Consider the following 57,200-nt stretch of genomic DNA (forward strand, 5'->3'; position numbering starts at 1 on the left):
GATCTGCTGCTGCTCTTGGATCCCGAGGGCGCCCCTTGGGGACCGAAGAGCACGTCCTTCATCACGGACCGTCTGTTCACCGCTGCTCATGCCGCCGTCGAGCAGGGCGCGAAGGCGATCGTGGTGCCCTGCAATACCGCCACCGTCACTGCGATCGACGCCCTGCGCCAGGAGTTTGAGCCTCATGTACCGGTGATCGGCACTGTTCCCGCAGTGAAGCCAGCCGCAGTGACCGGCAGAAGCATCGCGGTATGGGCAACGGTTCGGACCACGGCGAGTGACTATCAGGCTCGCCTGATCGCCGACTTCGCGAACGGCAAGCCAGTCGTGCGGGTCGCCTGTCCCGGTCTGGCCGAAGCGATTGACCACGGCGACGTGGCCGCTGCATCTGAAGCGATCGCCTACGCGGTCGAGCGAACTCCCCTCCGCTGCGACGCCGTGGTGCTGGGTTGCACGCATTACCCCCTGGTGGCACCGGAGATTCTTCAGCGGCTACCCGCCGGCACCACCCTGTACGACAGCGCGGAGGCGGTCGCCCGGCAGACGTTGCGGCGCCTGGACCGGCCCACGGAGTCGGACAGCGCGGTGGGTAGCGTTGGCGTGGTGCTCAGCGGCAGGCGCGGAAACCTCCCGGCAAGCGCCCACGCCTACTCCGTGGGCCGGGCTCTTGCCATGGCGACGCGGGTGTCCCGCGAGGCCCTCATGCCCGAGGCGACCTGTCTCCCGATGGTTGCTCCGACGGTCTGAGCACGATCACCCCATGAGTGATTCCTCAGTCCGGAAAAGAGTCCTGTCGCGGGCGGCCTCCGGATCCCTGAACCGCGCGCGGACGCCCTAGACGCGGTCAGCGGTCAGCGTGATCGGCCTGCCTTCCGGGTCCGTGCAGAGGCGCAGGTAGCCAAACGAGATCAGGCTTATCGGGTGCATGAAAGGGTTGTTCTAATAAACGACCCAACCGCCACCCCACCCAGGCCGTGACCGAGAACGTCGCCGAGGTCGAGCCGCCACCACCAGGCCGCCGAGGACAACGAGCACCAGGACCAGACCCACCCCGACGTCGAGCGGCCGGCCGTGCCGGGTGAACAGGCCGCCGCGGCCTGCCTCGCGATCGGCCGGGGCGGTGAACCGCACACCGGCCGCCCGACGGAACTCCCCGCAGGCGCCGGTCACTCCCGCCGGCCGCACCCCACCCGCACACGACACAGGGGCCGGCGGCCCACACCTCGGAAGGTGTGGTCAGTACCCGCGCGGCCCCGACCCGTCAGCACCCGCAGGCGCGACACCGGCATTCTAGAACCCGCACACCCAGCACCCGCCGCAGACAGGAGCGCAACCCTCCGTGATCCCCCACGGCCGCCTCGCCCTCACCGAGGACGACATCGCCACCATCACCGGAACCTCGCTCAAGACATGGCGCCGCAACCACGCCCACGACTTCCGGGCGCGGGTGCCCGTGCTCAACCCCGGCCAACGCCCACTCCTCTACGACCGTGCGCAAACCCTCGCCTACCTCGACGGCCGCCCCCTGCCGTCCCTGCCCGAATCCGGTGAGCACCCCGACGATCTCTTGACGGACGCGGAGGCCGGCGCCGTCCTCGGCATCAACGCGGGCACCGTCCGCGCGTATGCCGCGACGGGGTACCTCTCCCCCGGCGTCGAGCTCTACGGCCGCCGCTGGTGGCCCCGCCAGGAGATCACCACCCGTCGCGACGCGGGCGACCAACGCGCCGCCGCAGCGGCCAACTCTGTTCAGGCCCTCACCGAGCAACTCACCACCGGCACCACGACGCCCACCACCGCCGAACTCGCCGCCCGCGAGGGCATCAGCACCCGCACCGCACAACGCCGCCTCACCGCCGCACAACAACGACTCCACACCACCGAAGAACAGCAGGGCACCGACTGACGTAGGCAACCACCGCAGGCGGCCCCCGCCCCGGCCCAGACGGAGACGCGGGGGACCGTGGCCGAGGCCGCCTGATCAGGCGATGAAGACACTCCGGCCGCGGGCGACGGTGACCTGGCCCGGGAGGATCGGGTGGGTCACGCGCCCGTCGCAGTTCAGGCCCGACCACACGAAGGCGACCTCGTCGGTGAAGTTCGCGACCTCCAACGGGACGACATCGCCCAGCGGATAGCAGCCTGAGGGGTCCTGCTGGGCTGCGCGGTCGATGAACAGGACCCCCTGGGCTGCCTGCGCCGTGCCCGGGGTGGTGAGCGCCAGCACCGCCGCCGCCGCGCACGCCCCCAGAACCTTCGCCATGCCTCGCACCATTCGACTCCCTCTTCCATGCCGGAGTGATCGACTTTCATCCCGAGGTTAGGGGTGGCTCACGGTCGGTGATACGGCGTGCGGTGGTGAAGGAGGGGCGCGTGGATCTTCAGACAACGCCTGCCCGGATCGTCGCGACCGGCGCCGAGCGCCCAGGTGGGGGCCAGCGCTCTCCCCGCCTGGGGCCTGGAGAGTACGGGCCCTGTCAGAGCCGGGGCAGCGGCAGGCCGGGCAACTGCGGGTGCCGCAGGTGCTGGCCGCCGTCGTAGACGTACAGGGTGAACGTCTCCGGCTCTGGAGCCCCGCACCTCACGGAGCCCTGGCACCGCGTCCGAGGGCTGGTCGCGGGGACCGGGTTGAGGTCACAGCAGTCGGTCGACCAGCCCGTCGATGTAGTCCGGGGTGAGCGGGACCATGCCGAACAAGACGCGGATATACATCGGGGCCAGGATGTGGTCCAGCACGCCGAGCGCGTCGGGTGCGTGCTCGCCACGTTCGCGGGCGCGATCGAGCATGGACTGCAGTTGCCGCATGCGTTCGGTGCGGAGGTCGTCACCCGCCTGCAGGCCCTGCTGACCGTTGCTCGACAGGGCGACGGCCAGGCGCACCACCGCCAGACCGTCGGGTCCGGTGATCTCGCGGGCCACCTGGGCCGCGTAAGTGCGCAGGTCGCCGGCCAGGCTCCCGGTGTCGGGCATCGGGGACTGCGCGTTGAGGCGGGTGAGCGCCACCTCGCTGAGCAGGGCTTCCAGGCTGCCCCACCGGCGGTAGATGCTGCTGTCGGCCACGCCCGCGCGGGCTGCGACCTCGCCGACGGTGAAGTTGCCGTAGCCGCGCTCACTGATCAGGTCGGTGACGGCCTGGTGCACCTCCGCGCCGACGCGGGCGCTGCGCCCCCCCGGCCGCCGGGCTCGCTGTCGCTCGTTCATGCCTCCACATTAACGCAGTCGTGACTTGCGTTTGCGAGCCACACTCCTTATGGTCACCTAACGCAGTCGATGGCTGCGTTAGAACGCTCGGATGTATCGCCACCCGCCTCAACCTTGGCCGGGCGCAACCAACGATTGAGAGGAATCCCCATCGCTACATCGCATGCGGCCGTAGGCAGTCGGTCAAGCCGGGCCGTGCTGCTCACGGTGACCTGCCTGGGCCAATTCATGATCCTGCTCGACAACACGATTGTTGGAGCGGCGCTGCCCGATATGCAGCACCGGCTGCACACTCAGCTGACCGGTCTGCAATGGATCGTCGACGCGTACGTACTACTGGTTGCCATGCTGCTGCTGTCCGGAGGTATCTTCGCCGACCGATTCGGCCGCAAGCGGGTGTACCTGACCGGCGTGGCGGTGTTCACCGCCGCGTCGGTGCTGTGCAGCCTCGCGCCCTCGGTCGGCTGGCTGGTCGCCGGCCGGGCGCTGCAGGGCATCGGGGCGGCGGCGCTGAGCCCTGCCTCGCTCGCCCTACTCGCCGCCGCCTATCCCGTGCCGCAAGAACGGATCAAGGCGATCGGGCTGTGGGCCGGACTCAGCGGAATCGGTCTGGCAGCAGGCCCCGTGGCCGGCGGCGCGCTGACAGATGCCTTCGGCTGGCCCGCCATCTTCCTGGTCAATCTGCCCATCGGCGTGGTCCTTCTGCTGGTCGGTCTGCGCAGCCTTGAAGAGGCCCGCAACCCGAGCGCCCCCGCGATCGATGTCCCGGGGACGATGCTGTCCGTTCTGGGGGTGGGGGCGCTGACCTACGGGCTGATCGAGGGCGGTGCCCACGGCTGGACGTCGCCGGTGATCCTGGGCAGCTTCACCGCCGCGGGGATCCTCCTCGCCGCCTTCGTCGCCGCCGAAGCGCGTCGTTCCGCTCCGATGCTGCCGCTGCGGCTGTTCCGGCAGCGCTTGTTCACCGTGGCCAACACCGCCATGGTCGTGGTGGGGTTCGCGCTCATGGGTTCGTCGTTCTTCTTCTCCCAGTTCTTCGTGTACGTCCAGGGCAGCTCGATCCTGCGCGCCGGCGTGCAGACCCTGCCGGTATCCCTGGCCATGGTGATCGTCAGCCCGTACGCGGGCCGGCTCGCCGCCCGGTACGGCTTCCGAATCGTGGCTACCGCCGGCCTGGCCCTGGCCGGCCTGGGACTGCTGGCGCTCGGCATGGTGCACGCCGACACCACCTACGGGAACGTGTGGTGGCGGCTGGGAGTCGTCGGCATCGGCTTCGCCCTGACCTTGTCCCCATTGACGGGAGCCGCCATCCAGGCAGTCAGCCATCAGGAGGGCGGCCTCGCATCAGGCATCAGCAGCACCACCCGGCAGATCGGCGCGGTGCTCGGCGTGGCGGTACTCGGAGCCATCGTCCGCACCCGCCAATCCGGCGGCGCCTCCTTCGAGACCGGCCTCAACAACGCCTTCGTCGCGGCGGGCGCCATCACATTGGCCACCGCCGTCTTCACCGGCCTGTGGCTGGCGAGGTCCAAGCCCGCCGAAGGCTCCGCGGCGCCGCAACGTTCCACCGATCCAGATCCGGTCACCACCTCGAACGAGGCATCCGCGAAAAGCCGTTGACAACAACCAGCGCCTCGGCCGGGAGGTGTCCCGGGCCTCTCACAAATGCACGCGCAAGGTGCGGCCCGACGGGCCCACGACCGGCGCCGTACCCACCATTAGCCTCGAAGAAAGCGATCACTCCATGCGCGAACTGACCTACTTCATCGCCGCCACCCTCGACGGTTTCATTGCCGGTCCCGACGGCTCCGATCCCACCGGCCCCGGCGGCTTCTGGTCGCCCTCGGAGGACTACATCCAGCACCTCGTCGACGAGTACCCCGAGACCCTGCCCGGACCGGCCCGCGCCGCGCTCGGCGTCACCGCCGAAGGCACCCGCTTCGACACCGTCGTCGAAGGGCGCAAGAGCTATGAGATCGGCCTCGCCGCCGGGGTGACCGATGCCTACCCCCACCTCAAGCACCTGGTCTTCTCCCGGACGCTGACCGAAAGCCCGGACCCCGGCGTCGAACTCGTCGCCGACGACCCGGTGGCGACAATACGGGAGCTGAAGCGGAGCGCCGGCAAGGACATCTGGCTCGTCGGCGGCGCAGAACTGGCCGGCGCACTCTACGGCGAGATCGACCGCCTGATCGTCAAACTCAGCCCGCTCACCATCGGCTCCGGGATACCCCTCTTCGGACGGACCACAGTCTTCGCGCCCAGCACCTGGGAACTCGTCGACCACAGCGTCCTCAAGAGCGGAGCGGCCTTCCTCATCTACGACCGGCGCCCCTGAACGAGTCGAGCCCACGAGAGGCACCCCGAGGGGCTCCGGGAAGACCCGGGTCCCGCTCAGCGGCGTCCGCCGAGGCCGGAATCTACAGAAGCGAGCATGACGAAATGCGTGTGTTGTTGTCGACGTACGGGGCGCGCGGGAGCGTGGAACCGATGGTGGGGCTCGCGGTGAGGTTGCGCGAACTCGGCGCGCAGGTGCGGGTGTGCGCGCCGCCGGACGAAGAGTTCGCGGAGCTGCTGGCCGGAGTCGGTGTGCCGCTGGTGCCGGCCGGTGCGCCGGTACGCCCTCTGGTGACCACGGTGGCGCCGGGGTCGGCGGTGGGCCTGGCGCAGCGCATGGCCGAATTGATGGCTGCGCAGTTCGGCACGGTCGCCGCGGCGGCTGAGGGTTGTGACGTGCTGGTGGCGACCGGGCCGTTGCCGGTCACGGCCAGCGGGCGGTCGGTGGCCGAGAAGCTGGGCATCCGCTACGTGCACGCCAGCCACCAGCCGGTCAGCATGCCCTCGCCGCACCAGCCTCCGCCCGCGCGGCGGGGCCGGCCGTTGCCGCCGGGGGTGACGAGCAACCGGGAGCTGTGGGACGTGGATGCCCAAAACGCGAACGAGATGTTCGGCGAGGCGCTCAACGCCCACCGGGCAGCGATCGGCCTTCCTCCGGTGGACAACGTCCGCGACTACGCCTTCACCGACAGCCCGTGGCTGGCGACGGACCCGACACTGAGCCCGTGGCAGCCGACGGACCTCGACGTGGTGCAGACCGGCGCGTGGATCCGGCCGGACGAGCGCCCGATCCCGCCCGAGCTGGTGGCGTTCCTGGACGCCGGCACACCGCCGGTGTACGTGGGCTTCGGCAGCATGCCCATGAGCGCCTCAAGGGACGTCGCCCGGGCCGCCATTGAGGCGATCCGCGCGCAGGACCGCCGCGCGATCGTCTCCCGCGGCTGGGCAGACCTGGACCCGATCGACGACGGGGACGACTGCATCGCCGTCGGCGAGGTCAACCACCAGGCACTGTTCGCCCGGGTGGCCGCCGTCGTGCACCACGGCAGCGCGGGCACCACGACCACAGCCACCCGGGCCGGCGCGCCCCAGGTGGTGCTGCCCCAGGGCGCGGACCAGCCGTACTGGGCCGGCCGCGTGGCCGATCTGGGCATCGGCACGGCACACGACGGCCCGACACCGACCTCCGAGTCCCTCTCGGCCGCGCTCAAGACGGCCCTGACCCCCGAGGCCCACGCACGAGCGCGGGCGGTGGCCGGCATGATCCGCACCGACGGGACGACAGTGGCCGCGAAGCTGCTGCTCGACGCGGTCGGCTGAGAAGGCCGCCAGCGACCGCGTGAATCGCGCGGGAGCCTAGTGCTGTGACCGGGAAGGTTCACCGGGTTGCTCCCCACGCTGGTTGGAAATGACTTCTCCAACCAGTGTGGGGAGGCGGGATGACGCAACCGGTCCGGGTTCGCGGGCTGACCGAGCAGGAGGGGCAGAAACTCCAGCACATCGTCCGGCGGGGCAGTACGAGTTCGGTGCGGTTTCGGCGGGCGATGATGTTACTGGCCTCGGCTGGTGGCAGCACGGTCCCGGTCATAGCCCGCCTGGTCCAGGCGGACGAGGACACCGTCCGCGATGTGATCCACAAGTTCAACGAGATCGGGCTCGCATGCCTGAACCCTCGCTGGGCGGGAGGCCGTCCCCGCCTTCTCGATCGTGACGACGAGGACTTCGTCGTCCAGACGGCCACCACCCGCCCGACCGTGCTGGGCAAGCCCTTCACCCGCTGGTCGATCCGCAAGCTCGCCGATCACCTGCGACGCAACCGTGCACGCCCCGTCCTCATCGGCCGGGAGGCCCTGCGGTGCTTACTCGCCCGCCGCGGGATCTCCTTCCAGCGCACGAAGACCTGGAAAGAGTCCCCGGACCCCAACTTCGACGCCAAACTCGACCGGATCGAGTACGCGATCAACCAGCGACCCGACCGCACCTTCGCGTTCGACGAGTTCGGACCCTTGGGAATCCGCCCCACCGCCGGCTCCTGTTGGGCCGAGAAGACAAGCCCGGACCGTCTGCCGGCCACCTACCGGCGCACCCACGGCATCACCTACTTCCACGGCCGCTACTCCATCGGCGACGATCAGATGTGGGGGATCAACCGGCGCCGCAAGGGCACAGACCACACCTGGGCCGCCTTGAGAACGATCCGGGCGGCCCGCCCGGACGGCGCCCCGATCTACGTGATCCTGGACAACCTCTCCGCCCACTTGAACTGGAGAATCCGCAGGTGGGCGGCCCGGAACAAGGTCGAGTTGTGCTTCACCCCGCCCTACGCCTCCTGGGCCAACCCCATCGAGGCCCACTTCGGACCGCTACGGCAGTTCACCCTGGCCAACTCGAACCATCCCAACCACACCGTCCAGACCCGAGCCCTGCACGCATACCTGCGCTGGCGCAACAAGAACGCCCGCCACCCCGACGTCCTCGCAGCACAACGACGCGAACGCGCCCGTATCCGCAGCGAGAAAGGCATCCGCTGGGGCGGCAGACCACTACCCATCGCGGCCTGACCGCTCAACCCGGTGAACCTTCCCGGTCACAGCACTAGATGTTCGAGACGTCGACTCGAAAGCCGAGGTCGAGAAGTTCGTGGACAACTTTCTGACCAGGTTGGTACGGCAGTAGGTCGGGCCGGCCGATTCGAAGATGCCGCACCAGGGTGTGGGCGCCCCCGGACCTCGGCGGGACGGCGTGATGTTCCCGGGAGCGTTCAGGGTTCAAGGATCGACGTCGTGAGCCGATGCACTGGCCGAGGAGATACAGACGAGCCAACCCGGACCGGCTGCACGCGTTCTACCGACCCCTCGGCTTCATTGGCCGGCGGGACCTGGGCCCGGGGCCCGGAGTGCTCCTAAGAGGTCGTTTCATCCTGTTGTTTCATCCCGGGATGCGGCTTTGATATGTGGGTGTCGGGTCGCGCCAGGAGATGGCGTTCTCGCCGGTGAGGCGGCGGGCCATGAGGTCGGTCATGGCGAGATGGATCATGGCTTCGGAGCGGTGTGGGTGGGTTTCGTAGTCACGGGCCAGGCGGCGGTGGAGCATGAGCCAGCCTGTAAGTCCGCTCGACCGCCCACCGCTTCGGGATGGGGGTGAAGCCCTTGGTCCCGGGCTTGCGGGCGTTGATTTCCATGTCGATGTCGAGGGCGGCGGCGTGTTCGATGAGGTGCTGGCGGTAGCCGCCGTCGACCCAGACCTTCCGCAGGCTGGGATGGTCCGCGGCGACTTGGTTCAGGCTCTTGGCGGGGACGGAGGTCGAGGTCTTGACGCTCTGCGCGTCGATCACGCAGGCCGTCGGCTCGGCGTTCTTCCCTTCCTGCCGGCGTACCAGCTCTCTGAGCAGGCCGTTGAGCTGGGCGAAGACACCGTCCTTCTGCCACCTGGCGAAGTAGCCGTAGACGCTCTGATGCGGCGGGAAGTCGTGGGGGAGGTAGGCCCACTGGCAGCCGGCGCGGTCCACGTAGAGGATCGCGTTCATGATCTCGCGCAGGTCATGCCGTGGCGGCCGGCCGAAGTCCAGGGCCCGACCGCGACGCTCGAAGCGCCATGCGGACAGCACCGGCTCGATCAACTCCCAGCGTGCATCGGACAGGTCACTCGGGTACGCACGTCGCTCCGTCATGAACTGGGCATACCGCTGTCCGGGGACGTGCGCCCAGGCGTGCGACCCGCCAGGTCGAAGCACGGCGCGGACCGGGGCGTCCTGGAATGAGACAGGCGGAAGCAGGCTCCCGTCTCATCCGTCGCACCACTGGCCTCACCAGGCAGAACCGCCACTACAGCTCCACCCGCAACACCCCAACGAGAAGTGCAAACCATCCCAGAAAATGACACTCAAAATGAAAACGACCTCTAGCCGCCGGGCATCCCCCATGCGCTGGTGATCAACTCGGGTACGGAGAGTGGCCTCGCCATCCTGGTCAGGCGAGATCTGTCAGGTCCTCCGCGAACACCTGCGACAGGGGCTGAGGTCCCACATACTGCTGGCAGTTGCACTGACCAGCCTCGTAACGCAGCGGCTTCTTGTTCTCATCCCAGGCCACTGGCACCTCGACGCGCTCGTGGCACTGGCCCTGCTTGTCGTGTTTGGCGAGATGGTGCGTGCATCCGCACACTGGCTCCGGAGACTTGTTCGCTGCTTCGACGGCCAAACGTTCCTGTCTCGCCGCCTCCAGCAACTGCAACTTGCGCTCATGCCGATTACGCAGTGCGGTGCGGACGTTGTCAGCTGCCCACGCGAAGCCACCCGTCCAAAAGACGATGAGAACCCACCAGAACCAGTCCATCCGCTGTCCCCTCCCCCGGTGATGTTGCGGACCAGCATAGATGACTCATTTGAAGGGCGTTCGCATTGTCATGCAAGCCTCAGACACGGCTTCTGAAGGACATCGCGTGCGACGTCGATGTCCGCGGCCGTCTCCCCGAAGGTGTGACGCAGCATGTGCGGGTGGATGTGGCGCAGACCGGCCTGTTCGGCAAGATTCGCGATGTGGTCCTGAACCCGCCGGGTGCCGATCGCCTCGCCGCCTGGATCGCCGGTCGGTCCTGGAACGAGACGAAGGCTTACGGGCTGTCTCCGGCGCGGCGGATGCCGAGTCGCTCGCGATCCAGTCGGCGTACAGCACCTCCACGGGTCCGGGGACAGGAGGACGACCGTGCCTCGGTTCATGTTCGCCGCTCCCCGCGGGTGGCCATCACGCTTGCGCAGGTGGAGGTGCGGGCCCAGCGTGTAGGGACACCAGGCTGCCGTGCGGCCTGGAGGAACGAAGTGCATGTCCTCACCGCAGGAGCGACACCAGTTGGCCGACCCGTAAGGCGCAGCCGCCGAGGAAAGCGATCATGCAGCGATCGCGTGCCGTTGTGGCAGCGTGTAGGAGCGCAGTGAACTCATCGTGCGTCGCCGCCGGAGGGCGCGCGGACGCGCTGCTCGGGAGTACCGGCGGCCCCTCACCGGTGGCCGGCCCGCGCGCAGCGCTTCATCAACACCTGCGTGTCTAATGCACCGGCGGGTAGTACGGCGTGTCGTCCGGTGTAACTTGCAGATCCTGGCGGGAACGATAGGGCTTCTTCTGCGTGCTTCCGCAGCCGGTTTCCGTCCACCACTTCGTGTGGGTCGCTACATATTCCCGCCGGTATCCAACAGCGTATCCCGACGACCAATCGCCTGGTGGGGTCAGCGGAAAGGTGCGGCGTGGTACACACTGCTCACCGTCTCGCTTCCCGTCCGCGGCTCCGTCGTAAAGGCCGTGACAGTATCCCCGCCACCAGTCGGTTGCTTCTTCATCAAAGTGGTTCACCCGGCAGTGCAGCGTGACCTGCGGGACAGACGTGGCAGCCTGTGCAGTCGGATTTTGCGCTGCGGTAGCAGGCGAGACCGACAAGAGGACCAGAAGCACGGACCCGGGAAGTACCGAAGATCGGGGGGCGCGGCGCATATCTCGCCTCCTAGAGCTGTCGCTTGCTGAGTACCCTCCGTACCAGTGCACTACCGCAGGCTCACCTTCGCCAACGGGGCGGCGGCTGCCCAGAGCGAAGCCCGCGCGCAAGGGCGGTCCCACCGGGGCAAGGCCCCCCTATGGTCCCCCCTGGCTCCCGGCTTGGCACCACAGCACCGGCCCAGCAGCCAGCGCTGGCGCGTTCCATTGCCCGAGCCGGCCAGCTCGCCCCCGGGAGTGCGGTGTCGGCGGCCGCTCGCCGTCCAGGCGGCCGCCGACACCCGGACACCGGTCAGTGGTGGCGACGGTCCCAGGACTCGGTGTCGACTGTGCGGCCGCGGTCATCGCGCAGCGTGGCGGTGTCGGAGTGGTTGTCCCAGATGTAGTCGCGGCGGTTTTGGAACAGGTCGGTGTGGGTGTCGCGGCCGGTGCCGGTGTGGATGCGGATGGTGGCGCGGCCGTTGATCCGGACGTTGTCGAAGCGGTAGCGGTTGCCGTCGTCGTCGCGCAGTGTCCAGCCGCGGAGGTTGACGGCGTCGCGGGTGGTGTTGTGATCTCCACCCATTCCGCGTTCAAGGACCGGTTCGAGCGGTCATCGCGTCCCGGGCTGTCGGCCTGGACCTGGCTGATCTCCACCTGCGGACGCTGGTGACGGTCGTGGTCCTGCGGCGCCGCCGGCAACGCCGCAGCCCCGACCACAGTCCCGGCGGCCAGGACGGTCGCGGCGATACGACGGACGGAAGAAGAAACAGACGACATGAGTGGCGCTCCCTCAACAACAGTGCCCCACCTCCCGAAGCAGGTGACGGCAACCGGTGCGGAATCCCGAGTGAGCCGAGGGCCACACATATCTCCTGCTCGTTTGTCAGTAGATGCTGACGTATCTGGGCTTGTTGGTGGCAGTACTGCCACCAACAAGCCCAGATACGGGCTGCTCTGACATGGGTTGGTGGCACTACTGCTACCAAACCCATGTTGACGACGTAGGCCTGCGGGCGCGTCCCGCCAGCGATGGCCCAGCTTCTACAAGTCAGCCGTCGGCCGTGGAGGACCGACTTGGCAGGCGCTTCTGCTCTTCATCGGCGCGCGGGGCTGGGTCACCGCCGAGCGTCCGCGACATTGCGCACTCGACGGCAATCCTGCAGAAGACATCCGGCCGCTCCTGGGCCGGCAAGTGAGGACAGTAGACCTTCGCTGATACCCACCGCTCCATCGGCCGGTTACAGGATCTCGGTTGGTGAGTTTTCAGGCGGAGCGCCCCGGTTGTGACTCTTCCGTGACACGCTCCGAGTGCAGTGAGGTCATGCGAGCCAACCTGCCAGAGCAGAGCGGCTTCAACACACAGCCGTTTGGGTGACCGGTGCTGAACAACTCTGCTTGGCCGGGGCGTCTAACTGATCATTTCAGAATGAGGTTCGTAGGCGGCGGAGGCATATGAGGCTGCAGGCCAGTTCGAGCAGGCCCTGGTGGAGGTCGGCGCGTCGTTCGTAGCGGGTGCGGAGCCGTTTGAACTGGTGCAGCCAGGCGAAGGTGGGCTCGACCACCCAGCGGACCTTGCCCAGGCCGGAGCCGTGGGCGACGCCACGTCGAGCGATCACGGGTTTGATGCCGCGTTTCCACAGCAGGCGGCGGTACTTGTCGAAGTCGTAGCCCCGGTCGGCGTACAGCCGCCGGGGCCTGCGGCGGGGGCGACCCCGCAGGCCCCGGATCGGTGGGACCGCGTCCAGCAGTGGCAGGAGCTGGGTGACGTCGTGCCGGTTGCCGCCGGTGAGCGTGACGGCGAGCGGGGTCCCGTGACGATCGACGATCAGGTGGTGCTTGGAGCCGGGGCGGCCCCGGTCGACGGGCGAGGGTCCGACATGATCCCCCCTTTGAGGGCCCGGACGTGCGAGCCGTCCACGGCGCTGTCGTCCAGATCCAGCAGGCCGGCACGGCGCAACTCGCTGAGCAGGGCGGCGTGCAGGCGGGGCCATACACCGGCCTCGGTCCAGTCCCGCAGGCGGCGCCAGGCCGTCACCCCGGAGCAGCCCACCGTCTCCGCGGGAACATCACGCCAGGCAACACCAGTCCGCAGCACGTACATGACGCCGGCGAGTGCCACTCGGTCGGGAACACGCAACCGCCCCGGATAGCGGCGGCGGCGCTCGGGAGCGGGCGGCAACAGCGGGGCCACCCACTCCCACAGGTCGTCTGGAACAAGATCAGCACGCACTCGGACAGCCTGCCGAACCAAGATCGTCGAGCACAAGGCCCGCAGTGCAACTCATTCTGAAACGATCAGTAACTGCCCTAACGGGGGCGTCAGGTTATTGCCGCGCCCCTTGCGCGGATCACCTCGCCCGCCTCGGCGAAGCGCCGCACGGCAACGCGTGCGCGGGGAGACCTCGTCCGCCAATGTGGGCCCGGATCTGGCTCATCAAATCCTCAGGTTGTCCCTGGGAAGCTCTTCGAAGTCGACGGCGGCGCCCCCGGTCCCCCACGGGAGCGCGCCGCCTCGACGTCCCGCGGCGCAGCGGCATCGTCATGGCCGGGCACGCAAGAACCTTTCGAGTAGCGAGAGCCTGTTTCAGCGATGATCACACGTCTTCACCGGTGCCGCGGCATCGGCTTGGTCCCGGTTGTCTCCCTGCTGGCCGGGGCCTTGCTGACGGTGACGGGGTGCAGTGGCGGGTCATCGCCGCAGCCGTCGCCTTCACGTTCGCCCTCGTCGGCCCGGGATCTCGCGTTCGCCGCCACACCGTCGGTCGAGGCCGAGCAGAAGCGGCTGGCCACGACGTTCCACCCGAACGACGCCCAGACCACGGGGCTGTACCTGCCGCCCAACACGCCCGTCACGGTGACCGTCGACCGGCCCGCCGGCGCACCGGCGCCCGCGCTGCTGGTCGGGACGTACGGGCTCGACGGCACCGACGAGGGCGAGGAGGGGGAGCCCCGCCCATACGAACTGAAGGACGCCAAGACCACGGTGAGCGACCCGGCCGGCGGGCTGCTGTACGTCCGCTACACCCACGACGGCGAGGCCGCCGCCCCCGGGATCACGGTGCACTTCGGCGAGACGGCACGCCCCGTCCCGTATCACGTCCTGGGGAAGACCTCCGCCGCGCAGTGGCGGTCGGTGCTCGACGCGGCCAAGGATGCGCCGGTGGCGCAGCTCGTCAGCGAGCATCTGGTGCTGACCGTCCGCCTCGACTCGGCCCGCCGCAACGGCGGCCAGGACCCGGACGCGCTGCTGCGGGAGTACGAGCACATTCTCGCGGTGGAGGACGCCATCAGCGGCCTGGACGGGAAGGACCCGCGTGACCGGCGCAGTCCACTGCGGTACTTCGTCTCCGAGGGGAAGAAGCAGATCAACCCCAACGCGTACTACTTCCGGGTCTGCTACCCGTCCGACTCGATCGACGAAGTACTGAACGTCCCTACACTGAAGGAGAGTTGGGGCATGTGGCACGAGCTCGGGCACATGCACCAGCAGACCTCGTGGACCTGGGACAGCGTGAGCGAGGTGACGGTGAACGTCTACAGCCTCGCCGTACAGCGTGATGCCGGCCAGCCGACCCGGCTCGGCACGGACGGCACACCCGGCGCGGTGCGCGGCTACCTGGCCAGACCGGCCGCTGAGCGGAAGTACGACGCGAAGGACGGCGACCCCTTCGTCCAGCTGACCATGTTCGAGCAGCTGCGCCTCGCCTTCGGTGACGGCTTCTCCACCGAACTGCACAAGCTCACCCGGCGGGCGGCGACGGCCGAGGACCCCGAGCAGTACTTCATCGTCAACGCCTCGCGCGTCTCCGGGCGCAACCTGATCGGCTTCTTCACCACCTGGGGGCTGCCGATCACCGCCGCGACCCGGGCGGACGTCGCCGCGCTCGGCCTGCCCGCCGCGGACAAGGATCCGGCGGCCCTCGCCGTGACGAAAGCGCCGTAGCGTGGAGCGACCGGGAGGGTTTCCGGCTGCGCCCCGGGTCACGGCTATCCTGGCCGGCGTGCGAGTACTGGTGGTCGAGGACGACGATGACCTGCGGTTCGCCGTGGCCGCCGCGCTGCGCGGCGGCGGTCTGGCCGTCGACGTGGCCGCGGACCTCCCGGCCGCCGACGAGGCGCTGTTCGTCACCGGCTACGCCTGCGTCGTCTTCGACCGGATGCTGCCGTCCGGCGACTCCGCCGAGTACGTGGCGCGGATGCGGCGGGACGGCCGGACCGTACCGGTGCTGTTCCTCACCGCCCGCGACACCATCGCCGACCGGGTCGAGGGGTTCGCGACCGGCGGTGACGACTACCTCGTCAAGCCGTTCGCCGTGCCCGAGCTGGTGGCCCGGGTACGGAGCCTGTGCCGCCGGGCCGAGGTGGCCCGGCCGCCGGTGATCCGCTGTGCCGACCTGGAGATCGACACCGCCCGCCGCACCGTGCACCGCGACGGCGTCCTGCTGACCCTCACCGGCAAGGAGTTCGCCGTGCTGGAGACGCTGGCCGCCCGGCCCGGCCAGGCGGTGCGCCGCGCCGAGCTGATCGAGAGCTGCTGGGACGAGCTGACCGAACCCAACTCGAACGTCGTCGAGGTCCTGGTCTCCCAGCTGCGCCGCAAGCTCGGCGACCCGCCGCTGATCCACACCACGCGGGGCGTCGGCTACCGGCTGGAGCCGCAGGAGTGAGACCCCCGACCCCGGCCGGCCGGATCCGCAAACTGCGTCGGCGCATCACCCTGCTCTTCGCCCTGGTCAGCGCGGTCGGACTGGTCGGCATGACCGTTCTCGCCGTGCAGGCGGACGACGCCGCCTGGGGGACCCAGGTCGACGCCGATCTGCGACTGATCGTCAACGAGGCGATCCTCGGTCTGTCGAACGACGAGGACGGCACGCTCAGGTACCCGAACCCCAGGGAGGGCGCGTACGACTGCCCTCCGGTGACGTTGCTGACCGGCATGGCGGCCGATCTCACCATCGCTGCCGGCCCGCACCGGCCCTGCCTGGTCGTACCGGAGACGGCAGTGCGGTCGGTCGCCGCCGAGGCCAGCCGGCTGGGGGATTCCGCGCTGATCACCGCGCGGGCCCAGAACGGCCACCCGCTGCGCCTGTACGCCCTGCCCTTCACGGGGCCGACCCCGCAGAGCCCGGACGGCGTCGTGGTCGTGGCGAACGACATCTCCGGCAACCTTCACGAGCACGACCGGATGACGCTGTTGCTCGGCATCGCCTGCGCCGTGCTGATCGCCGTCTCCGCGCTGGCCGGCCGCTGGCTCGCCGGCCGGGCCGTCCGGCCGGCGCTCACCGCGCTCGACCAGCAGGAAGCCTTCCTCGCCGACGCCGCCCACGACCTGCGCACCCCGGTCGCCTCGCTGCGGCTGCTCGCCGAGACCGGGCTGCGGGGCGAGGCCGACAGCACCGAGATCCTGCGCCGTACGCTGCGCCAGTCGACCCGGATGGGCGAGCTGGTCGACGGCCTGCTCACCCGGGCCCGGCTGATGGCCGGGGCACTATCGCTGGACCCGGAGCCGCTGCGGCTGGACCAGCTGGTCGAGGCCGTCGTGGCCGACACCCCGGCCGAGGGCCATCGGGTGCGCGTAACAGGCGAGCCGGTGGTCGTGACAGCCGACCCCGGCCTGCTGCGGCGGGCCGTCGCCAACCTGCTGGGCAACGCACTCGCACACGGCCACGCGCCGGGCGAACCGGCCGAGGTCGAGGTCACGGTCGGCGCGGACGGCACCGTCGCGGTCGACGACGCCGGACCCGGTGTGCCGGCCGGGCGGACACAGTCGCTGTTCGAACGCTTCCACAGCGGCGCCGGCTCGACCGGCCTCGGGCTGTCCATCGCCGCCTGGGTGGCACACGCGCACGGCGGCTCGCTCACCGTGGCCACCAGCGCCCGCGGCGGGGCCCGGTTCCTGCTGCGCATCCCGGTGCAGAAGCGGCCATGACGACTGGGCCCGCAGGAAACGCCTCAGCGAATCCTCAGGTTGTGTAGGGCACCCTTCCCAGGCCAGTCGGCAGGCGGAGACAGCCGGCCTGACAGCGTGCCGCGGATTTTTCGGACGGCAGGTATCTCGAACAACAGCCAACGAGCAAGGCCCGCGACTCCCCGCCACGTGGCGGGCGACAACGCGGCAGGAACAGGTCCATGGCTGAGGAACAGGGATACACCGTCGGCGGGCTCGTCGCCGGGCGCTTCGAGCTGTTGGAGCGGCTCGGCGTCGGCGGAATGGGCACGGTCTGGCGGGCCCGTGACCTGACCCTGGAACGCGAGGTGGCGCTCAAGGAGATGCGCGCCCTGGCCGCAGCGGTCCCGGACCACGCCGACCGGACCCGCGAGCGGGTGCTGCGCGAGGCCCGGGGCCCTGGCCCGGGTCAACCACGCCAACGCCGTCCCCGTCCACGAAGTCCTCGACGGCCGTCCCTACCCCTGGCTGGTGATGGAGCTGGTCATCGGCCGCTCCCTCCAGGACGTCCTCGCACGCGGTCCGCTCTCCCCCGCCCGAGCGGCCCGCATCGGGCTGGACGTACTCACCACCCTGCGGGCCGCACACGCGGCCAGCATCCTGCACCGTGACGTGAAGCCGGGAAACGTCCTGATCCGCCCGGACGACACCGCCGTGCTCACCGACTTCGGCATCGCTGCCCTGCAGGGTTCGCAGACGCTCACCGCCCCCGGTGACCTCATCGGCTCGCCGGAGTACATGGCACCGGAGCGAATCCGCGGCGGCGGGGTCGGACCGGCGTCCGACCTGTGGTCCCTGGGCATGCTGCTCTACGTCTGTGTCGAGGGGAACAACCCGATGCGGCGGGACTCGGTGTGGGAGACCCTGGTGACCATCTGCGACCAGCCGCTCCCGGCGCCCTCGCAGGCCAGCCCGCTCGCCACGGTGATCGACGCCCTTCTGGCCAAGGACCCGCAACAGCGGCCGGACGCGAATGTGCTCGCCGGTCGGCTCACCACCGTGATCGAGAGTGAGGCCGCCACCAGGCCGATCGGCCGCCCGCTCGCCCCGACCCTCTGGGACAGGCCGGCCCCGAGCGCGCCCGCCCGCACCGTCGCGCCCGAGCCAGCAGCGCCGACCCGCCGTGGACGCCGCCGCCTGCCCGTCGTGCTCGCCGCGGTCGTGGGCTCCGTCGTCGCCTGCGCCGCGGCGTTCACCCTGCCGGTCCTGGGCCACAAGCCCATCGGCACCGGCACCACACCCTCCCCGAGCTCGGCCGAAGCCGGGCCGCCGAGCGCCGACGCCGGCGCTGGCAGCTGGATCGCCCAGCTGACCGCGATCCCGCACACGGAAGACCCGGCGCAGCGCGACCAGGAGCTCACTTCGCTCCAGCAGCAGGTGCCCGGCGCCACCCTGGTCGACAGCGACGACTGGGAGTCACTGCCGTCCGGCTACTGGATCGTCCGCGCCCCCGGTACCTTCGCGGACGGCTACGAGGCGCTCGCCTACTGCGCCCAGTACGGCCCCGAGCAGTGCGCGGGCCGGTACCTCAGCGCCGACCGCGCCGACCGCGGCTACCTCTGCGAGGCCTCCCCCCGAACCGGACCCCAGACCTGTTGCGCTCGGGGTTGGGACAGTCGGGGGGCAGCCCAGAACCGTCCGGCCCGTAGCGACGTCCAGGCCGAACTCCACATGCGGCGAGGATGTCGTCGGCGAAGTTGGTAGACCAACCAGGGGCCCGTACGGGTGCGCTGGGCGGTCGAGGTCACCACATGCCGCGACGAGCCCGACTACGGCACCAGGGAGCCGTCACCGGTCTTGATCTCGTTGTAGTCGCCGGTGTCGGCCCAGTCCGTCACAGTCGCCCGCAGCGGGTCCGAGGCGGTGTCGAGGGATGCGACCACCGGGGCGTGCTTGACGGTGCCGCGCATCGTCGTGCCGTCCTGTTGGTGCCAGAACACCGTGGCCTGGATGTCCGCCAACGCCTTGTCCGTGGCGTACCGGGTCAGTTCGGGGTCCGGCTTCGCCACCACGTACGAGCGTTCCTCGGCCGCCGTCATCGCCCTGTACGCCTCCAGGACAGCCGCGCGTTCCCCCACCTGGAGAGCAGACGCAGGCGACGACGCGGAGGCCGCAGACGGCCCCACAGCCGCTTTCGCGTCTGTCACAGGACTCCCGCAGCCCGCCAACACCAGGACCAAACCCGCCGCCGCACCGATCGCCCGTAACCCCGTCCGAACCCGCACCCCAGCCTCCCGACCTGCCGAAGATCACGCTGGACGGCGCCTCCGCGCTGTTCCAGGTGATCAATCAGCGATATCTGAAATCCTCCACCATTTTGACCACAAATGTCGGCATTGCCGACTGGGCCGGTGCCTTCGGCGACGCCACCGTCGCCGCCGCCATGCTCGACCGGCTCCTGCACCGGGCCGCGGTCGTCGGCATCGACGGCCCGTCCTACCGGCTCCGCGGACACCAGCAGCAGGCCCAGGTTCTGCGTCAGGGAGTGAACGCCCGTGTCTCCTGACCAGAGGACCAACCCTCCGCCGGGGCCGCCCGGCGTTGCCCGGTCTGCGCGACCACTTTCACCGTCGCCAATCGCGGCGCTCCGCGCGTCTACTGTTCGCCCACCTGCGTGATGCCAACCGCCAGCACGTCCCTGTTCAGCGGATCTGCCCCGTCTGCCAGGGTGAGTTCACCACTGACGTCAGTCCACGGCGCCTCTTCTGCTCAGCTGAGTGCCGCAACACGGCTCGCACCAGCAAAGAGGCCCTGGAAGAACGAGCCTGTCCCACCTGCGACGCCACCTTCGAGGCCGCCCGCACCATCCGGCAGGTCTACTGCTCGCCCACCTGCCGCCGCGACGCCGACCGCAGCCGCGGCCAGGCCCGTGACGAGGAACGAGCGCGCCGACTCGGGGAGAGTCCGCCGCTGCTGGCGCTTCCCGAAATGCCACCGCCACCCAAATCGTCCCACCGGCCCGGAGGCTCCCGCCAAGTGACCCCCGAACGACTGCCCGCACTGCCAGAAGCCCGTGACCATCGTCGCCCTGCTGGCGACGCCCGAGGCCGCTCGCCCCGCGATGCCGGTCCGCAGCCCGGACATCATCCCGCTGCGGAGGACTCCATAAGCGCTTGAGCTCGCGCTGAACGGACCACCGCCCTCATGGGCGGTGGTCCATCTACGCGACCCAGCAGTACAAGCCGTGGCCATGCTCTTCGCGGCCGCGGGAGAGAGTGCCCAGACCCTCCAGCATCTCGCCAGCCACAGCAGAAGAGATGTCCTCGCCGTCCTCCGCCCGCTGCCGGGCCCACGCCACGGCTACCTCATGCAGCCGGGAGGGCTCCGACGTGGCCAAAGCGTCTACCAGATCGTCAGAGAGCGCGAAGACAACGCACCCGTCATCGTCCTCACCAGCGATGATTCGCGGTTCGCCAGCCCCCAGGAGCTCTTCGAAACTGCCTCCGGAGAAGAGGCATTCCCACTCAACCACGGCCTCTTCTGCATCAAAGTTGCCGAGCGAGAGGCACTCGAAGGCGCGTCCCGGCCTGATCCCGGCCACGAGGGCAGCCGAGGCATCGTCCGGCGCAACGAAGAACTTCACGATAGTGCTCACCGGTGCATGATGCCTGCGGACCCCGTCACCATGATCGGCGGCGCAATCCCCTATGCCGATTGCTCTTCGAGCAGTCCGAAGTCCTCGGGAAACGCATCGAGGAACTCTCGCCTCGCGACGTTGTCCTCCGACTCGGCCATGGCTCCGAGCACGTCAACCAGGTCACTTCGCTGGTCATGCGATAGGCGGCCCAACGTGGCCGCGATGCCCTCCAGGGCCTTCACAGCATCGTCCGGATCCATCTGCTCGTCGTCCGCACCGTCGATGAACCAAGAAACATCTACCAGGGCCTCGGCCAATGCGCGCGTCAACGACGAGTACGCGGGTGTCACGGGTTCTCCCAACAGGTCAGCAGCCACGAGTTACCGCCATCCCACCACACGCTGTTCCGGTCCACCACGCCGATATCCGCGGACCTCACAGATCACCAGGGGCTGCCGACCTGACGGTCGGCAGCCCCTCAAACCTGCTCATGCTCCCCACCTTCCCCAGACGCTCAAAACCTGGAAGAAGTGAGGAGGAGAAGCCGCTCTGGCCGTTTTCAAGGAGTCTCATCAGTGGCAAGCGCGCTCGAGTTCGGCCGGGGTGAGGCGGAGGTACTGTCCGATCGTGCTCATGCCCCACACCGTAAGAGCAGGCACTGACAAGGCGACTGTCCATCCACCAAGGGCCTCGTCGCCCACCCCCGCGCAGGTGGCCAGTTCTACCAGTCACACCCCGGCCCCCCCTCTCAATGGGGTTGGACCTGTCCCGTGGACGAAACCGGCATCCCGTCACACAGGTTTCCGCTTCATGAGCGACGAGAGCGTGATCACGATCCAACCAGCTCAACGGCCTGCTCCGCCGACTGGTTCGAGAGGCCGTAGGCCGCGACGCCGAACCGAGCGCGTGCGTGCTGGACGCGCAGAGCGTCAAGACCTCCGCCAATGTCCCGGCCACCGGCCAGGGCATCGACGCGGGCAAAAAGATCGCAGGACGCAAACGCCACATCAGCGTCGACACCCTCGGCCTACTCCTCGCGGTCTGGGTCACCGCCGCAAGTGGGAAACCCTTCGGTCCGCTCGGTCGCCTTTGGCACTGCGCTTGAGGTACAAGGCGTAGAACGGGGGTCGGCCAGCCTCGTCGGGCGGCTGGTCAGGTCGACCGTCTCTTCGGCTCGGCCGGTGCGCCCTGGTCTGCGCGGCTCCGGTCGCGGCCGGACGGCCGGGAGCATCGCAGGGACGTGGCCCGCAGGTAGGCCAGGGCGCAGCACCACACCCCGGCCGCGCCGGCGAGCCATCCTGCCGCGCTGGCGCGGAGGGCGACGGCGAGCAGCAGGGCCGGACCGACCGCCTCCCCCACCGCGCACGCGAACGCGAAGAGCGACGAGGTCCGGCCCAGGTGGGCTGCCAGTTCCGGGGCGAAAAGCAGTTCTGTGGTGGCGGCCGAGAAGAGCACCTCAGCCAGCGACGTCAGGACGACCGCGACCCAGACGACGACGAGTGCGGGAGGGCCTGGCACCTGGGCACTCACGCCCATCACGGCCAGCCCGGCGCCCAGCGTCCCGCCCGCCACGGCCATCACAGCGTCCGGCCGGCTTCCTCGGTCGACGATGCGACCCGCCGGTACCTGGAGGAGGATCACGATGACCGCGTTGGTGGCGACCATGAGGCCTGCGGGCCAGGCATCGTGCGGATAGACGTACTGCGAGATCCACAGCGGGACGGCGTAGGTGAGGACCGGGGTGATCACCGAGAAGACGGAACTCACGCCGAGGAACCAGAGCAGGTCCGGGCGGCCCAGCAGCAGTCGAAGGGACTGCGCGTCCCCCGCGGTCCGCCGCTCGCCGGTTCCGGCGCCCCCTGGATGCGCTGGATCCGCCTGGACCGCAGCCGGAATACCGGCCTTCACCAGCACTGCGCAGGCCAGGCAGGAGGCGGCGTTGACGGCGATGCAGAGCGCAGCCCCCCGTGGTACGTCCCAGGCCAGCGCCCCGGCGGCAATGAGGCTGCCGAGCACGATCCCGATGTTGGCCGTACTCCGGAGCCTGGCGCGGTAGACCTTGGTGTCGGTGCGGGCAATGTCGCGTATGACGACGTTGCGGGCTGAGCCGCCGACCGCCGAGAAGAGCCCGTAGGCGAGCAGACAACCCGTGATGACCACTGGCGAAGACACCGCGAGCAATGCTGTGGTCGTCAGGGCGCCCACGGCTTTGGTGGACACGTACATCGTCCGGCCGCCGACCCGGTCGATCACGGAGCCGAAGGGCAGTGCGCCGAACTTGCCGCCCAGGGTGCTGACGAGGATGCAGGCGGCTGCGGTCGCCACCAGGACGCTCCGCGTCTGCACGAGGTACACGGTCAGGCCGGCGGAGTAGGCGCCGCTTCCTGTCATATTGACGAACGTGGCCCAGGCCAGGACACGCCTCGGGGTCGGGAGTTTTTGCATCAGAGCGGTCCGCCTCCCCACGGCCCGTTCTCCGTGGCAAAGCGCGTGAACTCCGCCAGGAGGCGCTGCGACGCCGTCCGCATCGCGGACCGGGTCATGCCGGCGACATGGGGCGACAGGGTGCAGTACGGGTTGTCCATGAGGACGGAGGAGAACCGCGCGCCCTCCGCCTCGAAGACGTCGACCGCGGCCCGGGCGGGTCCCCGTGCGGTGTCCCGGAGCGCCCGATCGAGAGCTTCCTCGCGCACGACGCTGGCCCGGGACGTGTTGACGAGGACGGAGCCGCGACGCATGAGGCGCAGTTCCTCCGCTCCGATGAGGCCGTCGGTCTCCGGCGACGCAGGTACGTGCACGGATACCACGTCGCAGCTGGTGAGCAGTTCGGCGAGGGACGCCACGCGGCGTCCTGGCCACTTGGCTGCCCGCTCTGCGGTGAACCGCGTGGATCCGAGGACCCACACCTCGGCACCGAACGCGCGGACGAGTGCGGCTGTGCGCCGTGCGGTGGCTCCGGAGCCGACTAATCCCACCCGTGCACCGTCGAGGCTCCCGGTCGGCAGGCCCTCGACCGCGGCGCTCCACGAGCCGGTACGCAGTTCCCGGTCGCGCCGGGCGACCTCGCGCAGGGCGTCGAGCATGAGGGAGACGGTCAGCTCGGCCACGGCTGCCGCGTTCGCCCCCGGCGTGGTCCGCACGGCCACGTCCAGGTCCTGTGCCGCCGCGTGGTCGAACGTCTCGGAGCCGGCGGCGGCGCGCCCCACGAGGACCAGGCGTCGTCGCAGGCCGTCCGCGGTCGCCCGCTCCAGTACGGAGCGGGTGAGGGGGATGCCGGCCCGGCACTTGAGGGCGTCGTGGCCGTGTCCGCCGTCCTCCAGCGCACGCGCCAGTTCCTCCTCGGCGAAGCCGTCGAAGTCCACCGTCTTCCAGTCGGCTTCGATCCGGGCCCGCAGTTCCGGATCCGTCACGCGCCGAAGGTTGACCGTCGGCGCCAGGCCGAGTCCGGCGAGGGCGGCCAGTTCCGTCAGGGCGTGCTCGCCCAGCGCCGGGTCAACGACGAGGACCCGGCCGGGCAGGCCGCGGTACGGTTCCGCGCTCACTCGCAGCTCCCCGTCGTGTCCTGGCCGACCACTTCGTTGAATGGCCGGTACCGCAGGTCGTCGCGCCCCAGTACCTCGCTCTGGAAGTCACGCATGTGTCGCGGGGACGTGTTAGGGCTCACCAGGGCACCGTTCACGAAGGCCGTCTCCACCCGGTCGAGCCGGTCCTCCAGCTCGGCGGCGGTGGGGGCGCTGACCAGAATGCCCGCCGCTGGCGCATATAGGGAGCTGGCCGGACCGGCGTAGGTCGCGCCCAGATAGGTGTGGAAGCGTACGTATTCCACACCGTCGAGCGCGGCCAGTTTCTCGGCGCGAGGCAGGTCGAGGACCACACCGGAAGGGAGCTTGGGGTGGACCGACCCGACCTCGCGGTCCTGCGTGGTGGGCGTGCCCTCCGGGCGCGCGCCCAGGCACAGGTCGACGGCCGCCTCGGCCAGGGAGACCGAGCGGGAGATCCGTACCTCCTCCTCGTTGAAGGGGCCGCCGCGGCGGGCGGCGCACTCGCTGAACACCAGTCGTCCGTCAGGAAGTCGGAAGAACTCCAGATGGAAGATGCCGCTGCGCAGGCCGAGGGCGGCGAGCGCGTCGGCGGCCAGCCGGTCGGCTTCCCGGGCCAGTCCAGGATGGGTCCGCTCGGTGCAGCGGTACACCCGCAGGGACTCTTCGGCTTCGACGGCCTCCAGGCAGGTCCGCGCGTAACGGCCGACTGAGCTGAAGCCGATGGCGCCCTCGTACACCCAGCCGTCGAGGCAGAACTCCTCGCCGGTGACGAACTGCTCGACCTGGAGTCCCTTGTGGGCCCCGACTGAGGGGTAGAAAGCCGCTACAGCCTTCCGGAAGGCCTCGGGGCCGTCAGCCCGCACCGTGGCCTCGGTCCCCACCCCGGCCACCGGCTTGAGCACCAGCGGGTAGCCCAGCTCCGCGACATCGGCGGGTGAGGGCGGGTTCCAGAAGACCAGGGACGGGGCCACGGGGACGCCCGTGTGCGCGAGCTGCTGCTTCTGTAGGGATTTGTCGCGCATGAGCACGGCTACGTCCATGCCGGGACCGGGAACCCCGGCGGCCTGGGCCAGGCCCGCCGTCATCACCACCGCGAGCTCGTAGTTGGTGTAGATCCCGTCGAAGTCACCGAGGGTCAGGCCGGCATGGGCGAGCGCGCTCACTACCGCCTCGGTGTCCGTCTGGTCGGCGACGGGAACCTGCCGCGCTTCCGAGGGGAAGGGCAGCACCCCGTTGCGGAGGGCGCCGGCGTTGCGGACCGCGACGACGTCGAGACCGCGGGCGAGGGCAGCTTCGGTGAAGTATCGGTCCGATCCGATGAGCAGTACCCGTGTCATGGTGTGCTAGTTCCTCTCGCTGGCGTTCTCGATGGTTCTCAGCAGTGCTTCTCCGGCCGACGAGAAGGCGCCGGCCATCCAGGCGGTGAGCGGGCTCAGCCAGTCCCCCGCGAACTGGATGCGGCCCAGGCCCCGGCGCAGCCGGTGGAAGGCCGGGTGGTCGTAGTCCGGCCAGTTCACCCAGGCCCCGCGAATGTGCGGCACCCGCCCCCAGGACACGGAGTGAACCGCGACCGGGTGTACGGCGGCCCGAACCCCGGGGTGGAGGGCCACGATCCGCTTGACGATCAGGCGGTGCCGGGCCTGCTCGTGCATAGCGTCGAGGTCACGGGCGCTGTCTTTGAGGCAGTACGCGGTCAGTGTGCCGCCCGGTTCGTGCCAGGAGGCGTTGGGGTACCAAAGACGGTCGACCGGCGCCGCCGGGTACGAGGTGCCGCCGTAGATGCCCAGCTCCCTTTCCCACCAGCGGTCGGCGTAGGTGACGAACGCCTTCAGAGCGGCCCTGGGCTCGGGGACGTGCAGGGCGGCGCGGACGTCGGGCGGGAAGTCGGCCGCGACGTCGGCGAGTAGGTGCGGCGGCAGGGCGAGGACGACGTGGTCGTACGTCGCGTACCGGATCCCCCGCGCGGTGGCGAGGCCGAGCCCCACCCCTTCCGTCCCGGTGGCAACCGAGACGAGGCGGTGTCCCGTGTGAAGCGCTCCGGGAGGAAGACCGTCGGTCAGTTTCGCGACGAGGGCGTCGGAGCCGCCGACGATGCGGAAGAGCGTCGTCGATTTCAGCGCCGACAGGTCGGCCAGGAGGGCACGGGCCGGTCCGCCGTCAACGAGGTCGGGGATCTCCCACGGTTCGCCAGGGTCGGCCGGTGGCGCCACCGGATCGCCGACGTCGCTCAGCGCGGCCAGGGCGCGACGGGTGCGATGAGGCGCCCGGTCTCCAGGGCCGTCCCCCAGAACGTGCGCGAACGCGTTAGCGACGTCGGTGCGGACTGTCAGCCGGCGTACGTCCTGCCACCAGTCCCGCTGGCGCAGCACCCCGGGATCGCGCCCCGCTCCCACTTGTACCAGCGCGTCGTCGTTGCGGGTGACGAGCGGAGCGACCGGTATGCCGAGCAGGCGGAGGTACTCCATGGTCACCATGTGGGGGTGGACGCGGGTGGCTCCGGCCTCCACGTGCTGGCCGTGGGGCAGCGTGGCGGTCCGTGCGGGGTCGTCAGGCAGCGGGTCCCCGTTCCGCAGGGTGAGCACGCGCCCACCGAACCGGCCGGCCGCTTCGAAGACGTCCACGTGGACGCCCATGCCGGACAAGATGAAGGCCGTGGTGAGACCGGCGATGCCGCCACCGGCAACGCCGATCCGCTTGCCGCGCAGATGTCGGGCACCGGGGAGGCCAGCCACGTCGGCGGGTAGGATCCAGTCGGTGCGGGGGGCAGAGTCGAGGCGTCCCAGGGCACGCTGCACGCTCATCGGTCCGCCTCCGCCGCCCGCGGCGCCGGGCCGGCGAACGCGTCGTGGAGGGCCTGCCGGTCGACCTTGCCGGCGGTGGTGAGCGCGAACGCATCGACCTGGCGCAGGCGTCCGGGTACGGCGTACGCGGGCAGGAGTCCGCGCAGGTGTTCCCGCAGCCGGCGGACGGAAATCGTCTCGTCGGCCACGTAGGCGGCGGCCAGGCCTGCGCCGGTTTCCACGGAGGCCGGCAGGACGAACGCGGCGCACTGCCGAATCCCGGGGTGGGTCTCGAGGGCAGCTTCGATCTCGGCCAGCTCGAGGCGGTGGCCGTTGACCTTCATCTGGTGGTCGATCCGGCCGGCGACGTGGACCCGACCGTCCGGCGCCACCCACCCGAGGTCTCCGGTGCGGTACGCCCGCCCGTGGCCGTGCAGCTCGGTGAACCGGCCTTCGTCGTCCTCGGGGCGCAGGTAGCCGGCGGCCAGACCGCGCCCGGTCAGGATGATCTCGGATGGCTGGCGGGGGTCGCCTCCCGGGGCGATGACCCGGGTGCCGCCGAAGGGCGTGCCTACCGAGTCGAGGTCGTGGGGGCCCAGCGTGTGGAAAGTGCACCAGATGGTGGCCTCGGTCGGCCCGTAGAAGTTGCGCACGGACCGGAACCGCCGTACCAGCCGGGCGGCGAGCGGAGCATCGAGCGCCTCGCCTCCGCACCACACTTCCAGGTCCTGCGGCAATGGGGTGTCGAAGGCCTCCAGCAGTTTGAACAGGCTCGGTGTCCCCTGCAGGTGGGTGGCCCGGTGCCGGGTCAGGAAGGCGGTGAAGCCATGTGGATCCGCCGTCAACGGCGGCGGGCAGACCACGCGGCCACCGGCCAGCAGTGGGAGGAGAAGCTCGACCAGGGAGATGTCGAAGGAGATGGAGGTGTTGAGGACGAAACTGATCGGTCGCCCACCGACGAGGGGGAGCAGCGCGGTCAGCCGCTCTGCCATGACGTCCGCGGTCACCATGACGCCCTTGGGCCGGCCGGTGGAGCCGGAGGTGAAGATGATGTAACCCAGCTCCGGCCGGGCCGTGCCCGCCGCTGCTGCGCAGGTGGCGGTGAGGCGCGGCTCCTGGTCGGTCCCGACGTCCAGCAGGACTGCTGCCCCGGCCTCGGCTGCGACGAGCTCGACGCGCCGAACGGGCCACCGCTCGTCGAGCGGCAGGTAAACGCGGCCGGTGGCCAGGCAGGCCAGCAAGCACAGCAGGGTGCCGTAGCCGCGCTGCCCGCGTACGGCGACGACGTGCCCGGGCGCGGCCACTGCCTCGATCCGCGCGGAGAGCGTCCGGACGTCGGCTAGCAGTCCGGCGTAGGTGTGCTCGCCGTCGACGCCTGTGTAGGCCGAGTGTGTTGGGCGGGTCACGGCGGGCTCGGTGATGCGGGTCCAGAGGGTCATGGGGAGTTCCTGTGGTCGAACCGGGCTGACGAGATCACGTGGGTCTGGGAGCGGTCGACCGCAGCTCTGAGGGCTGCTGCGTCCGGTGCCCTGACAAGGAGTTCGCACAAGGCGTTCAGCGATCCGTCGCGGGGGTCGAACCTGGCGCCGGTCCGGCGCCGCCGGGCCACGGTGACGCCCGGGTGTTTGCGCAGCAGGCCGCGGTAGTCCGGTGGGGACTCGACGGCGCCCGCATCCTGCGGCGGGTGGACCATGACGTAGGCACAGTACGTGGTGAGTTCCTGCAGTCTGGGCAGGGCCCCGCTGGCGGCGTCGAGGACCACGCCGATGAGGTCGTCGTTCGAGACGGCCTTGACCATGACGTGGAGGTGACCGCCAAGTCGGGGGTTGACCTCGATCAGCTCGAAACCCCGGTGGGTGTGCACGAGTTCGATGTGGAATGCGGGCCACATGCCGCCCCACAGCCCGGCGATGTCAGCGGCCCAAGTTTCGAGGGCGGTACGTTGGTCCGGGTCGATCCGGGAGGGGACCAGGGAGCCACTTTCGCCGTAGTTGGCTGCCTGTTTGCGGCGGTCCGCGGGGAGGAAGACCGTGCCGCCGGTGCCGTGTACGACATCCACTGCGAGGTAGGGGGCGTACCAGTCGGAGTGATCCCCGAAGGGGACGTGCTCGTGGAACTCCTCCGCGTACAACGCGCCTGAGGTGAGGTCCAGTGCACGGTCCTGCGCGGCCCGACGCCAGGTTGGCAGGTCCGGCACGATCACTACGTCCTGGCTGGACACGCCTCGACGGGGCTTGACAACGAGGGTGGGGACCTCCTGGAGCGCGGAAGCTATGTCGTGCTCGGAGCTCAGCTCCCAGACGCGGGTGTGCGAGAGTCCATGCTCGTTGAGGAGTACGCGCATGTCGAACTTGTCCCGGGGCGTGGGAGCGTCGGAGACCCGCAGCCGTATGGTCGCGGCCAGGCAGTCGTATGCGTGATGCTCATCGAAGGTCAGGATCGTGTCGAGTCCGTGGGCCCGTCCGGTGGCGACCAGGTCGTCGCCCGCCCCGTACCGGCGGGCCCCGACCGCATCGGCCAAGGCAGTGACCTCGGGTGCGGAGCGGGCGACGTCGTCGGGCACGAGGACGGGCAGCTGTCGGTCGCGGGCCTGCGCGAAGAGGTCGGCGTACGGCACCGACGGTCCGGCGCCGACTAGGGCCTGTGTGATGTCGTGATCAGTTTCTGGGTTCTGTCCTCGTCGCGAGGTGGAATCCGGTACGACTGTGGTTGTGACACGCAGGCAACTCACCAATGCCCAGTGGAAGTTCATCGAGCCGTATCTGCCGATCGGTAGGTACGGCCCGTATCCGGAGCGGTTGCGGGAGCAGTTCGAGGGTGTGATCTGGCGGTTCCGCTCCAGTGCTCAGTGGCGGGAGATGCCTGCCGAGTTCGGCCCGTGGGCCACGGTCTACGGACGCTTCCGCGTCTGGCGGGACGCCGGTGTCTTCACCGCCCTCTTGGAAGGCCTGATCGCCGAGGCAGCCCGCGTGGGAAGAACGGACTTGTCGCTGGTCAGCGTGGATTCCACAACGGTCCGTGCCCACCACGACGCCGCGGGGATGCGTGTCAGCAAGCACCTCATGGAGGCCCTGGAAGAAGCCGCACAGGAACAGGAAGCGGCCCGGCAAAAGGGGGCGGACCGGAGGAACAGAACGGACAGGCCGAGCGTCGCCGCATCCGCCGCAGACGCAAGCTCCGCCTGAAGGAAGCCCTCCTCGGCAGGTCCCGGGGCGGCCTGACCAGCAAGATTCACCTCGCTGCGGACCGCAGGTGCCGTCCGCTTTCAATGGTGCTGACCGCCGGGCAGGCCGGGGACAGCCCGCAGTTCATCCCCGTGCTCGCGAGGGTGAGAGTCCGCCTGCCCGTCGGCCGTCCCCGCACCAAGCCCGGCGCGGTCGCCGCAGACAAGGCCTACTCATCCCGCGGCAACCGCGCCTACCTGCGCAAACGCGGAATCAAGGCCGTCATCCCGGAGAAGAAGGACCAGGCCGCCAACCGGAAGAAGAAGGGCGCACGAGGCGGCAGACCCGTCAGCCACGACACCGACCTCTACAAGGAACGCAACACCGTCGAGCGCCTGATCAACAAGCTGAAGGCCTGGCGAGGGATCGCCACCCGCTACGACAAGTCACCCGAAAGCTACCTCGCCGGCCTCCACCTCCGCGCCGCAATGATCTGGATCGACGACCTGGTGAAGACCACCGAATGATCGCGACATCACACAGGCCCTAGCAGGCCGACCCGGGGGGCGGGGGGCGCGGACTCGGCCATCACGCCACCCCGGCGCGCAGGCTCGCGATGATGCGTGCGGCCACGGGCGATTCGGGGCGGTACTTCATCGCAAGGCGGAGCTCTCCGTCGACGCGATCGGCCACGCAGCGCAGGTGGTACGGAGTGGTGGCTCGGGGCGAGGACTGCGGGCCGAAGTCGACCTCGACGGGCAGGCAGTCGCGGACGGGTGCGTACAGGGTGCCGCGCAGCGAACCGCGGTAGTTGAGGTAGAGCGCCGCCGGCTCGGCGAGCAGGGCGTGGAGACTAGCGGTGCCGGTCACGAAGGCCTCATTGTCGTGTTCGAAAGCGTCCAGTGTGCTCAGGGCGTCGGGGACGGTCCAGGCCCGGTCGGCAGGCAGCTCCACCCTCCTGAGCTGAGCGAACCAGCCGACGGTGGTGGCCAGTGGCGGCCAGCCGCCAAGCGTGTCGCGCCCGTGGCGGGTGACGTCGACGCGCCGGGCGCGCGGGTCGGGCTCATCCCGGACGGCGCGGCCCATGGCCGCGAGGACGGCGGGGGCAATCTCCCGGGAGGTGAGGTTGCCGGTCGGCAGGTGAAGGGTGGTGTGCCGTAGCTCGCTCGTGGGGAAGGCGGCCTCCTGGCCCCCGGCCGGGGTGGCCGGGCGGCCATCCTGCCGCTCGGCGAGGCGGGTCAGCCAGGGCACGTAGTTGTCCTCGGCCGGTACGATGTCGGCCGGGTCGTGCAGGACGGCGACAATGTCGTGCTGGAGGACGTCCGCGCTGTGGCCATCTGCGCAGAGGTGATGGAAGAGCAAGGTGAGGGCCACCGGTCGCTCCCCGTCCTGCCAGAGCAGGGCCACAGAGACCGCTCCGCGGGCGATGTCGAAGCGGGATCCCCATGCGCGAACCGCTTCCTCGACGGGGTCGAGGTCCTCCGGCCCCTTCACCGCTACGTCGACGAGCGGGATTGAGCGTTGGTCGGTGGGCAGCACCCGCTGGGACCACCGGCCTTCGGTGCTGGTGGGTCTCGGCGCTGTCGTGGCGCGTGCCCACGGGGTGCAGCGGGCCGCCCGGCTGCCGGCCGGTGGCCGCGGGCGACCGGGCACGCGTCGAACACGCGGTGCGGACCCTGGCCCTCATCCACCCACCCGCCCGCTGGTGTAACTCTGCTGTGCTTCCCGCTGGGCAGCCCCGACGGCGGTCTGCGACCTCACCGCGCTCGCGCGGAGACGCGGTTGGCGGTGGTGGAAGCGGGCACGGCGGATCCGGGCGAGGAAGGAAGTCGCGGCAGCGGGTGGGCCGACTCCGAGCAGGCCCAGCAGCTGACCAGGGAGACGCTGCGGTTCCTGGAGAACGAGCCGGCGGTGCTGCGGGGGAAAACGGACGGGAAGCTGTCGTGGGCGGCGTGCGAGGACGTCGTCCTTCAGGCGGTGTTGAACGTGCTCAGGCGGGCGGCCGAAGGGCTGCTGGGTGATGCGGTGAACCTGACGGCCTACCTGCGGAAGTCGGCGTGGAACCTGGCTCTGAACCAGCTGAACGCGCAGACGCGGGAGGAACTGGCCGGAGCCAGCGTGGAGCCGTCCGTGACGTGGTCGGCACCGCCTGCGGAGCAGGTGGCGGTCGGGGATCTCGAACCGATGCGGGACCTGCTGATGCGGACGATCGACGCGATGCCGTCGTCGGTGCTCGGCAGGTGGTGCGGCTACAGATCCAGGGCCTGAGCGACGTCGAGATCGCGGCCGCGCTCGGCATACGCAACGACCGGCTCTCCCGGGAGCGGCACAAAGCGGTGGTGGAGCTGCGGCATGCTCTGCAGGCCTTCATCCGGGCTGCGCACCGGAAATCATCAGGACGCAGGAAGAGGGACAGGTGACGGTGGTGAGCCGTTTGAACGACGACAACCGCGGCCTTCCGGCGTCGGCCTGGCTGGTGGAGTTGCTGGCGAGGCTGAGCGAGCGGGAGGATTACTGGGACCGGCCCGAAGGGGACTTCGGGCCGCTGAGCGGCCAGTACGGGCTGGACCGCGACGGGTGGGAGCGGGCGAACTCGCTCTACCTAGTCGGCTCGAAGGCCCTGGGCCGCGGTGAGCTGATCGTGGCGGCGGACTGGCTCGGGGAGGCTGCTGCCGCCGGGCACCCGGGGGCGATGTTCCGCATGGCCGCGCTGGCACTACGCGCCGGGGCGGACTGGGTCGATGAGGCGCGGTTCCTGGTGGCCGAGGCCGCCCGCCACGGCCACGGCGACGCCGCCCGCCTGCTTGCCGCTCTCGCCCACCGCCGCCCCTCCGAAGGGCCCGGGGAGCAAGAGCCTTAGGAGCCGGAGGACGATGTCTACTTCGACGAGGTACGTGCAGGGCTGGCGTTGCTGAACGCTTCCTGCCCGGACGCTGACGAGATCGCAGGGGGTGCGATGGGCGTCGGGCAGCCGCGGTTGCACCTCGTGCGCGCCCCGGCCGTCCCCGAGTACGGTCCCGCTCAAGGCGAGCCCTCCGCGCCGGTCGGCGGCGCGCGGCGGCCGCACTTGGCGGCCCTGCCCGAAGGCGGCGGACTACGTCTGCCGCTGCCGGATCTGCGACCCGACGCGACCGCGGCGGCGGTGCACCTGGTGCGGCAAGCGGACGCCGGCGACGGGGGGGGGGCCGGTGGAGCCGTGGTCGACGGACGCGCTGCGCCCCGCCGTCCTCAACGCCATGGCCCGCCGTCGCAACACCCTCGCCCGCGTGCCCCTGAGGTGGCAGACCACCCAGCGTGCCCGCGACCTGTTGCACGTGATCAGCACCGCCGGGGGTATCGACAGCCGCGCGCTGGCACACAAGGCGGGGCTGTCGCTGAACACGACCGTGCGAATGCTGGACTGGCTGCTGCAGCAGCGGCTCGTCGAGACCGTCGGCGGCGCGTACTTCACCGGCCCGGTACTCGACCTCGTCACCAAGCCAGACCCTGCCCGGGGGATGCTGGGGCTCGCCCTCGAACGGCTACGGGACGACCTCGGCGCCGCCGTCTACCTCAGCACCTATGCCCACGGAGAGATCGAGGTCAACGGCTGCGCACACAGCGCTCGGCTTCCCGTAGACATACATACTCACCCGGCCACTCGGCGCCTCCTTGGCGGACCGGGCAGGCGTCGGCGCGGAGCGTGGCGGCCTCAGGTTGGGCCGCGGGGCCGGTCAGCCTGGTCCTCGCCGTGGTCCTGTGGCTGAGCGCGCCGACCGCCGCGCGACACGATCGCTGGCCCGCGCCCGCCATCTGTCGACGTACTCCACTGCGTGCACCACCAGAGCGGTGACAGGCGCACCGCGGCCGTCGTGCCCGGTGAGACAGTCAGGATGCGTTCAGGTTGTCGATGGCAGAGTCGGGCCGCATGACCTACGAAACGTCTGAGAGCCATACGGCTCCAGGGGCAGGCGCCCATTCAGGAGACCAGCTGCGAGTCGGCGAGAGCGTTCGTACGCCTGCCCGGCAGATGCTGAACAAGGTTCCCGAGGTAACAGTCTGGTTCTGGATCATCAAGGTCCTGTGCACCACCGTCGGCGAGAGTTTCGCCGACTGGATCAACATGAACCTCGGTGTCGGCCTGATCAGCACCGCTTTGATCTTTACCGTAGCTCTGGCAGCCGCCCTGGCCTGGCAACTGAGCACCGAGCGCTACATCCCGTTCGTGTACTGGCTCACTGTCGTGGTGGTGAGCGTGACCGGCACCCTGTACACCGACATCCTCACCGACAGCCAGGGAGTGTCCCTTGCCCTGAGCAGCAGTGTGTTCGCCGGCGTGCTCGCCGTGGTCTTCGGCATCTGGTACGTGAGAGAGCGAACCCTGTCGGTCCACAGCATCACCACCCGGCCCCGTGAGCTCTTCTACTGGCTCGCGGTCCTGGTCACTTTTGCCCTCGGTACCGCCACCGGAGACTGGACCCTGGAGCTGACCGGCTGGACGCCGGGGGTCTCCGTGCTCCTGCCGCTCGGACTGATTGTCGCGATCATCGTTGGCCGGCGCCTCGGCGCCAACGCCGTGCTCTCCTTCTGGCTGGCCTACATCCTCACCCGCCCGCTCGGCGCCAACCTCGGCGACTGGTTCGGATCGCCCAGCGACGGCGGAGGCTTGGGCCTCGGCACCGCCCTGACGAGCGTGATCTTCCTGCTCGCCATCCTCGCCACGGTCGTGTACCTCACGCGCAGCCGGAGTGATGTCATCGAGGCTCAGGAGCCAGCCAGTACCCCCCAGGCAGTGAGCCCGGCACGTGAGCGGGGCATGCTCGCCTATTACGCCGCCGTAGCGGTCGCAGCCGCAGCGCTTCTTGTCTGGGCGAACCACCAGCCACACGCCACTGCGGGCAGCGAAGAGGACTCGCCCGCGCCGGTGACCAACAACGTCCCTCCACAGGAGGCGACATCGCCGTTCCCTCCGGCCGAGATCGCGAAATTCCGCACCATCGCTGCCGACACCCTGGCGAAGGTCAACTCGGGCGATCAGCGAGCCGCGACCAGCCGCGTTGCCGACCTGGAGACCGCTTGGGACGACGACCAGTCCACCCTTGAGCCCAAGAGCGAGAAGGCGTGGAGCTTCCTCGACGGCGAGATCGACAAGGTCCTCAAGGCAGTACGCGCCCCGCACCCGGACAAGGCCACCGAGGTCAACGCACTCAACACGCTCCTCACCTCGCTCGGCTGATCAACCGACGGGTGACGGATCGCCCCGGCGTATCCCATGCGTCGGGGCGGCCGGCCGGCGCGCGGTGCCCGCCGGGACCGCCGGCACGCATGGGGCCGGTTCTTCCTGTGGCGAGCCGGGTGCGTGAGCTGGGGCTTTACCATCGTCTCACCGTGAGCGGGCCGGGCGCTAACCAGCCGCCGCCTAGCATCAGGGGAGACCTGCGGTTCCGCTTCGTCTCCCGAAAGGCGCCCTGATCATGCGACGTACGACCATTTCGGCTCCCGCGCCCGCCATAAAGGGCCGATCCACCCTTCCCTTCGACAGCCGGGCTGCCCGCCGGGGCGACCGGCCGGGCCGTCGAGGGGCACTGCCGTGACCACCGCCGACACCCTGCTCCTGCGATGCCAGGACGCCGCCCGCGCCTACGGCAACGGACCGACGGCTGTGGCCGCCGTGAACAGCGCGACGTGCCAGGTCCACGCCGGCGACCGGATAGCCATCACGGGCCCTTCGGGTTCGGGAAAGTCGACCCTGCTGCACCTCATGGCAGACGTCCTGCAACCCACGGCCGGAGAGATCACCTGGCCGGGACTGCCCCGGGTACCCGCACGCGGACAGGTCGGAGTCGTAGTCCATGGACCCGCCCTCGTGCCGGCGCTGAATGTGGCGGAGAACGCCGCGCTGCCCCTCGTACTCGCCGGTGTCCCCAAGGAACAGGCGCACCTCAGGGCGCTGCACTGCCTCGCAGTGGTGGCAGCCGCCGAACTCGCTCACAAAATGCCCGCCGAACTCTCCGGCGGCCAGGCCAAGCGCGTGGCCATCGCCCGAACGCTGGCCACCTACCCCCGCCTGATCCTGGCGGACGATCCCACGAGCGACCTGGACCACGCCACCGGCCGACGGGTCATCGACGTGCTCTTCGCAGCCGCGGATGAGGCCGGAGCCGCCCTCGTGGTCACCACGCGCGACCCGACCGTCGCCGAACGACTCCGCAAGCGGTGGGCGATGCATGAAGGTCGCCTTCACCTCTCGTCCCGTCCCCCGCCCCCGGCCAAGGCGGCGCCCGGCGATGCCGCCCGAAGCTGACGGCGCGAGCCCGGCCGAGTACGTGGTGCGGAAGCTGCCAGAGGTCACCCTCGCCTTCTGGATCATGAAGATAGCCGCCACCACGCTGGGCGAGACCGCCGGAGACCTGTTCGCGCAGACCCTGCGTCTGGGCTATTTCCTCACCACTATCGCCCTGTTCCTCATGTTCGTGGTGACCCTGCTGGTGCAGCTGCGCGCGAAGCACTACAACCCGTTCTTCTATTGGCCGGTCATCGTTTCCACGAGCATGGTCGGCACCACCGTGTCGGACTTCATGAACCGCGATGCCAGCTCCAAGTACCTGGCGAAGGGCACCACCGCGCTGGGCTGGGGCCCACAGGGCTTGGGGCTCGGCTATCCTGCCGGCGCGGCCATCCTCATCTCACTGCTCATCGCGATCTTCGTCGCCTGGAAGTTCACCGGCCAGACATTCGTGATCCGAGACATCGTGACCTTCCGCGGCGAGGCGCTGTTCTGGTCGGCGATCCTCGTCTCGAACACCCTGGGCACCTCGATGGGAGACTTCCTCTCCGACAGCTCCGGGCTCGGCTACGCGGGCAGTGCCTTGCTCATCACCGGCATTCTGCTCATCCTCGTCGCCCTCATCCGCGCGCCTTTCGTCTCCAACGTCGTCCTCTTCTGGATCGCTTTCGTCCTCACCCGCCCCCTGGGCGCCACCGCGGGCGACTTCCTCACCAAGCCCACCGCCAAGGGGGGCCTCGACCTGGGCACAGCTGGCTCCTCTGCGGTACTCCTGGCGATCCTCTTCGCGTTCATGGCCTACGCCCACTTCCGGGACCGGGCACGCGACCGAGAGGTGCGCGGCAGCAGCCCGCGCGCAGTGCGATAGCCGGCCCGTGACGGGCCGACTACTCGCAGGTCTCCGAACCGATCACGGTGCGGTACGTGACTGCCGATCCGGCGGAGCCTTCCTTCAGACGGGACGGGACTGACGGAAGAAGGGACACACAGAACGCTGAGCAGCACGGCTCCGGCGAGCGGGACGACCGTCGTCCTGGCCTGCTGAGACGCTGGCGGGAGACGGTCGTCGAGCGCACCGGTCCCACCCAGCGCTCCTCCTCGCGACCTGGCTCGCCTTCGGGGCCACGTTCGGTGCCACCCGCCTGATCACCCACGGCATCCGCAGCGCCGCTTCGTCGCCAGGAGCCGACGCGATCGGGTGGAAGGCGTGGCAGAGGAGATCATGAGCCGTATCGGGCGATTCATGCTCGGAAACCTGGCCACCTCCGCTATCGCGGGAATCGCGACGTTCATCTGGTGCCTGGCCACGGGCGTTCCGTACGCCGCGGCGCTGGGTGTCTTCGTAGCGTTGATGGACCTGATCCCCATTGTGGGCTCGACTTTGGCCGGCATCGTCGTCAGCCTCGTCGCCCTGTCGGTATCCCTGCCCATCGCCGCGGCAACCGCCGCCTTCTACATCGCCTTTCGTCTCGCCGAGGACTACCTCATCGTCCCCCGCGCCATGAAGTTCGCCGTCGACGTCCATCCCCTCGTCACCGTCCTTGCCGTCCTTGTCGGCGGAGCCCTCCTCGGCATCATCGGCGCCTTGGTCGCCATCCCCGCAGCCGTCGCCGTGGGGTTGATTCTCGACGAATACGTCTTTCCCAAGACGGACGCCGCCTGAGCCACCGCGGCGAAGCTCCGGGGGTGCCTGAGCCGAGTCAGGACGCTCAACCTTTCGGACGGGTTCGTCCTCGTATGCCATTGGGGGCGGCGGGAGGTTGGGTGTGGCCGGCAGCCCGCTGCCACTTCGTGGCCTCAGTCGCCCCGGCACCCGGCACCCGGCACGACGACTCGACAGTCGTCCGTGGTAAGAACTGCACGAACACGCGGGCTGACCGTCCGTCCGGCGTCATGACGAGGGAGGCGGTCCGGGCCCAAGCTGCCAGTACAGCCCCGGCCGGGCGGGGCCATCGCAACTCACGAGTTCCAGGCGCGGGCTACGGTCGGTGTCCCGGTTCCGAGGAGGGAGGGAGCGGTCGTTCTGGTAGAGGCACATGTTCCCGGCCCCGGCCAGCTTCCAGGCCGCCCGCTTCCACGTCGCGCTGATCCAGGGCACCTGCCGCCACGCCTGCTTCGGCTCGAAGTGCCTGCACGCCTGGAGCCGGAGGAGGCGTCCCACCACGGTGAGACAGTACGCCGGATCCAGTCGGCTTCTGAGACTGCCGTCGGGTCCCGCGTCCCATTTCTGCCCCGCGGATCCGTCGCAGGCGAGGATACGTGCTTCGCCCGTATCCCAGGAACCGTTCGGCGCGGCCAGACACTGCTCGGGGGAGCTGCCCGAGTAGCGCGTCGTGCGGCCCACGTCCCCCATGATCTCGCCCCGACGCGGCCGCCTGTGGATGCGTCGGTATCGCCTCTCGACCCAACGCCGGTAGGTCTTGGAAAGCCTGGCTTCGTAGATCTTCATGGCAGGGCACACACGTTCGCGCGGGCACTGGCTCTGCGCCATGTACCACCGGGTGATGTGTTCCTTCGCCGCTGTCTCGGCGCGTGTCAGATTCCTGGGCCTCCCTGCCACGGTGTAGCCGAGGAAGGGAACCACCGGGGTTCCCGTACGGTAGGCCGCCTCCCGGGCATAGCGCGCGGTAATGCCGTGGTCGCTGTGATCGACGCGGCCGTCCGTGCCCTTCGCGAACGACGCGACGTCGGGATCCAGCGTCAGGACGTTCTCCGCCCGGCTCTGCCGGATGAGGGAGACCAAGACCGACAGCAGCTGTTCCTCGGTGTAGCTCCCGCCGCCCTGCAGCGTCGTGATCGCCTTCCTGCGCCCGTCGAACAAGTGCAGGAGGCTGTCCGGCTCGCTGCCTTGGGGCCGGCCATCGTGCAGGCCCAGAAACGTCAGCCTCACGTCCGGGCCCCGCCCGCGGTTCGCGAGCCGGAACGACCGGATGCTGCGGCCGTTCGCACGCACGTCCTCCTGTTTCCAGGAAAAATGTGCACCCGCCATCTCCGCATAGGCCCTGCGGACACCGTTTTCCCTGTTCAAAATGTAGTTCCTGGCTTCCGCCGGCACCTCCTCGTCGCCGTCGCCCGCCGTGAGGTACACCGCCGACACGAAGCAGCCCGCCCGGATGGTCGACATGACGTCCGGATTGACGAAGAAAAGGTCGTCGTCGGGGTGCGCCACCACCACGAGCGTGCGTCGACAGCCGGACGGCCCTCCTGCGATGGCGGTCTCGGCGGGGCCGACGGGAGAGCACGGTGCGAGCAACGCCGCGCACAGAGTCAGCGACGACACAGTCGCGCCGGTGCGGAAAGCGATTGCCACGGGCCGGCATCCTTCCGGTCTGCCTTCGTGCGTTCGAAACCAGTACTACGCGAGTCGTGTCAGTCTCGCGCGGCCGGCCAGAGCCTCACGCGTACCCCGGCCTGCCCGAATGTGCGACGGAACCCCCGTCGGAATGTCGACGTGCACCACCAGCCGTATCGGGATCCTCTTGCCAGCGTGCCCGGACGGCACCATGGAGTCACAATGGACGACCGCGCGCGCATTGCTCCGAACGGGGACTCCTTGGCGCCCGCATTGCCGCATCGCCCGTCGACCCACATCGATCGCGTCGGGACCGCGCACCGCGAGAGCTCCCGTTCGGAATCTGGCGAAACGTGCCCGTCCGGTTTGTGATCACCGACCCGGAACGTCGCGTCCGGCATCTGGCAATCGTGCAACTCGAAATGGGCCAAAGCAGGAAACCAGGTGATAGATCAGCGGCCCGGCCTCACGCGGCGTCGGCAGATCGGATCCTCGGCAATGCGTGTGGCCGGTGCTTCCCCCCTCTGCGTCAGGAGAGTCACCATGCCCCGTCCGAAAACAATTGCCGTCACGGCAGGTGTCATCGTCGTTGTGGCGATGTCGCCGGTCACCGCTCTCGCGGCGACCGGCCCGCCGCAGCAAGACCTCACCTGGATGAAGGCATCCGCCGCCGGGGACCTGTTCGAGACTCCGCCAAACGCGAGGAGCGCTGCGCATGGTGACGCCGACTCGGCCGGCGCCCGGGCGGGGCGGAGACCGTCAGAGGGGTGGCGCCGGGTCCAGGCGGTAGCCGTGGCCGCGGAGTGTCGTGATCTGCGGGAGACGGACCGGGCGCGGCGCCGCGGTTTCGGCCGTGTGGAGGCGGCGGCGAAGGGAGGCCATGGTGACGTCGAGGGTCTTGGTCGGGCCGAACCAGTTCTCGTCCCACACCCGCGCCATCAGAGTCTCCCGGGAGACTGCGCTCCCCTGGTGGCGAGCGAGTTCGGCGAGGAGTTCGAACTCCTTCGTTCGCAGGGGGACGTCCTCGTCTGCGACCAGGGCCCGCCGGGCCGCCGTGTCGACGGTGAGGTCACCCAGCCGAATGGGTTCGACGTCCTGCACGTCGGGCAGGGGCCTGCGACGCAGGTGCGCGCGGAGGCGGGCGAGGAGAACGGTCATGCTGAAGGGCTTGACGAGGTAATCGTCGGCGCCCGCGTCCAGTCCGGCGATCACGTCGATCTCGTCGGTGCGGGCGGTGAGAATGACGATCAGGAGGTCCGGGATGTCCTGGCGCAGGCGGCGGGCGAGGTCGATCCCGTCGAGGTCGGGCAGACCCAGGTCGAGGAGGACGAAGTCGGGCGGGTTGTGGCGGGCTGCCGTCAGGCCGGCGGAGCCGGTGCGGCACCAGGTGGCGGTGTAGCCGTTGCCGCGCAGTCCGCTTTCCAGGTGGCGCCCGATGATGCCGTCGTCTTCGATGACCAGGGCGGTGGGCGGGCGCCCCGCGGTGCCGGTGTTCATGGCTCGAGGGTAGGGGTTGGTCACGGCTCTCGGAGTTCTTCGACGGCGGGTCGGCCGGAACCGCGGGCGCCGTGCAGGGCTGCGGCGGTGAGGGCCGCGAGCGTGGCGAGGAGCGTCAACCCCAGGTACGGCCAGGGGAGGGACAGGGCGGACGGCGGCGGGTCGAAGACGCCGGTGAGGACCTTGACCAGCATCTGAGCCTGCACCCAGCCGATGAGGGCGCCGCCGGCCAGGCCGCCGAACGCGACGGTGGCCGTCTCGGCGAGGACCATGCCCCGCAGCTGTTCCCGGGTGGCGCCGAGGACGGTGGCCACGGCGAAAGTACGGCGGCGTTCGGTTAGACCCAGGGCGAGTACCGCTCCTCCGGCGCCCGCAGCCAGCGCCACGGCGAAGCCGAGTTCGATCCGGGTCAGTCCGGCGAGGTCCACCGAGGTGAGGCTGGAGCCAACGCCTGCGCGGGATTGGGTGAGGTCGGTGACCGTCGCCGTGGCACCCACCCGCTCGCGCAGCCGGGCGGCGACGGCCTGCTGGTGTGCGCCACCTGTGTCGACGAGGAAGGCGCCGACGGCGTCGCTTCCGCTCTGGGCGGCGACGTACGCGGCGTTGGCGACGAAGAAGCTGTCCTTGGGCGCGGTCGGGAACTCCTTGACGACGCCCGCGTAGTGGAACTCCACGGTGCGCAGCTGCTTCGTCCGTTGGTCCTGGAGGCGCAGGTTGAGCCGGTCGCCCGGGACAAGCTGGAAGTCCTTGACCGTCTCCTCACTGACGAGCACGGAGTCGGGGCGGCCCGCGAGTTTGGCGAGCAGGCCGCGGGCGCTGCCGCCCGCGAAGTAGGTGTCCTGAAGAACGGTGGCGGACGTGATGGTGGCGGGGTTGACGCCGTACAGGTCCTGGAGGTCGGACCCGACGTAGGCGAAGCGGTGCTGGAGCGGTTCGACGTGGCGCACTCCCGGGACGGACGCCAGGGCGCGCCCGGCGTCAGGGCCGGTCGCGGCGCCGGGCGGCTGGGTGACGGTGACGTCGGCGCCGTTGGTGAGTTGGGCGTCCACCTCCGCCTGGTGGCGGTACGTGCTGTTGAAGGCGGCGGTGGAGAGCGCGAACGACACGGCGAGGGCGAGCAGGACCACGGAACGGGCCAAGACCCGGCGCTGCCGGGTAATGCCGGAGGCCGTCGCGGCGGCGAGGGTGCCGGTCAGCGGCCGGGCCAGGAGGGTGAGGGGTCGACGGCCGTGGGCGAACGCGTAGGTCGTCAGCCGCCACAGGAACAGCGCGGAGCCCAGCCAGAGCAGGGCGGGGCCGAGGAAGGCCCAGTAGGACACTGAGATGCTCGCCAGGCCTTCGGGGGCGAGCACCAAGGCGTACTGGTTGCCGGCGGCGGCCCGGAAGACGAGGAACGAGACCGTGAGCAGGATGAAGTCGAGTCCGGTGCGCTGCCACAGCGGGGAACCGGTCGACGGGACGCTGCGGCGCGCGGCGGTGACGGTGGTGGTGCGCTGGTCCCGTACGGCGGGCAGCAGGACGGTCGTGGCAGCGACGGCCGTACCGACGGCGAGGGCCATGAGGGACCAGCGCAGCGGGACGAGGCCGGCGGCGCCGAACGAGGCCTGGCCGAAGGCGATCCGGCCGGCCAGCGCGGCGAGGGCGATGCCGAGCAGGCCGCCGCCCAGGCCGATGGCGCCAGCCTCGACGGTGGCGAGCGCGGTGACCCGGCGTCGGCTGAGGCCGCGGGTGCGCAGCAGTCCTTGTTCCCGTCGGCGGCGGTCGGCTCCGGCGCTGACCAGGGCGGCGGTAAGCAGGGCTGCGAGGACGACGCCTGGGGCTCCGAGGAACAGGAACAGCAGCTGGGCGTACAGGGCGTCCTGGCGTGCGGCGTCCAGGGCGGCGCCGAGGTTGTCGCCGACTTGGACGGCTCCGGAGAGGCGGGCTTCGAGGTGGTGGGCGGCGCCGGTGACGGCGGTGAACGCGGCGGCGGGGTCGGAGGGCAGGCGCGCGTCGCGCGCGGCGTGCACCTGTGTGGTGACGGCGGCGGGGTCCACGGCCTTGGTGTGCGCGGTGAGGGAGTCGAAGAGCGGGGTGGGCAGGAGCATCACGTTGTCGGGCGGGGCGACCGGCTGTGAAGAGGGCGGGGCGCCAACCTTTTGGAACAGGGAGTCGGCCTGCGGCAGGTCGACGACTCCGGCGACCGTGACGGCGGCTTCGGCGTTGCCGGGCAAGGAGATGCGTACGGTGTCGCCGGGCGCGGCGTGCAGGTTGGCGGCGGTCTGCTGGGCGAGGAGGACTCCGTCGGGGGCTCCGGCGAGCCGCCGTATCTCGCCGGGGAAGGCGGTGCGGTAGCCGTCGGGGATGCCGAGCAGCACGGCGTCGCCGGTGGTCTGCACGGAGCCTGAGGCCGTGGTCTGGAAGCCGGTGCTGTGGGCGTAGGTGACGGGCAGCGCGGTGCGGATCCCGGGGGTGTGGCGGATCGCGTCGAGCATAGTGGCGGGCTGCGCCGCGGGCTGGAGCTGTACCTGCCAGTCGACTGCGACGGACCGGGCGGCCCGGGCGGTCATCGTCGAGCGGGACGCGGTCAGGAACGTGCCGAGCGCGGCGACGAGTGCGACGGCCAGGGCGACGGTGAGCGCGGCTGTGAGGAGTCTGCCGCCGCGGTGCCGGAGCAGGGCGGCCAGCCAGGTGGTGATCACGGTGTGCCTCCGCAGGCGGTGACGATCAGCCATCCGTCGCTCGCCGTCCGGGCGGGCTGCGGGGGTCCACCAACGACTGTGGTGTGCCGGGGGGGCGAGCGTGCGGCCCCGGTCTCGAAGACCATGTCGCCGAGGACGTCGGCGGCGCGGCCGACGATGGTGTGGTCGCTCAGGCCGGCCGGTTCGTCGTCCATGGCGAAGTGGGGCAGGACGGCGAGGAGGACGAGGCTGAGAGCCGCCAGGGTGAGGCGGCCGCGGCCGTGCCGGAGCGGGGCTGCCGGCCGGCCGGTGTTCACGGTGCGCCTCCGTCCGGACGGAGGAGGAGTCGGCCGTCGCGCATGGTCCAGCGGGTCCGGAGGCGTTCTCCGACGGCCGGGTCGTGGGTGGCCACTACCAGAGCGGCCCCGATCTCGTCGACCGCCGCCAGCAGGACGTCCATGACGTGCCGACCGGTAGTGCGGTCGAGGCGGCCGGTCGGTTCGTCGGCGAGGACGAGCCGGGGCCGGGCGGCCAGGACCCGGGCGGCCGCGACCCGCTGTGCCTGTCCGCCCGAGATGTCGTCGGGCAGCTTGGCGGCGAGGTCGGCGACGCCGACGCGTTCCAGGGCGGCCAGCGCGAGGTCGTGGGCGCGCTCCGTGCTCTCTCCGGAGAGCACCAGAGGCAGGCCCGTGTTCTCGGCGACGTCCAGGGTGCCGATGAGGCTGGGGCTCTGGAAGATGACCCCGATGCCCTTGGCCCTGGCCCGCGCCCCTGCCTCCGGGCTCGCGGCTTCCGCGGCTTCCACGCACCAGGGCCACACCACCTCGCCGCTGGTCGGCTGTTCCAGTCCGGCCATCAGGTGGAGCAGCGTGGACTTGCCCGACCCCGAGGGCCCCATGACGGCGATCCGGTCGTGCGCCCGCACCTGGCAGTCCGTGCCGTGTACGGCGACCACGGCGGCGGGGCCGCGCCCGTAGGTCCGTCCGGCGTCCCGGCAGCTGACGAGCAGAGGGCCGGTCATGGCCCGATCCTGCCGTCGCGCAGGGTCAAGACCCGGTCTGCGCCGCGTACGGCGGCGGTGCTGTGGGTGACGAGCAGTACGCCACGGCGGCCGTCACGGCCGCGGGCGCGCAGCAGATCCAGGATGCGCTGTTCGGTGCTCCCGTCGAGCTCTCCGGTCGGTTCGTCGGCGAGGAGGAGGTCGGGGTCGTTGGCCAGGGCGACGGCCAGGCCCGCTCTGGCCAGTTCTCCCCCAGCCAGTTCGCGGGGCAGAGAGCGAGCCCGGCCGAGCAGGCCCACCTGATCGAGGAGGGCTTCGACGGGCGGGCCGCCGACGGTGCGGCGGCCGGCGGCCGTGCGGGCGAGGCGGATGTTCTGGGCCACATCGAGGTGGGCGATCAGGTTCTCCGTCTGGAGCAGGATGCCGATCCTGCGGGCCCTGACACGGGCCCGCTCCGCCTCCGGCCGGTGGCTGATCCGCTCCCCAGCGACCCGTACGACTCCGCCCTCGGGCTCGTCCAGGCCGGCGAGGCAGGCCAGCAGCGTGGACTTCCCCGACCCGGAGGGGCCTACGACGGCCACGAGCTCTCCCGGGGCGACCGTGACGGAGACCCCGCGCAGGGCGAGGGTCTCCTCTTCCCCCGCACGGTAGAACCGGTACAGCTCGCGTGCGTCGAGGGCCGGCGGGGGGCTAGGGGTGCTTGGGACGCTCGGGGCGTCCATCACTGCCATCGCAGCGAGTCGGTGACCGTCCGCCAGGGGTCGACGTTGTCGGCCTTGACCGGGCCCGACAGGGTGAGCACGACATCGCGGCCGTTGTGTTGGAACACGTACCGCTCGAATGCGTCGCGGAAGGTCTTGCCCGTCACCGGGTCCGCAGGCGTGGTGCCCTGGTACGTGTAGAGGACGGCCTTGCCGGCCTTCCGTGTCACCTCGGAGGCCTTCCCGGGCGAGAACCCGGGGACCGCCTTGGCCAGCGCCGGCACGTCCCGCGCGGTCACCGAGGCGGTCGTGGGGGCGGTCGCGGCTGCGTGCTCGGACACCTCGATCCGGTTCAGCTTGTCGGTGAACGTCGTGACCGGGCCCGTGGAGGTGCGCGCCCAGCCTTCGGGCACGCTGACGGTGAAGTCACCCGTGGACGGCTTGAACACCACGTACACCTGATTGTCGGGGATGTCTCCGGGCGGATTGGACTCGGCCGGGGCCGGAGGCGGCTTCGAGTCGGCGACCGCGGAGGAGCCGGAGGCACCGCACCCGGCGAGGGCCGCGACGACGAGTACGACAGAGGCGGAAGCAGCACATGCGCGACGCCCCACGTTCATGACGCCCTCCGAACGGTGGATGGATCTTTCACGCTAGGCAGTGCCACGCAAAGGGCCGGGGCGGCGAAGGTGAGACGAAGGCAAAACCGGGATCGCGGACGCCATGATGGGCGCATGAGGCAGCGTGTGGTGCGGGTCGCGGTGGCCGCTGTCCTGGTGGCCCTCGTCCTGCTGGCCGGCCCGCTGGCCGCTGTCGTCCAGCGGTCCTTCTTCGAGGACGAACGCGGCGCCCTGGAACGCACGGCCCTGGCGGCGACGGTAGCGGTGGGGCCGGAATTTACCGCGGGTGACGCCGTCGAGCTGCCACGCCCCCGGCCGGGAGGACGGCTGGGGGTGTACGACCTCTCGATGCGCCTGCGCGCGGGTACGGGAGGAGAGACGGGCGACTCGATGACACGCCGGGCGGCCGACGGGAAGGTCGCGCGCGGGAGCAGTGGCCCGGATCTCGTCGTCGCTGTACCGGTGGTCTCCGCCGAACGGGTCATCGGGGTGGTCCGGGCCTCGGTCCCCACACGTTCGGTCTGGCACCGCGTGCTCTGGGCATGGGCGCTGATGCTGGCGGTCACCCTGTTCGCGCTCACCACGGCGGTCCTGGTGGCGCGCCGCCAGGCACGCGCGCTCAGCGCCCCGGTCGAGGCGCTCTCGCGGACGGCCGGGGAGATCGCCGACGGCGACCTCGACGCCCGGGCCGGGCCGTGCGGGATCGCGGAGCTGGACCAACTGGCCCGCACTCAGAACACCATGGTCGAGAGGCTCACCCAACTCCTGAGCAGGGAGCGCGACTTCAGCGCCAATGCCTCCCATCAGCTGCGCACCGCGCTGACCGGGCTCCAGCTCGGCCTGGAGGCCTCCCAGGGGCTGCCTCCGGACGCCGATCTGCGCCCCGCCGTCCGGGAGGCCCTTGAGCGGGCACGCCACTTGGAGGAGACCGTCGAGGAGGTGCTGCGCCTGGCCCGGCCGGACACCGTCGAGCAGCACCCGGTCCCCCGCGAGCGGCTCGTCCGGGTACTGGACCGTGCGGAGTCGCGCTGGCACGGCGTACTCGCGGCCGTAGGACGGCGTCTGGAGCTCCGCCCGTCGCCCGGGACCGAGTCCTTCGACGTCCCCGGCCGCACCACCGGACAGATCCTCGACATCCTCCTCGACAACGCGCTGCGGCACGGACGCGGTGCCACCGTCGTGACGGTACGCGAGGCCGCCGGAGCAGTCGCGATCGACGTGGCGGACGAGGGGACACTCGCGCTCGATCCGGGAGCGGTCTTCGCCCGCGGCAGTACCACGGGCTCCGGTTCCGGCATCGGCCTGGCGGTGGCACGGGAACTCGCAGAGGCCGTCGGCGGAAGGCTGAGCGTCCGCGCTTCGGCGCCGGCCACCTTCACCCTGCTCCTGCCTGGACCGGAGGATTGATCCGGGCGCTGGCGCGCGAACGCCCTGGCGAGCTCAGCCGGCCAGTGCGGTGGGGTGGACCTGCTTCGGCGTGTCGGCGCGGCTCACCTGGAGGTATCCGACGAGCGCGGCGATGGGGACCAGCAGCGCGAGGCTGACCAGCCCGGTGCCCCACCCCAGACCGTCGCGCGCCGCCGGGACGCCCATCCAGTCCGCGAACGAAGCGCCGAGGGGCCGGGTGAGGATGTACGCGGCCCAGAACGCGGCCACCGCGTTCAGCCCGAGGAAGCGGCGGCCGAGCACCGGCAGCACGATCAGGGCTGCGAAGAGGAACCCGGAGGGCAGGTAGCCCAGGTGCAGGTTCCCGGCGGTGAGATCGCCCACAGCGGTGCCCAGGGCGAAGGTGGTGAGCACCGTCGCCCAGTAGAACAACTCCCTGCGGGTGGTGTGGATGCTGTGGATGGACAGCGTCCACTCGCAGGTGTACCAGAGGGTCAGGACGGCACCCAGGGCGAGCGTGAAGCCCGCGGCCGACACCGTGTAGGGAATGCCGGCGATGACGTGGACGACGTCCGCGGCCATCGTGCCGAACACGCTGACCATGACGATCGCCGACCAGTAGAGCCACGGCCGGTAGCGCGAGGAGCGGAACTGCAGGACCAGCAGCGCCGTCAGACCCGCGAGCCCGAGGCAGCCGGCCGGCACCGGGCCCAGGACCCTCGCCAGGAAATCAGACGCGGTTTCCCCCATGCCGGTGGTGAAAATCTTCACGATCCAGAACCAGGCCGTGACCTCGGGGACCTTCGAGAGGCCCGCCCCGGCCCGGCCCGGACGGTAAGCTCCCCGCTCCGGAGCCGTCATTGACGGCCGGTGCGTCGTCGTCCTGCTGTCGGTTTCCGCCATCGTCGGTGCCACCCTCCCGGCGACGCTCGCGCCGCCTAGCCGATGCTGGCCAGGGCAGCCGTCGGCGCCCGGAATCCCGGGGGCGACCTCCCAACCAATGTCTACAAGACTGTAGACGATCGTGGTGGGGTGGTGGAACCGGGGTCCGGATCGCAGGCGGACAGGGGCCGTTGGGGCCGCCGCCGGGGCGGACGCACGGCATGCCCGGCGGCCAGCTTCTGCAGCAGGCTGTACGCGAGAACCGGCAGCAGCACATGGGGGCGGTCGGGTATGGCCGTGCCGATCAGTACGGCACTGGCGCTGCTGTTGTTCATTCCGCAGGCCAGCGTCACGCAGGTGCGGGCTGGGGCTTGCAGTCCCAGCAGCCGGCCGCCCGTACGCCCCAGGAGGAACGACAATGCGCACAGCGCTGCCGCGACGGCCACGGCTGCTGCGGGCAGGACGGCGTCCGGATGGGCCAGGAACGGTCCCAGGGCTCCACTGGCGTTGACGTACGTCAGGAGCAGCGAAGCGGCGAGCGCGGCGGGTGGAGCGGTCCGCAGGACTACGGCCAGCACCCGCCGGGGCATGACGAGATGGCACAGCAGCCCGGCCGCGCACGGCAGTACGACGCCCGGGAGGGCAAAGCCCTCCCCGGCGACGCGGGCCGCGCCCGCCAGTGTCTCGGCGTAGTCCGGGCTCAGCAGTGGGGACAGGGCACCGAGGGTGACGGGCAGGGTGAGCGGGCTGAGCAGGGTGGAGAGGAGCACGAGGCCGACCATGGTCGGCTGGTCGCCATCCCCTCGCGCGGTCCACACCGTGGCCCCCGCCGCCACGGGCATCGCGGTGATGAGGATCATCGCGGTGATCATTCCGCTGCCGCCGTCGGTGTCGGGGGTCCAGCGCAGTGCAGCCGATAGGGCCGGGATGATCACCAGCGGAGCGCCCAGGTGCAGGGCGAGGCCGGCCAGCAGCGTCACCGGCTGCCAGACCACGCGCAGCAAGCTCTTCGGTTGGACTTGCAGTCCGGCGGCGAACAGGACGAGGACGAGCAGGAGCGGGGCAGCCTCCAGCCTGAACCCGACCCCCATGCCGTGCACTTCCCGCGGGTGACGCAGCCACATTCCAGCAGAAGGGAAGGCCGCGGCCGCGAGATAGGCGGCCGCAACGGCCCATCCCATGCGCTTCCCGACCTGCTCTCCGATCCGGGCGGGCAGCCAGGTACGGCCGGGTGTGGCATGACCGGGACGGGCTCGGCCGGGGTGCGGGATGGGCGGGCGGATCATGGCCGGGACTGTACGAGCAGGCGCCCGCGCCAGGCGCGTTCGCCGCGGTGTCACGGCACCGTGCTCAGGATGCGTTCAGGTTGGCGGTGGCACGGTCTGGTGCCATGACATCCGAGACATACAGCCAGCCCGATACCGCCCGTGCCCGAGGGACGCGCTGGAACAAGGCGCCCGAGGTTGTACGACGGTGGGCGAGACTGCGGCCGGCTTCCTCAACGGGCAGCTGGGGCTGGGCCTGACCGGCACCTCGCTGGTCATGAGCCTGCTGCTGGTGGTGGCCCTGGTCGTCCAGTTCCGTGCCGACTCCTACCGTCCGGTGCTCTACTGGCTGGTCGTCGTGCTGGTCAGCGTGGTGGGGACACTGATCAGCGACAACCCGATGGACAATCTGGGCGTGCCGCTGGAGATCACCACCACGGTGTTCGCCGTGGCGCTGACCGTCGTCTTCGTCGCCTGGTTCCGCAGCGAACGGACCCTGTCCATCCACAGCATCGACACCGTGCGCCGGGAGGCCTTCTACTGGGCGGCCGTGCTGTTGACCTTCGCGCTCGGCACGGCGGCCGGCGACCTGGTCGCTGAGCGCCTGTCGCTGGGCTACTGGCTCTCGCGGTCCTGTTCGCGCTCGCCATCGGCGCCGTCTGGCTCGGCCATTCGCTGGGCCTGGATGCGGTGTAGAGCTTCTGGATCGCGTACGTCCTCACCCGCCCGCTCGGCGCCTCGCTGGGCGACTACCTCTCCCAGCCGTCCGACGACGGCGGCCTCGTCCTGGGCACCGTCGGCACCAGCGCACTGTTCCTTCTGGTCATCCTCGCTCTGGTGGTCTACCTGACGGTCACCCGCAAGGACATGACCCCGCAGGCGGAGCTCAGCCGGCCGGCAGCCTGACCACGAACACCGCTCCCCCGCCGCCCGGTTCGCCGAGTTCCGCCTCCCCGCCGGCGGAACGGGCGAGGCGCCGGGCGAGCGGCAGTCCCAGGCCCGCCCCGTCGTGGCCGTCGCCCGGATCGGCCCGGCGGCCGGGCTGGAACAGGTGGGCGCGGAAGCCGTCGGGAACGCCGGGGCCGTCATCGCCCACCTCGATGCGGACACGGCCCGCTTCCCGGGACGCACGGATGTGGACCGCTGTCGCCGCGTAGCGCAGCGCGTTGTCCAGCAGGGGGCTGAGGATCCGCTCCAGGACGGCAGCGGGCACCCCGGCGATCAATTCCCCGTCCTCGCCGACGGCCAGGACACGGACCGGGACGCCGGCCTGGTCGGTGCGGGCGGTGAGAGCCTTCAGTACGGGGAACACGGCGGCGGTTCCGGGCGTCCGGCGGGCATCCTCGCGGGCTTCGGCGAGGAGCGTGTCGCAGATCGTCTGCATGGTGCGGGCGGAGTCCCTGATGGCCCGCTGCGCGGTAAGTGTCTCGTCCTCGCTGCGGGGGCGGGTCTGCCACCAGTCGAGTTCGGCGACGATCGTTGCCAGCGGGTTGCGCAGTTCGTGGGACAACTCGCTGGTCAGCTGCTGTTCGTGGCGCAGGACTGCCCGGATCCGGTCGAGGAAGGCGTCCAGCGAGGCGCCCAGCCGGGCGAGTTCGGTGGGCCGGGGGACACCGCTGAAGCGTTCCTCGGAGGCGGTGGCACTCCATCGGGCGGCCTGGTCGGTCATCGTGCGGACGGGGCGCAGGGCCCGGCCGACGGCGAGTCGGGTCACGGCGTAGGTGCAGGCGAGCATGACGGCGTCCAGTGCGAGGGAGGCGAGCAGCAAGGTGTCGCCAGACGCACGGTACGGGGCGAGGTCGAGCGCGGTGACCACGGTCGCGGCCCTGGGGCCTCCGCCGGGTGACGGCACCTGCCGGGAGCAGAGCCGGACGTCCACCGCGCCGTGCGAGGTGGTGGCGCACCGGGCGCCGCCCTGCGCTGCGAGACGCGCGGCCTGGCGGGTGGTGGGGCTGTCCGGCGCGGCGGAGGGGGGCTGCTCGATCAGGCTAGCCCCCTGGTAGATCCAGGCGTTGGCGTCGAGGAGGTCCTCCTGCGGGGTCTCCAGTACGCGCAGTACGGGACCGCTGGTGTCGACGGTGGCGGCGATGGCGGAGCCGCGGGCCCGCAGCAGGTCGTCCGCCTGGCGGGCCAGGTGCTGGTGCACGAACGCGTTGAAGGCGATCGTGAACACCGCCATCACGAAGGCGGCGGTCACGACAGCGAGCAGGGAGAGTCGTCCGCGCAGGGTGGCCGGCCGCGCTGCGGCCCTGAGCAGCCTCATGACAGGCGGTGCCCGACGCCCCGGGAGGTGGCGAGGGTGAGGGCGCTGCCCGCCTCCCGTAGCTTGCGGCGCAGCCGGGTCAGGTACTGGTCCAGGGTGTTGTCGCTGACCTGGGCGCCTTCCGGCCAGCCGGCGCGTACCAGCTCCCGTCGGGGCACCAGGTCCCCCGCCGCGGCCAGCAGGGCAGCCAGGATCCGGAATTCGGTCGGGGTCAGGGGTACGGGCAGGCCTCGTACGGTGCATTGGTGGCGGACGGCGTCCAGTTCCACCTCTCCCCTGCCGGCGGGGGTGGCCGGAGGGCTGCGTTTGACGGCGGCTCGGAGCCGGGCGGCCAGTTCGGCGAGGTGGAAGGGTTTGGCGAGATAGTCATCGCCTCCCGCGGAGAACCCGCTGAGCCGGTCCGTGAGGTGGTGACGGGCGGTCAGGAAAATCACCGGCCGGTCGAATCCGTTGGCACGCAGGGCCTGGCAAACGTCGCGGCCGTCCGCGTCAGGCAGGCCGACGTCGAGGACGACCGCGTCGATTCCGGCACCGGCCAGCCGCAGGGCCGCCGCCCCGTCCTGCGCGGGGGTGGTCTCGAAACCCTCCTCGCGCAGGCCGCGCAGCAGGACGTCGCGCAGCCGGTGGTCATCTTCGACGACCAGGACGTGTCGGCTCATGCGGGTCTCTGTTCTGTCGGGCCGGCGCTGCTCAGCCGGTCTTCGTCGTCTCCGCGGCCGCATCTACGGCCGGTGCGGTGCTGTTGCTGCGCGGGGGCGCGAGGAAGAGGACCATCACGGGAACGACGTAGAGGGCCCAGACGGTGCTCTGGAGCGCCGTCGGGTTGGGCTGGAAGTTGAAGACGCCCTTCAGCAGGGTCCCGTACCAGCTGTCGGAGGGGATGGTCGTGCTGATGTCGAAGGCGAGGGCGTGCAGACCGGGCAGGAAGCCGCCTTCCTGGAGGTCGTGGAAGCCGTACGCCAGCACGCCTGCCGCGACGACGACCAGCATGGCGCCGGTCCAGGTGAAGAACTTGGCCAGGTTGATCTTCAGGGCGCCGCGGTAGAACAGCCATCCCAGCACCACGGAGGTCAGGAGGCCCAGCAGCGCGCCGATCAGAGGGCGGATTCCGTCACCTGTGGCCTGCACAGCCGTCCAGATGAACAGCGAGGTCTCCAGGCCCTCACGGCCCACGGCCATGAACGCGGTGAAGACCAGCGCGCCGGCGCCCACGGTGAGGGCGGCGTCTAGCCTGCCGTGCAGTTCGGACTTCAGGTGTCGGGCAGTGCGCTTCATCCAGAAGACCATCCAGGTCACCAGGCCGACCGAGATGATCGACAGGGTGCCGCCGAGCAGTTCCTGGGCTTGGAAGGTCAACGTGGAGGAGCCGAACTGGAGCGCGGCTCCGAAACCCAGCGACAGGGCAACGGCCAGGCCGACACCGAGCCACACGGGCACCAGTCTGTCCTTGTGGCCGGTCTTGACCAGATACGCGATGAGAATGCAGACGACGAGGCTGGCTTCCAGCCCCTCGCGCAGTCCAATCAGATAGTTGCCGAACACGGCGGTGGGGCCCTTCCGTTGGTTACGTGAGCAACGTCCGACCCCACCAGTCGCCCTTGTTGCGGACGCCCAGCGGGACGGCGAAGACGGCCGAACCCGCTTCAGCCATCACTGCTCCCCTGCCTGCTACTGCCCTGCTCGCTGCGCCGGGCTACCTGGCGGCTGCCGAGGCGAGCCTGGAGAGCGGCTCGGCCAGCGCGTTGACGCCGTCCGAGAGCTCCTTGCGCTGCGGCTGGGCGACCTTGTCGTAGGCGGTGAAGTCGTAGCCGTTCTTGTCCGCCCGGTACGTGTCCAGCAGCGTATTGAGCGCCGTGAACCGGGTGTCCAGGGTCTTGGCGAGCTCCGGGTCATTCTTGACGGTGACCGGCTTCAGCAGCTCGTAGACCTTCTCGGCGCCCTCGACGTTTGCCTTGAAGTCGGCCAGGTCCGTGTGGCTGTAGCGGTCTTCCTCGCCGGTCACCTTGTTACGGGCGATCTCGTCCAGCAGCTCCTTGGCGCCGTTGGCCATGGAGGTGGGGGTGATCTCGGCCGTGCCCACGCGCTTGTGCCACTCGGCGATGTCGGTCTCCAGCTGGGAGGCGAGGGCTTTCTCCTCGTCGCCGATCTTGTTGTCCGTCCACAGGGCCTTCTCCAGCCGGTGCCAGCCGGTCCAGTTCTGGCCGGGCTCCAGGCCGGCCTCGCGCACGTCGGTCTTCGGGTCGATGTCGCCGAAGGACTCCGCAACCGGCTCGGTGCGCTCCCAGCCGCGACGCGACGAGGCGAAAGCCTGCTTCGCGGCTTCCACGTCCCCGGTGCGGACGGCGTCGGTGAACGTCCTGACCACGGGGAGGGACTGCTCGGCCTGCGCCAGCACGTAGCTGCGGTAGGCCACGACGGCGGCGTCCAGCTCGGGGCTGCGCTTCTCACCGCCCTGGCCGGTGGCCTTGACCTTGGTGCGGACGCCGTCCCCCTTCATGCCGGGCTTGCACGCGAACTCGTAGTCACCCGCCTTGATCTCGGCGGTGATCGTGGCCTTGGTGCCGGGGCCGATGGTCTCGCGCTCGGCGACGATCCGGTCGTCCGGAAAGAGCACGTACAGCTCGGTGACCTTCGAGCCCTTGTTCTCCACTTCGATGGAGACCTTCCCCGCCGGGAACTCAGTCTTGGAGACCTCGCAGGCACTGTCCGAGGCAGCCACGTGGAGGGCGCTGGCCGAGCCGGCATCGCTCTTCTGGGAGCATCCCGCGGCGGCGGCAGTGACTATCGCGAGACCGGCGGCTGCGAGAAGCGCCGAGCGGGCGGATGAAGACATGGATACTCCCAGGCGTGGCAGGGCGGGAAGCTGCGGCCGACCTTGGTAAGGCAAGGCTGCCCTTCCGTCTACGGAACTGTAGACGATAGAGGCCGATGCGTCTGCCACCCGGGGGCTACGAACAGCTGCCTCCCGTTGTACCGCCAAAGGCCGCCCTCATCCGGCGGCCGCCCGGGCCACCTCCCCCTGCCCCCTCCCGGCGCACACGGCCATGGCCGCGGCGAGCCAGGTGAGGGCGAAGAGCCAGCCGCCGAGGACGTCGGCGGGCCAGTGCACGCCGAGGTAGACGCGGGTCAGGCCGACCGCGATGGCCCAGCACGCCAGCAGGGCCCAGCAGAGCCGGGCCGTGGCCGGGGAGCTCACGCGCCACGCCGCCCAGGCCAGCAGCCCGGCCGCGAGAGCCGAGATGGTGGCGTGTCCGGAGGGGAGGGCGAAGCCGGCGGCGTGGGCGGCCCAGTCGGCCACGGGCGGACGCGGCCGGGCCACGGCGTACATGACGGCGTAGCGCACGCCCTGGGCGAGCAGCAGGAATCCGAGCGCGCTCGCGGCCGTCAGCAGCCGGCCGAGGCTGCCCCGGCCCCACCCGGCGACGAGCTTGGCCGTTACGGCGCACAGGTACGGAACAGGCCCGCTCCCGGTCGCCGTGATGCCCCGCGCGAGGGCGACCGCGACGGCGGGACGGTGCCGTACCGACCAGCGGTGCAGGCTCTCCTCGAGGGGGTACGGGGCACCGTGCCGAGCCGCGAGCAGGGCGGCCAGCAGGGCGAACAGTACGGCGCACAGCACTGCCGTCAGAGTCCAGCGGTCGGCTCGCGACGCGGGGCCGATCCTCACCGGGGGGTGACCAGGGGCCGCAGCGGTGAGGTGCCCAGCCGCTGCACGAGGGGGGTCGCGCGGCGGGCCACGCGGGTCAGCAGCCAGGCGATCACCGCGCCGACGGCCAGGCCGAGAGCGACATCATGGGGGTAGTGGGCACCCACCCAGACCCGGGAGAAGGCCATCAGCAGTGCGGCCGGCACGGCGAGGGCCGCGAGCCGGCGGTCGGTGAGCCACAGGGCCGTGGCCGCCGCGGCAGCGATGGCGGCGTGGTTGCTCGGGAAAGACCAGTCGCCCAGCGGCGGACAGGCCTCCAGCGTGACCGTGTGCAGGGTCTGACAGGGCCGCTGCTCACGGAAGACCGATTTGATGCAGGTATCGACGAGGAACGCGGCGACCACGACAAGGGGAGCCGCCAGCGCCATGGCTGTCCTCGCCGCCTCGGCGCTCGCCCGGGCGCGCCACCAGGCGACCAGCATCAGTACGGCAAAGAGGCCGAGGCCATACGTGGACCAGGCGGTGACCAGGCCGTCGAGCCAGGAAGGCGCCCGCTGGGCGAGGCCGGTGAGCCAGGTGTACAGGTTTCCGTCGACGGCGGGGCCGTCCAGGGCGAGCAGGCTCAATGCGAGCCTCCGTTCGAAGTGCGGGTACCCCGACGGCGGATCACTTCCACGGCGATCGGGGTGAGAGAGACGAGAACCACAAGAGCGACGATCGGCAGGAGGTAATGGTCGACGTTGGGTACGGAGGAGCCGAGCGCGTAGCCGGCCAGCACCAGTCCCACCGTCCACACGAGCCCGCCGACGACCTGCCAGAGCGTGAACGTGCGGGCGGGGACACCCAGGGCCCCGGCCATCGGGTTCAGGACGGTGCGCACGATCGGCACGAAGCGGGCCAGCACGATGGCCTTCCCGTGTCCGTACCGGTCGAGGAGTTCCTCGGCCCGCTGGGCGCCCTCATGGAGTTTGCGGCTGCGGCTGCGAGTCAACAGGACCCGTCCCCCACGCCGTCCGATGAGATAGCCGGTCTGCGCGCCGAGCAGGGCTCCGGCCACGGCCGCGCACAGCACCTGAGGGAGGGAGAGGTGGACCGGTCCGTGGTTGGCCGGTACGCAGAGCAGACCGGCGGTGAAGAGGAGCGAGTCACCGGGCAGGAAGAAGCCGACGAGAAGGCCGGTCTCGGCAAACAGGACGACCGCGACACCCAGGGCACCGAAGGCCGACAGAAGAGAACCCGCGTCCAGCAGGTTCACGGCCTGCGGGCCGAGCGCTTGCGACGCCGCGGCGAGAACGGTCAAGGCCATGTCGAACAGCTCCCCTAAGGTGAGAGGGCCAGGGCCCGAGGCGACACCCTGCCGCCCGACGACTACAGTTCCGTAGACGGTCTACATAACTGTAGACGACCAATGTGTGGAGGATCGCACCCCATGGGCGACAAGAACGCGGAGCGCCGCCCTGCCGGCGAGCTGGCAGCCGGCGTGCTGGCGGCGCTCTGGGCGGCGGACGGCCCGCTGACCCCGGCCCAGGTACAGGAGATAGTCGGCGGGTCCCTCGCCCGCACGACCGTGACGACGATCCTGTCCCGCCTGCACGAGAAAGGCGCCGTGACCCGGAAGCGGGCAGGCCGCGGGTTCGCGTACATCCCGACCGAGAACGCCTCCGGTCTCACCGCCCGGCGCATGCACGCCGAACTGGCGAAAGACGAGGA

Annotated in this window: 50 protein-coding genes and 5 pseudogenes (1 of these 55 running past the window's edge); 23 read left to right on the forward strand and 32 right to left on the reverse strand. The window is 70.4% G+C overall.

Translation table 11 applies throughout. The features are described 5' to 3' along the window. Both ACV7NM_RS00005 and ACV7NM_RS00010 read left to right on the forward strand, forming a co-directional pair. A partial coding sequence (locus ACV7NM_RS00005; protein WP_463408242.1) for a glutamate racemase occupies positions 1-747 on the forward strand: 747 nt, incomplete at its 5' end. Between the two features lie 592 nt (positions 748-1,339). Beyond that, a complete protein-coding gene (locus ACV7NM_RS00010; protein WP_463408243.1) occupies positions 1,340-1,906 on the forward strand; it encodes a DNA-binding protein in 567 nt (188 codons plus the stop codon). A 75-nt stretch (positions 1,907-1,981) separates the two neighbouring features. On the opposite strand, the gene ACV7NM_RS00015 is transcribed toward ACV7NM_RS00010, so the two are convergent. Further along, complete coding sequence (locus tag ACV7NM_RS00015) at positions 1,982-2,263, reverse strand: hypothetical protein (RefSeq protein WP_463408244.1); 282 nt, start codon at positions 2,261-2,263, stop codon at positions 1,982-1,984. Positions 2,264-2,634: 371 nt separating this feature from the next. Continuing rightward, positions 2,635-3,201, reverse strand: a complete 567-nt coding sequence (locus ACV7NM_RS00020) for a TetR/AcrR family transcriptional regulator (protein ID WP_463408245.1) — start codon at positions 3,199-3,201, stop codon at positions 2,635-2,637. A 150-nt stretch (positions 3,202-3,351) separates the two neighbouring features. On the opposite strand from ACV7NM_RS00020, the gene ACV7NM_RS00025 reads away from it, so the two are divergent. The 4 genes from ACV7NM_RS00025 (at position 3,352) to ACV7NM_RS00040 (ending at position 8,099) form a co-directional block, all read left to right on the forward strand. After that, positions 3,352-4,821 (forward strand): MFS transporter, encoded by a 1,470-nt coding sequence (locus ACV7NM_RS00025; protein ID WP_463413791.1) that lies wholly within the window; start codon positions 3,352-3,354, stop codon positions 4,819-4,821. A gap of 124 nt (positions 4,822-4,945) precedes the next feature. After that, on the forward strand, positions 4,946-5,539 hold the full coding sequence (locus ACV7NM_RS00030; RefSeq protein ID WP_463408246.1) for a dihydrofolate reductase family protein: 594 nt from the start codon (positions 4,946-4,948) through the stop codon (positions 5,537-5,539). A 104-nt stretch (positions 5,540-5,643) separates the two neighbouring features. Continuing rightward, positions 5,644-6,858 (forward strand): glycosyltransferase, encoded by a 1,215-nt coding sequence (locus tag ACV7NM_RS00035; protein WP_463408247.1) that lies wholly within the window; start codon positions 5,644-5,646, stop codon positions 6,856-6,858. Between the two features lie 119 nt (positions 6,859-6,977). Beyond that, positions 6,978-8,099 carry an IS630 family transposase gene (locus ACV7NM_RS00040; protein ID WP_463408248.1) on the forward strand — a complete coding sequence of 374 codons (1,122 nt, stop codon included), beginning with the start codon at positions 6,978-6,980 and terminating at the stop codon, positions 8,097-8,099. A 367-nt stretch (positions 8,100-8,466) separates the two neighbouring features. Here ACV7NM_RS00040 and ACV7NM_RS00045 read toward each other — a convergent pair. From ACV7NM_RS00045 to ACV7NM_RS00060, 4 genes and pseudogenes are all read right to left on the reverse strand, one after another. Then, positions 8,467-9,208: pseudogene (locus ACV7NM_RS00045) on the reverse strand (transposase). Positions 9,209-9,506: 298 nt separating this feature from the next. Continuing rightward, on the reverse strand, positions 9,507-9,872 hold the full coding sequence (locus ACV7NM_RS00050; RefSeq protein WP_109445550.1) for a hypothetical protein: 366 nt from the start codon (positions 9,870-9,872) through the stop codon (positions 9,507-9,509). 1,441 nt (positions 9,873-11,313) lie between these two features. Next, a pseudogene (locus tag ACV7NM_RS00055) lies at positions 11,314-11,780 on the reverse strand (lamin tail domain-containing protein). A 644-nt stretch (positions 11,781-12,424) separates the two neighbouring features. Beyond that, positions 12,425-13,233 (reverse strand): IS5 family transposase gene (locus tag ACV7NM_RS00060; RefSeq protein WP_463408249.1). Its coding sequence is split into 2 segments (ribosomal slippage): positions 12,425-12,894 and positions 12,894-13,233, totalling 810 coding nucleotides; the frame shifts between segments, so codons are not numbered across the junction. Between the two features lie 360 nt (positions 13,234-13,593). On the opposite strand from ACV7NM_RS00060, the gene ACV7NM_RS00065 reads away from it, so the two are divergent. The 4 genes from ACV7NM_RS00065 (at position 13,594) to ACV7NM_RS00080 (ending at position 18,654) form a co-directional block, all read left to right on the forward strand. Beyond that, positions 13,594-14,946, forward strand: coding sequence for a M60 family metallopeptidase (locus ACV7NM_RS00065; RefSeq protein WP_463408250.1), 1,353 nt, complete (start codon positions 13,594-13,596; stop codon positions 14,944-14,946). 58 nt (positions 14,947-15,004) lie between these two features. Continuing rightward, on the forward strand, positions 15,005-15,670 hold the full coding sequence (locus ACV7NM_RS00070) for a response regulator transcription factor (RefSeq protein WP_463408251.1): 666 nt from the start codon (positions 15,005-15,007) through the stop codon (positions 15,668-15,670). Continuing rightward, a complete protein-coding gene (locus ACV7NM_RS00075; protein ID WP_463408252.1) occupies positions 15,667-16,932 on the forward strand; it encodes a sensor histidine kinase in 1,266 nt (421 codons plus the stop codon). The genes ACV7NM_RS00070 and ACV7NM_RS00075 overlap by 4 nt, the downstream gene beginning before the upstream one ends. 417 nt (positions 16,933-17,349) lie before the next feature. Further along, entirely contained in the window at positions 17,350-18,654 is a 1,305-nt protein-coding gene (locus ACV7NM_RS00080; protein WP_463413792.1) for a serine/threonine-protein kinase, read from the forward strand. A 65-nt stretch (positions 18,655-18,719) separates the two neighbouring features. On the opposite strand, the gene ACV7NM_RS00085 is transcribed toward ACV7NM_RS00080, so the two are convergent. Next, entirely contained in the window at positions 18,720-19,028 is a 309-nt protein-coding gene (locus tag ACV7NM_RS00085; RefSeq protein WP_463408253.1) for a hypothetical protein, read from the reverse strand. Between the two features lie 176 nt (positions 19,029-19,204). On the opposite strand from ACV7NM_RS00085, the gene ACV7NM_RS00090 reads away from it, so the two are divergent. Continuing rightward, positions 19,205-19,456 (forward strand): ATP-binding protein, encoded by a 252-nt coding sequence (locus ACV7NM_RS00090; RefSeq protein WP_463413793.1) that lies wholly within the window; start codon positions 19,205-19,207, stop codon positions 19,454-19,456. A 654-nt stretch (positions 19,457-20,110) separates the two neighbouring features. On the opposite strand, the gene ACV7NM_RS00095 is transcribed toward ACV7NM_RS00090, so the two are convergent. Further along, entirely contained in the window at positions 20,111-20,545 is a 435-nt protein-coding gene (locus ACV7NM_RS00095) for a hypothetical protein (RefSeq protein WP_463408254.1), read from the reverse strand. Positions 20,546-20,595: 50 nt separating this feature from the next. Next, positions 20,596-20,904, reverse strand: a complete 309-nt coding sequence (locus ACV7NM_RS00100; protein ID WP_463408255.1) for a hypothetical protein — start codon at positions 20,902-20,904, stop codon at positions 20,596-20,598. 464 nt (positions 20,905-21,368) lie between these two features. Between ACV7NM_RS00100 and ACV7NM_RS00105 the strand changes: the two are divergent. Then, positions 21,369-21,587 (forward strand): annotated as a pseudogene (locus ACV7NM_RS00105) (transposase); the annotation flags it as partial. A gap of 92 nt (positions 21,588-21,679) precedes the next feature. Here ACV7NM_RS00105 and ACV7NM_RS00110 read toward each other — a convergent pair. The 6 genes from ACV7NM_RS00110 to ACV7NM_RS00135 are packed head-to-tail and all read right to left on the reverse strand — an operon-like array spanning position 21,680 to position 29,466. Further along, positions 21,680-22,972 (reverse strand): MFS transporter, encoded by a 1,293-nt coding sequence (locus ACV7NM_RS00110; protein ID WP_463408256.1) that lies wholly within the window; start codon positions 22,970-22,972, stop codon positions 21,680-21,682. Further along, complete coding sequence (locus tag ACV7NM_RS00115) at positions 22,972-24,069, reverse strand: NAD(P)-dependent oxidoreductase (RefSeq protein ID WP_463408257.1); 1,098 nt, start codon at positions 24,067-24,069, stop codon at positions 22,972-22,974. Before ACV7NM_RS00115 ends, ACV7NM_RS00110 begins: the two co-directional genes overlap by 1 nt. Beyond that, positions 24,066-25,406, reverse strand: a complete 1,341-nt coding sequence (locus ACV7NM_RS00120; RefSeq protein WP_463408258.1) for an ATP-grasp domain-containing protein — start codon at positions 25,404-25,406, stop codon at positions 24,066-24,068. Before ACV7NM_RS00120 ends, ACV7NM_RS00115 begins: the two co-directional genes overlap by 4 nt. Before the next feature lie 6 nt (positions 25,407-25,412). Continuing rightward, positions 25,413-26,870: a flavin monoamine oxidase family protein gene (locus ACV7NM_RS00125; protein ID WP_463408259.1), complete on the reverse strand. Its 1,458-nt coding sequence runs from the start codon at positions 26,868-26,870 to the stop codon at positions 25,413-25,415. Beyond that, on the reverse strand, positions 26,867-28,288 hold the full coding sequence (locus ACV7NM_RS00130) for an AMP-binding protein (RefSeq protein ID WP_463408260.1): 1,422 nt from the start codon (positions 28,286-28,288) through the stop codon (positions 26,867-26,869). Before ACV7NM_RS00130 ends, ACV7NM_RS00125 begins: the two co-directional genes overlap by 4 nt. Next, positions 28,285-29,466 carry an ATP-grasp domain-containing protein gene (locus tag ACV7NM_RS00135; protein ID WP_463408261.1) on the reverse strand — a complete coding sequence of 394 codons (1,182 nt, stop codon included), beginning with the start codon at positions 29,464-29,466 and terminating at the stop codon, positions 28,285-28,287. The genes ACV7NM_RS00130 and ACV7NM_RS00135 overlap by 4 nt, the downstream gene beginning before the upstream one ends. A 94-nt stretch (positions 29,467-29,560) precedes the next feature. Here ACV7NM_RS00135 and ACV7NM_RS00140 point away from each other — a divergent pair. After that, a pseudogene (locus ACV7NM_RS00140) lies at positions 29,561-30,540 on the forward strand (IS5 family transposase). A gap of 61 nt (positions 30,541-30,601) precedes the next feature. On the opposite strand, the gene ACV7NM_RS00145 reads toward ACV7NM_RS00140, so the two are convergent. After that, positions 30,602-31,552: a condensation domain-containing protein gene (locus ACV7NM_RS00145; protein ID WP_463408262.1), complete on the reverse strand. Its 951-nt coding sequence runs from the start codon at positions 31,550-31,552 to the stop codon at positions 30,602-30,604. A gap of 243 nt (positions 31,553-31,795) precedes the next feature. Here ACV7NM_RS00145 and ACV7NM_RS00150 point away from each other — a divergent pair, with 243 nt between their 5' ends. The 7 genes from ACV7NM_RS00150 (at position 31,796) to ACV7NM_RS00180 (ending at position 37,941) form a co-directional block, all read left to right on the forward strand. Next, positions 31,796-32,281, forward strand: a complete 486-nt coding sequence (locus ACV7NM_RS00150) for an RNA polymerase sigma factor (RefSeq protein WP_463408263.1) — start codon at positions 31,796-31,798, stop codon at positions 32,279-32,281. A 157-nt stretch (positions 32,282-32,438) separates the two neighbouring features. Continuing rightward, complete coding sequence (locus ACV7NM_RS00155; protein WP_463408264.1) at positions 32,439-32,873, forward strand: hypothetical protein; 435 nt, start codon at positions 32,439-32,441, stop codon at positions 32,871-32,873. Positions 32,874-33,201: 328 nt separating this feature from the next. Beyond that, complete coding sequence (locus tag ACV7NM_RS00160; protein WP_463408265.1) at positions 33,202-33,759, forward strand: IclR family transcriptional regulator; 558 nt, start codon at positions 33,202-33,204, stop codon at positions 33,757-33,759. A 263-nt stretch (positions 33,760-34,022) separates the two neighbouring features. Then, positions 34,023-35,228 carry a COG4705 family protein gene (locus tag ACV7NM_RS00165; protein WP_463408266.1) on the forward strand — a complete coding sequence of 402 codons (1,206 nt, stop codon included), beginning with the start codon at positions 34,023-34,025 and terminating at the stop codon, positions 35,226-35,228. Positions 35,229-35,582: 354 nt separating this feature from the next. Beyond that, positions 35,583-36,296 (forward strand): ABC transporter ATP-binding protein, encoded by a 714-nt coding sequence (locus ACV7NM_RS00170; protein WP_463408267.1) that lies wholly within the window; start codon positions 35,583-35,585, stop codon positions 36,294-36,296. Further along, entirely contained in the window at positions 36,280-37,146 is an 867-nt protein-coding gene (locus tag ACV7NM_RS00175; protein WP_463408268.1) for a COG4705 family protein, read from the forward strand. Before ACV7NM_RS00170 ends, ACV7NM_RS00175 begins: the two co-directional genes overlap by 17 nt. Positions 37,147-37,383: 237 nt before the next feature. Then, a complete protein-coding gene (locus ACV7NM_RS00180; protein WP_463413794.1) occupies positions 37,384-37,941 on the forward strand; it encodes an AI-2E family transporter in 558 nt (185 codons plus the stop codon). A gap of 228 nt (positions 37,942-38,169) precedes the next feature. Here the strand turns inward: ACV7NM_RS00180 and ACV7NM_RS00185 are convergent, their stop codons facing one another. The 7 genes from ACV7NM_RS00185 to ACV7NM_RS00215 all read right to left on the reverse strand — a co-directional run bounded on the left by ACV7NM_RS00185 (position 38,170) and on the right by ACV7NM_RS00215 (position 46,048). Continuing rightward, positions 38,170-39,588 carry a PIG-L family deacetylase gene (locus tag ACV7NM_RS00185; RefSeq protein WP_463408269.1) on the reverse strand — a complete coding sequence of 473 codons (1,419 nt, stop codon included), beginning with the start codon at positions 39,586-39,588 and terminating at the stop codon, positions 38,170-38,172. 741 nt (positions 39,589-40,329) lie between these two features. Continuing rightward, the gene (locus ACV7NM_RS00190) at positions 40,330-41,067 is read right to left on the reverse strand and encodes a response regulator transcription factor (RefSeq protein ID WP_463408270.1); all 738 of its coding nucleotides are present in this window, start codon (positions 41,065-41,067) and stop codon (positions 40,330-40,332) included. A 20-nt stretch (positions 41,068-41,087) separates the two neighbouring features. Beyond that, entirely contained in the window at positions 41,088-43,748 is a 2,661-nt protein-coding gene (locus ACV7NM_RS00195) for an FtsX-like permease family protein (protein WP_463408271.1), read from the reverse strand. Beyond that, on the reverse strand, positions 43,745-44,044 hold the full coding sequence (locus ACV7NM_RS00200; protein WP_463408272.1) for a hypothetical protein: 300 nt from the start codon (positions 44,042-44,044) through the stop codon (positions 43,745-43,747). Before ACV7NM_RS00200 ends, ACV7NM_RS00195 begins: the two co-directional genes overlap by 4 nt. Beyond that, positions 44,041-44,748, reverse strand: a complete 708-nt coding sequence (locus ACV7NM_RS00205; RefSeq protein ID WP_463408273.1) for an ABC transporter ATP-binding protein — start codon at positions 44,746-44,748, stop codon at positions 44,041-44,043. The genes ACV7NM_RS00200 and ACV7NM_RS00205 overlap by 4 nt, the downstream gene beginning before the upstream one ends. Continuing rightward, positions 44,745-45,449 (reverse strand): ABC transporter ATP-binding protein, encoded by a 705-nt coding sequence (locus tag ACV7NM_RS00210; protein ID WP_463408274.1) that lies wholly within the window; start codon positions 45,447-45,449, stop codon positions 44,745-44,747. The genes ACV7NM_RS00205 and ACV7NM_RS00210 overlap by 4 nt, the downstream gene beginning before the upstream one ends. Continuing rightward, a complete protein-coding gene (locus tag ACV7NM_RS00215) occupies positions 45,449-46,048 on the reverse strand; it encodes a hypothetical protein (protein WP_463408275.1) in 600 nt (199 codons plus the stop codon). Before ACV7NM_RS00215 ends, ACV7NM_RS00210 begins: the two co-directional genes overlap by 1 nt. A gap of 114 nt (positions 46,049-46,162) precedes the next feature. Here ACV7NM_RS00215 and ACV7NM_RS00220 point away from each other — a divergent pair, with 114 nt between their 5' ends. Further along, positions 46,163-47,455: a HAMP domain-containing sensor histidine kinase gene (locus ACV7NM_RS00220; RefSeq protein WP_463408276.1), complete on the forward strand. Its 1,293-nt coding sequence runs from the start codon at positions 46,163-46,165 to the stop codon at positions 47,453-47,455. Between the two features lie 33 nt (positions 47,456-47,488). Here the strand turns inward: ACV7NM_RS00220 and ACV7NM_RS00225 are convergent, their stop codons facing one another. Continuing rightward, on the reverse strand, positions 47,489-48,205 hold the full coding sequence (locus ACV7NM_RS00225) for a COG4705 family protein (protein WP_463408277.1): 717 nt from the start codon (positions 48,203-48,205) through the stop codon (positions 47,489-47,491). A 233-nt stretch (positions 48,206-48,438) separates the two neighbouring features. Next, on the reverse strand, positions 48,439-49,602 hold the full coding sequence (locus ACV7NM_RS00230; protein ID WP_463408278.1) for a bile acid:sodium symporter family protein: 1,164 nt from the start codon (positions 49,600-49,602) through the stop codon (positions 48,439-48,441). 104 nt (positions 49,603-49,706) lie between these two features. Here ACV7NM_RS00230 and ACV7NM_RS00235 point away from each other — a divergent pair. After that, a pseudogene (locus ACV7NM_RS00235) lies at positions 49,707-50,487 on the forward strand (COG4705 family protein). On the opposite strand, the gene ACV7NM_RS00240 reads toward ACV7NM_RS00235, so the two are convergent. The 7 genes from ACV7NM_RS00240 to ACV7NM_RS00270 all read right to left on the reverse strand — a co-directional run bounded on the left by ACV7NM_RS00240 (position 50,468) and on the right by ACV7NM_RS00270 (position 56,796). Beyond that, a complete protein-coding gene (locus tag ACV7NM_RS00240; RefSeq protein ID WP_463408279.1) occupies positions 50,468-51,844 on the reverse strand; it encodes a sensor histidine kinase in 1,377 nt (458 codons plus the stop codon). The pseudogene ACV7NM_RS00235 and the gene ACV7NM_RS00240 sit on opposite strands and share 20 nt — an antisense overlap. Next, positions 51,841-52,503, reverse strand: coding sequence for a response regulator transcription factor (locus ACV7NM_RS00245; RefSeq protein WP_463408280.1), 663 nt, complete (start codon positions 52,501-52,503; stop codon positions 51,841-51,843). Before ACV7NM_RS00245 ends, ACV7NM_RS00240 begins: the two co-directional genes overlap by 4 nt. Positions 52,504-52,534: 31 nt before the next feature. After that, positions 52,535-53,386: an iron uptake transporter permease EfeU gene (gene efeU / locus ACV7NM_RS00250; protein WP_463408281.1), complete on the reverse strand. Its 852-nt coding sequence runs from the start codon at positions 53,384-53,386 to the stop codon at positions 52,535-52,537. 151 nt (positions 53,387-53,537) lie between these two features. After that, complete coding sequence (gene efeO, locus ACV7NM_RS00255; protein WP_463408282.1) at positions 53,538-54,677, reverse strand: iron uptake system protein EfeO; 1,140 nt, start codon at positions 54,675-54,677, stop codon at positions 53,538-53,540. Positions 54,678-54,833: 156 nt separating this feature from the next. After that, positions 54,834-55,463: a phosphatase PAP2 family protein gene (locus ACV7NM_RS00260; protein WP_463408283.1), complete on the reverse strand. Its 630-nt coding sequence runs from the start codon at positions 55,461-55,463 to the stop codon at positions 54,834-54,836. Positions 55,464-55,507: 44 nt separating this feature from the next. Next, positions 55,508-56,116, reverse strand: a complete 609-nt coding sequence (locus tag ACV7NM_RS00265; RefSeq protein WP_463408284.1) for a phosphatase PAP2 family protein — start codon at positions 56,114-56,116, stop codon at positions 55,508-55,510. Then, positions 56,113-56,796 carry a DedA family protein gene (locus ACV7NM_RS00270; RefSeq protein WP_463408285.1) on the reverse strand — a complete coding sequence of 228 codons (684 nt, stop codon included), beginning with the start codon at positions 56,794-56,796 and terminating at the stop codon, positions 56,113-56,115. The genes ACV7NM_RS00265 and ACV7NM_RS00270 overlap by 4 nt, the downstream gene beginning before the upstream one ends. A gap of 123 nt (positions 56,797-56,919) precedes the next feature. Between ACV7NM_RS00270 and ACV7NM_RS00275 the strand changes: the two genes are divergently transcribed. After that, positions 56,920-57,200 carry the 5' portion of a BlaI/MecI/CopY family transcriptional regulator gene (locus ACV7NM_RS00275; RefSeq protein ID WP_463408286.1) on the forward strand. It continues 97 nt past the right edge of the window, so 281 of the gene's 378 nt are visible here — the first part of the coding sequence; it begins with the start codon at positions 56,920-56,922; the stop codon falls past the right edge of the window.

This window comes from Streptomyces sp. Tek67B01 (assembly GCF_055231995.1).

Bases quoted from the DNA above. Each gene is read 5' to 3' on its own strand.
- ACV7NM_RS00015 (WP_463408244.1), bottom strand. From the start codon at position 2,263: ATGGCGAAGGTTCTGGGGGCGTGCGCGGCGGCGGCGGTGCTGGCGCTC.
- ACV7NM_RS00020 (WP_463408245.1), bottom strand. From the start codon at position 3,201: ATGAACGAGCGACAGCGAGCCCGGCGGCCGGGGGGGCGCAGCGCCCGC.
- ACV7NM_RS00030 (WP_463408246.1), top strand. From the start codon at position 4,946: ATGCGCGAACTGACCTACTTCATCGCCGCCACCCTCGACGGTTTCATT.
- ACV7NM_RS00035 (WP_463408247.1), top strand. From the start codon at position 5,644: ATGCGTGTGTTGTTGTCGACGTACGGGGCGCGCGGGAGCGTGGAACCG.
- ACV7NM_RS00040 (WP_463408248.1), top strand. From the start codon at position 6,978: ATGACGCAACCGGTCCGGGTTCGCGGGCTGACCGAGCAGGAGGGGCAG.
- ACV7NM_RS00050 (WP_109445550.1), bottom strand. From the start codon at position 9,872: ATGGACTGGTTCTGGTGGGTTCTCATCGTCTTTTGGACGGGTGGCTTC.
- ACV7NM_RS00065 (WP_463408250.1), top strand. From the start codon at position 13,594: ATGATCACACGTCTTCACCGGTGCCGCGGCATCGGCTTGGTCCCGGTT.
- ACV7NM_RS00110 (WP_463408256.1), bottom strand. From the start codon at position 22,972: ATGCAAAAACTCCCGACCCCGAGGCGTGTCCTGGCCTGGGCCACGTTC.
- ACV7NM_RS00120 (WP_463408258.1), bottom strand. From the start codon at position 25,406: ATGACACGGGTACTGCTCATCGGATCGGACCGATACTTCACCGAAGCT.
- ACV7NM_RS00125 (WP_463408259.1), bottom strand. From the start codon at position 26,870: ATGAGCGTGCAGCGTGCCCTGGGACGCCTCGACTCTGCCCCCCGCACC.
- ACV7NM_RS00130 (WP_463408260.1), bottom strand. From the start codon at position 28,288: ATGACCCTCTGGACCCGCATCACCGAGCCCGCCGTGACCCGCCCAACA.
- ACV7NM_RS00165 (WP_463408266.1), top strand. From the start codon at position 34,023: ATGCTGAACAAGGTTCCCGAGGTAACAGTCTGGTTCTGGATCATCAAG.
- ACV7NM_RS00175 (WP_463408268.1), top strand. From the start codon at position 36,280: ATGCCGCCCGAAGCTGACGGCGCGAGCCCGGCCGAGTACGTGGTGCGG.
- ACV7NM_RS00190 (WP_463408270.1), bottom strand. From the start codon at position 41,067: ATGAACACCGGCACCGCGGGGCGCCCGCCCACCGCCCTGGTCATCGAA.
- ACV7NM_RS00205 (WP_463408273.1), bottom strand. From the start codon at position 44,748: ATGACCGGCCCTCTGCTCGTCAGCTGCCGGGACGCCGGACGGACCTAC.
- ACV7NM_RS00210 (WP_463408274.1), bottom strand. From the start codon at position 45,449: ATGGACGCCCCGAGCGTCCCAAGCACCCCTAGCCCCCCGCCGGCCCTC.
- ACV7NM_RS00215 (WP_463408275.1), bottom strand. From the start codon at position 46,048: ATGAACGTGGGGCGTCGCGCATGTGCTGCTTCCGCCTCTGTCGTACTC.
- ACV7NM_RS00220 (WP_463408276.1), top strand. From the start codon at position 46,163: ATGAGGCAGCGTGTGGTGCGGGTCGCGGTGGCCGCTGTCCTGGTGGCC.
- ACV7NM_RS00230 (WP_463408278.1), bottom strand. From the start codon at position 49,602: ATGATCCGCCCGCCCATCCCGCACCCCGGCCGAGCCCGTCCCGGTCAT.
- ACV7NM_RS00240 (WP_463408279.1), bottom strand. From the start codon at position 51,844: ATGAGGCTGCTCAGGGCCGCAGCGCGGCCGGCCACCCTGCGCGGACGA.
- ACV7NM_RS00245 (WP_463408280.1), bottom strand. From the start codon at position 52,503: ATGAGCCGACACGTCCTGGTCGTCGAAGATGACCACCGGCTGCGCGAC.
- efeO (WP_463408282.1), bottom strand. From the start codon at position 54,677: ATGTCTTCATCCGCCCGCTCGGCGCTTCTCGCAGCCGCCGGTCTCGCG.
- ACV7NM_RS00270 (WP_463408285.1), bottom strand. From the start codon at position 56,796: ATGGCCTTGACCGTTCTCGCCGCGGCGTCGCAAGCGCTCGGCCCGCAG.